Source organism: Subtercola boreus, from assembly GCF_003399635.1.
Lineage (GTDB): Bacteria > Actinomycetota > Actinomycetes > Actinomycetales > Microbacteriaceae > Subtercola > Subtercola boreus_B.
The window spans coordinates 1-57671 of record NZ_NBXB01000018.1; the positions used below are offsets into that span (position 1 = coordinate 1).

The 57671-nt window shown below is 67.4% G+C and carries 53 protein-coding genes and 1 pseudogene (1 of these 54 running past the window's edge); 42 read left to right on the forward strand and 12 right to left on the reverse strand.

What is annotated here, in order from left to right:
• Positions 1–127, forward strand: a pseudogene (locus tag B7R22_RS05910) (IS5/IS1182 family transposase); the annotation flags it as partial.
• 20 nt (positions 128–147) lie between these two features.
• Positions 148–552, forward strand: coding sequence for a polysaccharide deacetylase family protein (locus B7R22_RS19135; RefSeq protein ID WP_253258912.1), 405 nt, complete (start codon positions 148–150; stop codon positions 550–552).
• 38 nt (positions 553–590) lie between these two features.
• On the opposite strand, the gene B7R22_RS19455 is transcribed toward B7R22_RS19135, so the two are convergent.
• Together B7R22_RS19455 and B7R22_RS05920 are read right to left on the reverse strand one after the other, a co-directional pair.
• Complete coding sequence (locus tag B7R22_RS19455; protein WP_216363403.1) at positions 591–1766, reverse strand: hypothetical protein; 1176 nt, start codon at positions 1764–1766, stop codon at positions 591–593.
• Positions 1767–1817: 51 nt separating this feature from the next.
• Entirely contained in the window at positions 1818–2447 is a 630-nt protein-coding gene (locus B7R22_RS05920) for a mycothiol-dependent nitroreductase Rv2466c family protein (RefSeq protein ID WP_116410865.1), read from the reverse strand.
• A 134-nt stretch (positions 2448–2581) separates the two neighbouring features.
• On the opposite strand from B7R22_RS05920, the gene B7R22_RS05925 reads away from it, so the two are divergent.
• The gene (locus B7R22_RS05925) at positions 2582–3136 is read left to right on the forward strand and encodes a YceI family protein (protein WP_116410866.1); all 555 of its coding nucleotides are present in this window, start codon (positions 2582–2584) and stop codon (positions 3134–3136) included.
• 178 nt (positions 3137–3314) lie between these two features.
• Here B7R22_RS05925 and B7R22_RS05930 read toward each other — a convergent pair whose 3' ends face one another.
• A complete protein-coding gene (locus tag B7R22_RS05930) occupies positions 3315–4409 on the reverse strand; it encodes a winged helix DNA-binding domain-containing protein (RefSeq protein WP_216363404.1) in 1095 nt (364 codons plus the stop codon).
• Positions 4410–4435: 26 nt separating this feature from the next.
• A complete protein-coding gene (locus B7R22_RS05935) occupies positions 4436–5518 on the reverse strand; it encodes an App1 family protein (protein ID WP_437184136.1) in 1083 nt (360 codons plus the stop codon).
• Positions 5519–5693: 175 nt separating this feature from the next.
• On the opposite strand from B7R22_RS05935, the gene B7R22_RS05940 reads away from it, so the two are divergent.
• From B7R22_RS05940 to B7R22_RS05960, 5 genes are all read left to right on the forward strand, one after another.
• Entirely contained in the window at positions 5694–6350 is a 657-nt protein-coding gene (locus tag B7R22_RS05940) for a TetR family transcriptional regulator (RefSeq protein ID WP_116410867.1), read from the forward strand.
• 201 nt (positions 6351–6551) lie between these two features.
• The gene (locus tag B7R22_RS05945; RefSeq protein ID WP_116410868.1) at positions 6552–7364 is read left to right on the forward strand and encodes an ABC transporter ATP-binding protein; all 813 of its coding nucleotides are present in this window, start codon (positions 6552–6554) and stop codon (positions 7362–7364) included.
• A 96-nt stretch (positions 7365–7460) separates the two neighbouring features.
• Complete coding sequence (locus tag B7R22_RS05950; RefSeq protein ID WP_116410869.1) at positions 7461–8210, forward strand: ABC transporter permease; 750 nt, start codon at positions 7461–7463, stop codon at positions 8208–8210.
• A 4-nt stretch (positions 8211–8214) separates the two neighbouring features.
• Positions 8215–8952 (forward strand): ABC transporter permease, encoded by a 738-nt coding sequence (locus B7R22_RS05955; protein WP_116410870.1) that lies wholly within the window; start codon positions 8215–8217, stop codon positions 8950–8952.
• A 1-nt stretch (position 8953) separates the two neighbouring features.
• Positions 8954–9886 (forward strand): ABC transporter substrate-binding protein, encoded by a 933-nt coding sequence (locus B7R22_RS05960; protein WP_116410871.1) that lies wholly within the window; start codon positions 8954–8956, stop codon positions 9884–9886.
• 71 nt (positions 9887–9957) lie between these two features.
• On the opposite strand, the gene B7R22_RS05965 is transcribed toward B7R22_RS05960, so the two are convergent.
• The gene (locus B7R22_RS05965) at positions 9958–10977 is read right to left on the reverse strand and encodes a M56 family metallopeptidase (RefSeq protein WP_116410872.1); all 1020 of its coding nucleotides are present in this window, start codon (positions 10975–10977) and stop codon (positions 9958–9960) included.
• A gap of 25 nt (positions 10978–11002) precedes the next feature.
• Complete coding sequence (locus B7R22_RS05970; RefSeq protein ID WP_116410873.1) at positions 11003–11422, reverse strand: BlaI/MecI/CopY family transcriptional regulator; 420 nt, start codon at positions 11420–11422, stop codon at positions 11003–11005.
• Positions 11423–11534: 112 nt separating this feature from the next.
• On the opposite strand from B7R22_RS05970, the gene B7R22_RS05975 reads away from it, so the two are divergent.
• Genes B7R22_RS05975 through B7R22_RS05990 form a run of 4 tightly spaced genes read left to right on the forward strand, consistent with a single transcriptional unit; the run spans position 11535 to position 17597 of the window.
• The gene (locus tag B7R22_RS05975; RefSeq protein ID WP_116410874.1) at positions 11535–12947 is read left to right on the forward strand and encodes a cytochrome ubiquinol oxidase subunit I; all 1413 of its coding nucleotides are present in this window, start codon (positions 11535–11537) and stop codon (positions 12945–12947) included.
• Positions 12947–14005 (forward strand): cytochrome d ubiquinol oxidase subunit II, encoded by a 1059-nt coding sequence (gene cydB / locus B7R22_RS05980; protein ID WP_116410875.1) that lies wholly within the window; start codon positions 12947–12949, stop codon positions 14003–14005. Before B7R22_RS05975 ends, cydB begins: the two co-directional genes overlap by 1 nt.
• Entirely contained in the window at positions 14002–15771 is a 1770-nt protein-coding gene (cydD, locus tag B7R22_RS05985; RefSeq protein ID WP_116410876.1) for a thiol reductant ABC exporter subunit CydD, read from the forward strand. Before cydB ends, cydD begins: the two co-directional genes overlap by 4 nt.
• The gene (locus tag B7R22_RS05990) at positions 15771–17597 is read left to right on the forward strand and encodes an amino acid ABC transporter ATP-binding/permease protein (RefSeq protein ID WP_116410877.1); all 1827 of its coding nucleotides are present in this window, start codon (positions 15771–15773) and stop codon (positions 17595–17597) included. Before cydD ends, B7R22_RS05990 begins: the two co-directional genes overlap by 1 nt.
• A 177-nt stretch (positions 17598–17774) precedes the next feature.
• Here B7R22_RS05990 and B7R22_RS19140 read toward each other — a convergent pair whose 3' ends face one another.
• Positions 17775–18782 (reverse strand): aminotransferase class IV, encoded by a 1008-nt coding sequence (locus tag B7R22_RS19140; RefSeq protein WP_172582240.1) that lies wholly within the window; start codon positions 18780–18782, stop codon positions 17775–17777.
• Between the two features lie 283 nt (positions 18783–19065).
• Between B7R22_RS19140 and leuS the strand changes: the two genes are divergently transcribed.
• From leuS to holA, 4 genes are all read left to right on the forward strand, one after another.
• Positions 19066–21567, forward strand: a complete 2502-nt coding sequence (leuS, locus tag B7R22_RS06005) for a leucine--tRNA ligase (protein WP_437184137.1) — start codon at positions 19066–19068, stop codon at positions 21565–21567.
• Between the two features lie 63 nt (positions 21568–21630).
• A complete protein-coding gene (locus B7R22_RS06010) occupies positions 21631–22668 on the forward strand; it encodes a helix-hairpin-helix domain-containing protein (protein ID WP_253258908.1) in 1038 nt (345 codons plus the stop codon).
• Positions 22665–25400, forward strand: coding sequence for a ComEC/Rec2 family competence protein (locus B7R22_RS06015; protein ID WP_116410880.1), 2736 nt, complete (start codon positions 22665–22667; stop codon positions 25398–25400). The genes B7R22_RS06010 and B7R22_RS06015 overlap by 4 nt, the downstream gene beginning before the upstream one ends.
• A gap of 103 nt (positions 25401–25503) precedes the next feature.
• Positions 25504–26484, forward strand: coding sequence for a DNA polymerase III subunit delta (gene holA / locus B7R22_RS06020; protein WP_116410933.1), 981 nt, complete (start codon positions 25504–25506; stop codon positions 26482–26484).
• Between the two features lie 414 nt (positions 26485–26898).
• On the opposite strand, the gene rpsT is transcribed toward holA, so the two are convergent.
• Entirely contained in the window at positions 26899–27162 is a 264-nt protein-coding gene (gene rpsT / locus B7R22_RS06025; protein WP_116410881.1) for a 30S ribosomal protein S20, read from the reverse strand.
• Positions 27163–27349: 187 nt separating this feature from the next.
• On the opposite strand from rpsT, the gene B7R22_RS06030 reads away from it, so the two are divergent.
• Positions 27350–28498 (forward strand): pyridoxal phosphate-dependent aminotransferase, encoded by a 1149-nt coding sequence (locus tag B7R22_RS06030; RefSeq protein ID WP_116410882.1) that lies wholly within the window; start codon positions 27350–27352, stop codon positions 28496–28498.
• 107 nt (positions 28499–28605) lie between these two features.
• On the opposite strand, the gene B7R22_RS06035 is transcribed toward B7R22_RS06030, so the two are convergent.
• Complete coding sequence (locus tag B7R22_RS06035) at positions 28606–29517, reverse strand: NAD-dependent epimerase/dehydratase family protein (RefSeq protein WP_116410883.1); 912 nt, start codon at positions 29515–29517, stop codon at positions 28606–28608.
• Positions 29518–29669: 152 nt separating this feature from the next.
• Here B7R22_RS06035 and lepA point away from each other — a divergent pair, with 152 nt between their 5' ends.
• From lepA to B7R22_RS06050, 3 genes are read left to right on the forward strand one after another with little or no spacing between them, the layout of a single operon-like run.
• Positions 29670–31520 carry a translation elongation factor 4 gene (gene lepA, locus B7R22_RS06040; protein WP_116410884.1) on the forward strand — a complete coding sequence of 617 codons (1851 nt, stop codon included), beginning with the start codon at positions 29670–29672 and terminating at the stop codon, positions 31518–31520.
• Between the two features lie 8 nt (positions 31521–31528).
• Positions 31529–32197, forward strand: a complete 669-nt coding sequence (locus tag B7R22_RS06045) for a DUF1990 family protein (protein WP_116410885.1) — start codon at positions 31529–31531, stop codon at positions 32195–32197.
• A gap of 12 nt (positions 32198–32209) precedes the next feature.
• Positions 32210–33502 carry a coproporphyrinogen-III oxidase family protein gene (locus B7R22_RS06050; RefSeq protein ID WP_116410886.1) on the forward strand — a complete coding sequence of 431 codons (1293 nt, stop codon included), beginning with the start codon at positions 32210–32212 and terminating at the stop codon, positions 33500–33502.
• 9 nt (positions 33503–33511) lie between these two features.
• Here the strand turns inward: B7R22_RS06050 and B7R22_RS06055 are convergent, their stop codons facing one another.
• Both B7R22_RS06055 and B7R22_RS06060 read right to left on the reverse strand, forming a co-directional pair.
• Complete coding sequence (locus tag B7R22_RS06055; protein ID WP_367379179.1) at positions 33512–33916, reverse strand: DUF4870 domain-containing protein; 405 nt, start codon at positions 33914–33916, stop codon at positions 33512–33514.
• 59 nt (positions 33917–33975) lie between these two features.
• A complete protein-coding gene (locus B7R22_RS06060) occupies positions 33976–34380 on the reverse strand; it encodes a DUF4870 domain-containing protein (RefSeq protein ID WP_253258909.1) in 405 nt (134 codons plus the stop codon).
• A gap of 169 nt (positions 34381–34549) precedes the next feature.
• On the opposite strand from B7R22_RS06060, the gene hrcA reads away from it, so the two are divergent.
• From hrcA to dapF, 21 genes are all read left to right on the forward strand, one after another.
• Positions 34550–35572 (forward strand): heat-inducible transcriptional repressor HrcA, encoded by a 1023-nt coding sequence (hrcA, locus tag B7R22_RS06065; RefSeq protein ID WP_116410887.1) that lies wholly within the window; start codon positions 34550–34552, stop codon positions 35570–35572.
• A gap of 55 nt (positions 35573–35627) precedes the next feature.
• A complete protein-coding gene (gene dnaJ / locus B7R22_RS06070; protein ID WP_116410888.1) occupies positions 35628–36752 on the forward strand; it encodes a molecular chaperone DnaJ in 1125 nt (374 codons plus the stop codon).
• A gap of 37 nt (positions 36753–36789) precedes the next feature.
• Positions 36790–37566: a 16S rRNA (uracil(1498)-N(3))-methyltransferase gene (locus B7R22_RS06075; protein WP_116410889.1), complete on the forward strand. Its 777-nt coding sequence runs from the start codon at positions 36790–36792 to the stop codon at positions 37564–37566.
• Between the two features lie 80 nt (positions 37567–37646).
• A complete protein-coding gene (locus B7R22_RS06080; RefSeq protein ID WP_116410890.1) occupies positions 37647–38006 on the forward strand; it encodes an HIT domain-containing protein in 360 nt (119 codons plus the stop codon).
• Between the two features lie 49 nt (positions 38007–38055).
• The gene (locus tag B7R22_RS06085) at positions 38056–39018 is read left to right on the forward strand and encodes a PhoH family protein (RefSeq protein ID WP_116282583.1); all 963 of its coding nucleotides are present in this window, start codon (positions 38056–38058) and stop codon (positions 39016–39018) included.
• Positions 39015–39482, forward strand: coding sequence for an rRNA maturation RNase YbeY (gene ybeY / locus B7R22_RS06090; protein WP_116410892.1), 468 nt, complete (start codon positions 39015–39017; stop codon positions 39480–39482). Before B7R22_RS06085 ends, ybeY begins: the two co-directional genes overlap by 4 nt.
• Positions 39479–40801, forward strand: coding sequence for a hemolysin family protein (locus B7R22_RS06095; RefSeq protein ID WP_116410893.1), 1323 nt, complete (start codon positions 39479–39481; stop codon positions 40799–40801). Before ybeY ends, B7R22_RS06095 begins: the two co-directional genes overlap by 4 nt.
• Complete coding sequence (gene era, locus B7R22_RS06100) at positions 40798–41712, forward strand: GTPase Era (protein ID WP_116410894.1); 915 nt, start codon at positions 40798–40800, stop codon at positions 41710–41712. Before B7R22_RS06095 ends, era begins: the two co-directional genes overlap by 4 nt.
• A 60-nt stretch (positions 41713–41772) precedes the next feature.
• Entirely contained in the window at positions 41773–42747 is a 975-nt protein-coding gene (gene dapA / locus B7R22_RS06105) for a 4-hydroxy-tetrahydrodipicolinate synthase (RefSeq protein ID WP_116410895.1), read from the forward strand.
• A gap of 44 nt (positions 42748–42791) precedes the next feature.
• Entirely contained in the window at positions 42792–44468 is a 1677-nt protein-coding gene (locus B7R22_RS06110) for a ribonuclease J (protein WP_116282527.1), read from the forward strand.
• A 280-nt stretch (positions 44469–44748) separates the two neighbouring features.
• The gene (locus B7R22_RS06115) at positions 44749–45261 is read left to right on the forward strand and encodes a hypothetical protein (protein WP_116410896.1); all 513 of its coding nucleotides are present in this window, start codon (positions 44749–44751) and stop codon (positions 45259–45261) included.
• A gap of 79 nt (positions 45262–45340) precedes the next feature.
• Positions 45341–48367, forward strand: coding sequence for an FtsK/SpoIIIE family DNA translocase (locus B7R22_RS06120; RefSeq protein ID WP_116410897.1), 3027 nt, complete (start codon positions 45341–45343; stop codon positions 48365–48367).
• A gap of 4 nt (positions 48368–48371) precedes the next feature.
• Complete coding sequence (gene pgsA / locus B7R22_RS06125) at positions 48372–48992, forward strand: CDP-diacylglycerol--glycerol-3-phosphate 3-phosphatidyltransferase (RefSeq protein WP_116410898.1); 621 nt, start codon at positions 48372–48374, stop codon at positions 48990–48992.
• The gene (locus B7R22_RS06130) at positions 48989–49519 is read left to right on the forward strand and encodes a CinA family protein (protein WP_367379180.1); all 531 of its coding nucleotides are present in this window, start codon (positions 48989–48991) and stop codon (positions 49517–49519) included. Before pgsA ends, B7R22_RS06130 begins: the two co-directional genes overlap by 4 nt.
• 132 nt (positions 49520–49651) lie before the next feature.
• Positions 49652–49960, forward strand: a complete 309-nt coding sequence (locus B7R22_RS06135) for a helix-turn-helix domain-containing protein (RefSeq protein WP_116282533.1) — start codon at positions 49652–49654, stop codon at positions 49958–49960.
• Positions 49961–49963: 3 nt separating this feature from the next.
• Entirely contained in the window at positions 49964–50188 is a 225-nt protein-coding gene (locus B7R22_RS06140; protein ID WP_116410899.1) for a DUF3046 domain-containing protein, read from the forward strand.
• A gap of 328 nt (positions 50189–50516) precedes the next feature.
• The gene (gene recA, locus B7R22_RS06145) at positions 50517–51629 is read left to right on the forward strand and encodes a recombinase RecA (protein WP_116410900.1); all 1113 of its coding nucleotides are present in this window, start codon (positions 50517–50519) and stop codon (positions 51627–51629) included.
• A gap of 2 nt (positions 51630–51631) precedes the next feature.
• Positions 51632–52396 (forward strand): regulatory protein RecX, encoded by a 765-nt coding sequence (locus tag B7R22_RS06150; RefSeq protein ID WP_116410901.1) that lies wholly within the window; start codon positions 51632–51634, stop codon positions 52394–52396.
• Between the two features lie 41 nt (positions 52397–52437).
• The gene (gene miaB, locus B7R22_RS06155; protein ID WP_116410902.1) at positions 52438–54048 is read left to right on the forward strand and encodes a tRNA (N6-isopentenyl adenosine(37)-C2)-methylthiotransferase MiaB; all 1611 of its coding nucleotides are present in this window, start codon (positions 52438–52440) and stop codon (positions 54046–54048) included.
• A 16-nt stretch (positions 54049–54064) separates the two neighbouring features.
• Positions 54065–54991, forward strand: a complete 927-nt coding sequence (gene miaA, locus B7R22_RS06160) for a tRNA (adenosine(37)-N6)-dimethylallyltransferase MiaA (RefSeq protein WP_116410937.1) — start codon at positions 54065–54067, stop codon at positions 54989–54991.
• A 41-nt stretch (positions 54992–55032) separates the two neighbouring features.
• Positions 55033–55914, forward strand: a complete 882-nt coding sequence (gene dapF / locus B7R22_RS06165) for a diaminopimelate epimerase (RefSeq protein WP_116410903.1) — start codon at positions 55033–55035, stop codon at positions 55912–55914.
• A gap of 54 nt (positions 55915–55968) precedes the next feature.
• On the opposite strand, the gene B7R22_RS06170 is transcribed toward dapF, so the two are convergent.
• On the reverse strand, positions 55969–56580 hold the full coding sequence (locus B7R22_RS06170) for a class I SAM-dependent methyltransferase (RefSeq protein WP_116410904.1): 612 nt from the start codon (positions 56578–56580) through the stop codon (positions 55969–55971).
• Positions 56581–56626: 46 nt separating this feature from the next.
• Between B7R22_RS06170 and hflX the strand changes: the two genes are divergently transcribed.
• Positions 56627–57671: the 5' portion of a GTPase HflX gene (hflX, locus tag B7R22_RS06175; RefSeq protein ID WP_116410905.1), read on the forward strand. It continues 533 nt past the right edge of the window; the window shows 1045 of its 1578 coding nt (coding positions 1–1045); it begins with the start codon at positions 56627–56629; its stop codon lies beyond the right edge, outside the window.

Sequence of the window (57671 nt, forward strand, 5' to 3'; positions counted from 1 at the left end):
CTTCAACACCTTCAAACAATGGCGTGGCCTCGCCACCCGCTACGACAAACTCGCCCTCACCTACCGCGGAGGCGCCGTGCTCAGAGCAATCACGATCTGGGTCAAGGAATTAGGAGACACGCCCTAGTCGACTCCGGCCAGATCCAGCTGGGCAACCACACCTTCGATCACGTCGACCTCACGAAGGTGTCAGACGACAAGGTCATCCAACAGCTCCAGAAGAACCACGACTTCCTGTTCGACACGTTCGGCGTCGATTCCCGGCCGTACTACCGCCCGCCGTACGGGCATCGCGACGAACGGACCGATGGGCTCGCCGCGAGTATCGGCTACACCGCGCCCGTGCTCTGGACCAACTCGATTTACGATTCGAAGCTGCTCGACCCCGCAAAGATCGTGGCGCTTGCCAAGAAGTGCTTCCTGCCGGGGCAGATCGTCATCGGGCACCTGAACCACGACCCGGTGACCGAGGCCTTCCCCGAACTGCTGGAGATCATCCAGAGCCGCGCTCTTCAGACGGTCACGCTCGACGATGTCTTCCTGGCGTCGTAGCACGCGAGAGCCGGATGCCCGCCCCGCCGGGCGCGCGCTCAGTACCAGTGCGGGTTGGTGTTCTGCGAGTGCGCCCACGCGCCGCACGGGTTGCCGTAGCGGCCAGAGATGTAGGCGAGGCCCCAGTTGACCTGCGTGGAAGCGTTCGTCCGCCAGTCGGCGCCGGCCGAGGCCATCTTGTTGCCGGGGAGCGACTGCGGGATGCCGTAGGCACCGCTCGACTCGTTGTAGGCGTTCAGGCGCCAGCCCGACTCGCGGTTCCAGAGGTTCACGAGGCACTGGAACTGGTCGGAACCCCAGCCGCGCGCACTGACCTGGCCCTCGGCATAGTTCTTCGCACCCTGAGGGTCGCTGACCAGCCCGCTCGGCGGGGCGCTGCTGTCGTTGCCGTTGCCGTCACCCTGGTTGGCGGCCGCCTCTTTCGCAGCGGCGGCGTCGGCGGCATCCTTCGCTGCCTGGACGCCGAGCTGGTAGTTCTGCTCGACGGCAGCCGTCGTGTCCTTCAGGGTGGCGAGCTGGGCGAACAGGATGTCGCTCTGCGCCTGCTGGGCGGAGACCTCAGCGTCGGCGGCCTGCTCTGCGACCTGCGCGTCGGCCGCGGCCTGTTGGGCGGCGACTGCCAGCTGCGTGCGGGCGTCTTCGGCGACGGTGGCCTGGGCGTCGAGCGTGGTCGCGAGGTTCTGGGTCGAGGTGGCCAGGGAACTGAGGCGCGCGGACTGCTCGGTGATCTTGTTGAGTGTTCCGAGCTGGTCGAGCAGCGTGCCGGCCTGCGATCCGCTGAGAAACAGGTTCGCGGTCTGGTTGCCGCCGGAGCGGTAGAGCTCCACCGTCAACTGGGCGAACTGCGCCTTCGCAGTGGCGGCCTTGGCTGTCGCCTCGGCTGCGCGCTGTCTCGAGGAGTCGGCCGTCTGGGTGGCGGACTGCAGGGCGGCCTGCGCGTTGAGGTACTCATTGCCCTTCTGCACCGCGACGTCACCGAGCTGGGCCGCCTGCTGCTGCAGTTCGCCGATGAGCCCGGTGATGTTCTGCACCTCGGCGGCCTTCGTCGCCTCGTTCTGCTTGGCGGCGTTGACGTCGTCCCAGCTGGGGTAGTCAGCTCGCACGGCGAGGGAGAGGATGCCCGGGGCAGACGTCGCAGAGGCGGCGACGGGCATCGCAACGCCCGTCGAGACCGCCAGGGCGGCGGCGACGACAAGGCGCAGCGAACGATTCATGGCTCTACGCTATGCGACGACGAGCGAAAACGGGGATGCCCACGCTGCCGATCAGCTGAAGATCGGGTCCCGGGTGCGGCTCCGCTTGAGTTCGAAGAAGCCGTCGAAGCTCGCTGCCGCGACGATGCCGTCCCAGAGCGTCAGAGCAATCTCGCCGGTCGGGGCGGGGGAGATGACCGGGCCGAAGAAGGCGATCCCGTCGACCGACAGGATGGGCGTGCCCACATCCTGGCCGACCAGGTCGATACCGCTCGAGTGGGATGCCCGCAGTTCGCTCTCGAAACGGAACGGCTCACCGGTAGCAGCATCCGGAGCCTCGTTTGCGAGTTCGGCCGGCAGACCGGCCTCCGCGAGCGACTCGGCGATGATCGCGTCGACGTCGGTTCTCTGGCCGAGATGGATCCGCGTGCCGAGTGCGTCGTAGAGCGGCTTGACGAAATCCTGGCCCTTCAGCTCCGTGACGGCAGCGATGAGCTGGGCATATCGGAGCGTGCGGGGGAAGAATGCGCGGTGGGCGTCGTCGATGTCGTTGTTCTCGTTGAGGATCGCGAGGCTCATGATGTGCCAGGTGACATCGAGGTCACGGTGGGTGGAGACTTCGTCGACCCATCTCGACGTCATCCAGGCCCAGGGGCAGGAGGGATCGAACCAGAAATCGACACGTGTTGTTTGCTCAGCCATGACCCCACTCTGCCACTCTGGGAGGACACAGCGGCAATTCGATACATTTGCATTGAAAAAGGCTTGCGCTGGATGGAGTTATCGTTATTGTTGTACTTACAAGTTTTTGATGTTCGGCTCAGAAGGAAGAAACCATGACTGACACCTATACGATCCCCGGCCACAAAGCGGGCACCTGGACCATCGACCCGTCGCACAGCGAGGTCGCCTTCAGCGTCCGCCACCTGCTGATCAGCAAGGTCAAGGGCAAGTTCGAGAAGTTCGATGCCACGTTCGTGACCGGCGAGAGCCCCCTCGACACCAAGCTCACCGCATCGGCCGACATCGAGTCGATCAACACCGGTGACGCCAACCGCGACGGTCACCTCCGCACGAACGACTTCTTCAACGCTCCCGAGTTCCCGACCATCACGTTCGTCTCGAACAGCGTCGTCGCCGAGAAGGACGACCTCAAGGTCTCGGGTGACCTCACGATCAAGGGCGTCACCAAGACGGTGACGTTCGACGTCGAGTTCGGTGGCTTCGGCAACGACCTCTACGGCAACTACAAGCTCGGCCTGACCGCCAAGACCGTCATCAACCGCAACGACTTCGGTGTGAGCTGGAACGCTCCGCTCGAGGCCGGCGGAGTGCTCGTCGGCGACGACGTCACCATCACGATCGACCTGCAGGCGTCGCTGCAGGCGTAACCCGTCCAGCGTCACGAAGGCCGTCGTCCCCTCTCGGGGTCGGCGGCCTTCGTCATGCCGCCTCCCGTGCCCCCTCCGGCTCCTGACGCGTATCGACTGGGGAGTTTCGGTCGGTATCGGGCCGGCGAAGCGACCGAAACTCCCCAGTCGTTCGGTGGGCGGGGCGGGCCGGGTCGGGTCAGAGGGCGAGAGGGAGGCCGAGGTAGGCGGCGTAGCGGGCGGCGGCGCGCGCCACGCCCGCGGACTGGACGGCGCCCAGCGGCTCGAACGGGGACGGCGTCACCCCGACCCGCGCCGCCCCGGCCTTCCGCGACCAGGTGCCGACGACGCGCCCGCCGGCGACGATCGTGGGCAGGAACATCCCGTTGCCGCCCGGCACGATGCGCTCGGAGTACTCCGCCGCCAGTACGGCACTCCGATCCGCGTAGCCGAGCAGGTACTCGTCGAAGCCCGGCAGCAGGTGCACCGCCGCGCGAACGGGAGGCTCTGCGAGCGCGCCGGCGGGCATCCAGTACTCGACGCCGTCGACCGCGAACGATTCGAGACGGTCTCGCGCCGCATCCAGTCCCGCTTTCGCATCACGCACGAGCAGGTTCGACCACCACAGGAAGTCGCGGAGCGAGGCAGGCCCGTGGCCGGTGAAGTAGCGGAGGGCCAGCTCCCGCACGCCCTCCTCGTGACTCAGGCGTCGTGGATGCCCGATCCATTCGCCCTGCAGAACGAGTGCCTGCGCGGTGCCGAGCATGGGCCCGAAGCAGAGCGTCTTGGTGTGGCTGAGGTACCAGAGCAGGTGCGATCCCCGGTTGGATGCGGTGTCGATGCCGTGCGAGCGGAACTCGGCGAACAGCGCGTCGCGGGTGAGCGAGCGCCCGCCCTCGAGTGCTTCCACCGCGACAGCGCTCGCCCGCTCGAAGGTCTCGGAGTCGAGCCCGAGCTGGCGGTGACGGGTGGCCGCGCCGGTGATGGTGCGCGTGGCGGTGAGGTCGAGCATCCACTCGAGGTCCTCGGCGACGACGAGGTGCAGCGTGCCGCGGAACGGCCACGACCGCACGACCTCGCCGGTGTTCAGGGCGTCGTCGACGGTGCGGAGCGTGGCGCCGGGGGAGCGGAGCGCGACGGACCACTTGGCACCCGGCAGGTCCTGCGCCTGCATCGCCGCGAGGCGCCGCACCACGTCGACGACACCGGTACGTTCACCGGAGCCGCTGCGGCGCTGGATGCCCTGGCCCACCAGTCGCAGCCGGGCGAGGGTGCTCGCTTCCCGCGCCTTCACGGCAGCTCGTCAGGCACGGTGCAGCCTCAGAGCAGCTCGGCGGCCCGCAGTTGCTTCGCGAGACCGGAGCCGTCGGGAGCGTACATCCAGAGCGCATCGGACTTCGCGCTCATCGACTCGGCCTTGGACCGGCCACCGGCCAGCACGGCCTCGCTCGGGGAGAGCTGGCGGATCGCGATGGCGGCGACATTGCCGGGGTGCTGCTGCTCGAACTCGCCGTAGATCTCCTCGTCGTGCTGCCCGTCGTCGCCGACCAGGAGCCAGCGCATCGCCGGGAACTCTTCGGCGAGCCGGTGCAGGTTGTCGCGTTTGTGCTCCCGGCCGCTCCGGAAGAGGCGATCGTGCGTCGGCCCCCAGTCGGTGAGGAGGAGAGGGCCGGTGGGGTAGAGGTTCCGGGAGAGGAACCGGCCGAGGGTGGGGGCCACGTTCCAGGCTCCCGTCGAGAGGTAGATGGTGGGGGATCCCGGATGCTCGGAGGCCAGCCGATCGAGCAGCACAGCCATGCCGGGCGTGGGCATGCGGGCGTGTTCGTCGAGCACGAAGGTGTTCCAGGCGGCCAGCAACGGCCGGGGGAGGGCGGTCACCATGACGGTGTCGTCGATGTCGCTCACCACGCCGAAGGTGGCGTCTGGCGAAATGATGAAGACCGACGACTCGACGGGCTCGGAGTCCTCGGCCCTCAGGGTGATGGTGTGCCAGCCGGGTTCGAGGGTGGCGGGGACGACGGCGTCGACGACACCTCCGCGGTCGGCCTTGACCTGGTGCTCCACGCCGCCGACCGTCACCGTGACATCCACCTCGTTGATGGGCACAGCCGTGAAACTCCGCCAGCCACGGACGAGTTCTTCGCGGCGGCCGATGAGGGGGAGGCGCCGGCGCGGCTTCCTGTCGTGCGTCAGGAGCACGCGGCAGAGGATCCGCACCCACTCGGTCGAGCCGTAGCCCTTGTAGGGCACGACCGTGGTCTCGTAGCCGCGCTTGCGCGCCCGGTTCTCCCGGAACTCGTGCAGGGCGTCTTCGACTCGCGCGGCGCGGTGCAGGATGCGCTCGGGCGTGACCCTGGCGCCCGCGAGGCCTGTAGGGAAGGGTCGTACCGGTTCGTCTGCCACCGTCCCAGTCTGTCAGACGACTCAGCGAGACGCCTGATCGTCGGATCCGGGAGCTGATTCCTGTCAGATGATGGAGAAGTTCTCAAGAACCTGCACGGATTGTCACTCGGCCCGCAGGGACGGCGGGTAACATGAGACTTACTTGAACACGTAATGAAGGGGCCGGCGAAGAAAAGTGTCACTCAGTAAGCTGATCGATGAGACTCTGCTCGAGATGGTCAACGTGCGGAACGAGCCCGTACAGGTGCGGAGTTCCACGCGCATCTCCGCCCTGGTCGACGCGGCCGCCGAGGTGGTCGAAGAGGTCGGTGTCGAGCGCATGACGACGGCCATGGTCGCCGAACGGGCCGGCGCATCCATCGGAACCGTGTACCGCTACTTCCCCGATCGCATCGCGGTGCTCTCGGCCCTCAGCCTCCGCAGCATGGACAGGTTCCTCCGCCAGACGCGGGAGAACATCCTGCGCGACAAGCCGGAGTCGTGGATCGACATGATGCTGATCTCCTTCGAGACCGCGGTCGAGATGCACCGCACAGAGGTCGGTTTCACGTCGATCCGCCTGGGGGATCTCGTGTCGTACCCTGAGGTCGAACCCACCTCCATCCGGTCGGCGCGCATCGCCAGTGCCTTCGCTGCGATCATCGACCAGGACTTCGGTGTCGAGTCGACGCCCGATCTGACCCTCCACCTCGAGATGTCGGTCAACATGACCGATGCCCTCCTGGTGCGCGCGTTCGTGAGCGACAAGGCGGGAGACACCCGCATCATCGACGAGGCGCGCTCGATCATCTCGTCGTACCTCGCCTCGTTCGACCAGGGCGCGAAGAAGTAGTCCACTGGGGGGCTGCATCCCACGCTCCTGATCCGGATGCCCAATAGGGTGCGCCACGGGCGCGTTTTCGGATGTCGGAGGCTCACGCAACACTGTGTCAAGCACGGTGCCCGGCTTTGCCAATTCTTCAGAATGGTGTTTGGCTTGGCGCACTGGTCCGAGCCGCACGTGCTGTGACCTTTCCGACGACTGGAGATCTGCGTGATCGAATTCCGCACGGTTACCAAGAAATTCCCTGACGGCACTGTCGCGGTCGACGAGCTGAGCCTGGTGATCCCTGCCCGGCAGACGACGGTCCTGGTCGGCTCGTCGGGCTCAGGCAAGACGACCATCCTCCGCATGATCAACCGGATGGTCGAGAAGACCTCGGGCGACATCGAGATCGACGGCGAGGACATCTACGCCCTGAACCCGGTGAAGCTCCGCCGAAGCATCGGCTACGTCATGCAGAACTCGGGACTGCTCCCGCACCGCAAGGTGATCGACAACGTCACCACCGTTCCTGTGTTGAACGGTGTCAAGAAGGCCCAGGCGCGGGAGGCGGCCCTGACGCTGCTCGACACCGTCGGGCTCGACCGGTCGCTGGCCGAGCGCTACCCCAGCCAGCTCTCGGGGGGGCAGCAGCAGCGCGTCGGGGTGGCCCGGGGACTTGCGGCCGACCCGAACATCCTCCTGATGGACGAACCGTTCGGCGCCGTCGACCCGATCGTGCGCTCGGAACTGCAGCAGGAGCTCATCCGCATCCAGCGCGACCTCGGCAAGACGATCGTCTTCGTGACCCACGACATCGATGAGGCCTTCCTGCTGGGCGATCAGGTGGTGTTGCTCGAGAAGGGCGGCCGCATCGCGCAGCAGGGCACTCCCGCCGAGATCCTGTCCCGCCCGACCAGTGACTTCGTGGCCACCTTCATCGGCGCCGACCGCGGCCGCCGGGCGCTCCGGGTCGAGGTGGTCAACGGGCGGAACGTCGTCGTCGACGAAGACGGTCGACCGACCGGGGTGTTGCAGTCATGAGCGCGAGAGCCTCGAACGGCCTCGTCGAGAACTGGGCTGCGCTGAAGAGGGCGTTGGCCCGATGAGCGCCGCTGCCTCCGCGGATCGAGTTCTCGCATGAACTGGGTCGTCAACAACCTCGGGCTCATCTGGAGTCTCACGCTCGACCACGTCGCTCTGGCCGTTCCCCCGATCATCCTGGGATTCCTCATCTCGATCCCGATCGGCTGGGTCGCCAACCGCTTCCACGCCTCGAGGGGTGTTCTGCTCACCATCAGTGGGCTGCTCTACACAGTGCCGTCGCTTCCGTTGTTCATCGCCCTCCCCGCAATCCTCGGTACCGGCATCCTCGACCCCATCAATGTCGTCGTCGGGCTCACGATCTACGCCGTCGCCCTCATGGTGCGTTCGGTGGCGGATGCCCTGGCCGCCGTCGACGCGGGAGTCCGGCAGGCGGCCACAGCCATGGGCTACTCGGCCTGGCAGCGTTTCTGGCGGGTCGAGTTCCCGCTGGCCGGGCCGGTTCTGCTCGCAGGTCTTCGAGTCGTGTCGGTCAGCACGGTCAGCCTGGTCAGCATCGGTTCGGTCGTCGGTGTGTCGAGCCTCGGCTACCTCTTTCTGAACGGGCTGCAGCGGAACATCATCGAGGAGGTCGCCAGCGGAATCGTCGCGACCCTGGTGATCGCGGTGGTCTTCGACCTCCTGCTCGTGCTGGCCGGCCGGGTGCTGCTGCCGTGGGCGAAAGCGGATCCGACGGCGAGGCGTGCGCGGCGGAAGACGGTCGAGACGGCCATAGCCGGTCCATCTGCGGGCGGTTCAGCTGTCGACGACCCGGCCGTCAGCGATCCCTCGATGGCGGGGCGGTAGTCTCATGGATCTTTTTCTCGACGGTTTCGCGTGGATCTTCGATCCGGCGCACCTCTCCGGCCCCGGCGGCATCTGGGCGCGCATCGCGGAGCAGCTCTCCTACACGTTCGGCGCCGTCGCCATCGCGGCGGTCATCGCCATTCCGCTCGGTCTCTGGATCGGGCACACCGGCCGCGGCCGCGACATCGCCGTGCTCAGCTCGGGCGGGCTCCGGGCCCTTCCGAGCCTCGGGCTGCTGATCATCTTCGCGCTCGGCATCGGGATCGGCTTCAAGGCGCCGCTCCTGACGTTCGTGATCCTCGCCATCCCGTCGCTGCTCTCCGGTGCCTACGCCGGTGTCGAGGCGGTCGATAAACGCACCGTGGACGCTGCCCGGGCCCAGGGCATGACCGAGTGGCAGGTGCTGACGAAGGTCGAGCTGCCTCTCGGTCTGCCCCTGCTCATCGGCGGCATCCGGTCGGGCGTGCTGCAGGTCGTCGCCACGGCGACCCTCGCCTATTTCGCCAGCGGCGGGGCGCTCGGCGTGTTCATCAACGACGGCCTCAAGACCCGCGACTACGCGGAGCTCATCGGCGCGTCGATCGTGGTCACCGCGCTGGCTCTCGTGCTCGAGGGCATATTCGCGCTGCTGCAGAGGTTGTTCGTGCCACGCGGTGTCACCGCGGGCCAGATCACAGAAGTCCGCTCACGGCCAGTCAGGCCGCGAGCGGTGGTGGGATCCCCCATCCAAGAAGGGAAATAGCATGTTCACAGCATTGAAGAAAGGCCGTGTCGCCGCCCTCGGCGTCATCGCGGTCAGTGCGGCAGTCGCACTGGCAGGGTGTTCATCAGGCAGTAGCAGCCCGTTGGGCTCCAGTTCTTCGGGTTCGGCCGCGGCGGGCACCATCGTCATTGGTTCGCAGTCGTACTACTCGAATGAGATCATTGCGGAGATCTACGCTCAGGCACTTGAGGCCAATGGCCAGACCGTGACCCGCAAGTTCAACATCGGCCAGCGCGACGCCTACTTGCCGGCTCTCGCCAGCGGCGAGGTCACCCTCTTCCCCGAGTACTCGGGGAACCTCCTGCAGTTCTACGACAAGGCCACCGCCGCGGTCTCGGCGAGCGATGTGTACGCGGCCCTGAAGACCGCCGTGCCCGCGAACCTCGAGGTGCTCGACCAGTCCGAGGCAGCCGACCAGGACTCGTACAACGTCACCAAGGCGTTCTCCGAAGCCAACGGCGTGACGAGCATCGCCGATCTCGCCAAGGTGTCGAACGTGACGCTCGGTGGCAACGCCGAACTCGCGACCCGACCCTACGGCCCTCCCGGACTGCTCAGCACCTACAACGTCACCGTCGGCTTCACGCCGATCGACGACTCGGCCGGCCCGCTGACGCTGAAGGCCCTGCTCGACAACACGATCCAGGTCGCCAACATCTACAGCGCAGACCCGAGCATCGGTGCGAACGACCTGGTCACGCTGACCGACCCGAAGAGCCTGCTCCTCGCGTCGAACGTCGTGCCGCTGATCAACAAGGATGCGGCCACCCCGGCCGTGACCGACGTGATCAATAAGGTCGACGCCTCGCTCACGACGGCGGATCTCGTTTCGATGAACGGTGAGAGCGTCAACGACAAGAAGTCGTCGGCCGACATCGCCAAAGAGTGGCTCGCCAGCAAGAAGCTGTTCTAGAGCTTCCCGCACGGCCGAATGTGGCCGAAGCCGGCCGGAAGGTCCCTCTGGGGGCCACCGGCCGGCTTTTTCTATACAGCGAAGAGCAGCACGACCGGGAAGGCGAGCAGAACGGCTGCGAGGCCCAGGATGCCCGTGCGGGCCGGTAGCATGAGCTGGCTCTCGGGGTGCAGCAGCCGCCGCACCCTGACCACCACCGGATCGACCGACGTGGCGAACCGATCGTCGTGCTGCACATCCTCGCCGAACTCGGTCGCCGAACCCACCTTCTCGGCCCGCACAGCGTAGGCCGGGGCATCCACCACCGACATCGACGCAGGGCCGCGGCGCACGATGTTCTGCGTCTCCGCCGATCCGACGAGCGCGATGGCTTCGGCGAGGGTGGTGTTGTCGGTCAGACGGCGGCTCTGGTCATCCGCCAGCATCTCGACCAGCAGCGAGACGGCGACCTGCGCCCGGGTGGCGATCGGGAACCAGGGCAGGGCGCTCCGCCACGATTCGAAGGCGACGAGCAGGATGTGGTGCTGCTGCCGGAGGTGTGCCCGCTCGTGGGCGATCACCGCTTCGAGCTGGTCGGAGTCGAGCAGTGACACGAGCCCCTCCGAGAGCACGGTGACGGTGCGTGCGCCGGGCAGGCAGTAGGCGACAGGCGCGGGGGAGTCGAGGATGAGCGTGCCGGGCTGGCCGAGCAGGGGGGTGCTGAGAAGGTCGACGAGGGAGCGGTGCCGTCTGCGCTGGCGTTCCGTGCGGGTGACGGTCACGGCTAGGTTCAGCAGCAGGTGCGCGAGCAGCAGCGCGGCGCTCGAAAGGGCGAAGAGATGGATCAGACCCGCCCCGGCCGGAAGCGCACCGGCGAAGACGAGCGGCGGGAGGTCGGCCAGCCCGCTGAGCAGTCCGCTGCTGAACGGGATCAGGCCGAAGGTCACGAGGGAGCCGATCATCGACAGCCCGCCTGCAAGGGCGATCGCCTGCCAGAGCAGCAGTGCCACACCCGGCGAGCGCGTTGGCCAGTGCGCCCGGGCGAGCAGCACCGGAACCGGCCACGCCAGAACGACCGCCAGCGCGGCAAGGGTCAGAGAGGCGAAAAGCACGCGCCCAGCGTAGCCTTCTGGGCTGTCAGTCGGCCTGTGCGGCGGGCAGCGTGCGTGGGGCGGCGGATGTCGCGACCGAGCCCGCGCGTTTCTCGAGCAACTGGCGGAGGGTGTCGGCCTCCTGGGGGCTCACCTGGCCGACGAACCGGGCGAGGGCCGCCTCGCGGTCGGGCTCGGCGCCCAGCACCTGCTGGAGGAGCTCGGCCGTGTGGTCGGCACGCGTGGTGACAGCGAAGTAGAGGTGCGGCCTGACCTTGCGGTCACGGGCGACGAAACCCTTCCGTTCGAGGCGCGAGAGCACGGTGAGCATTGTCGTCAGCGCGAGCTCCTTGCCGGCGCTCGTCTTGTGCTCGAGGTCTTCGCGGAGCTCAGCGGCCGACACCGGAGCGTCGCTCTGCCAGAGTCGCTCCATGATTGAACGCTCGAGGTCGCCAAGGGTTGCCATGGCACTAGATTAGCGCCTTTTTCCTGCGTGTTCTACGCAAGGTAGAAAAACAGTTCTACACTCGGTAGAAGAAGAACTTCTACACACCGTAGAAAATCACCGTGGAGGACTCGTGAACGACTGGCTCGACCCGCTGCTGCTCTCCCGCTGGCAGTTCGGGCTCACCACGATCTACCACTTCCTGTTCGTGCCGCTCACGATCGGCCTGGCCCTGACGGTCGCCCTCTTCCAGACCGCCTGGGTGCGCACCGGGCATGCCAAATACCTGCAGATCACCAAGTTCTTCGGCAAGATCTTCCTCATCAACTTCGCGATGGGCGTGGTGACCGGCATCGTGCAGGAGTTCCAGTTCGGCATGAACTGGTCGGACTACTCCCGCTTCGTCGGCGACGTCTTCGGCGCCCCGCTCGCCCTCGAGGGGCTGCTCGCGTTCTTTCTCGAGGCGACGTTCATCGGCCTGTGGATCTTCGGCTGGGACCGCCTGCCGAAGAAACTCCACCTCGCGACCATCTGGGTCACCGCGCTGGCGAGCATCCTGAGCGCCTATTTCATCATCGCGGCGAACTCGTTCATGCAGAACCCGGTCGGCTACCAGATCAACGAGGCGAAGGGGCGCGCCGAGCTCACCGACATCTGGGCGCTGCTGACGAACAAGGTGGCGCTGGCTGCGTTCCCGCACACGATCTTCGCGTGTTTCATGGTCTCGGCCGCCCTGATCGTCTGCGCAGCCGCCTGGCACCTCTCCCGCAACCAGCACTTCGACACGATGCGCCCCGCCCTGAAGTTCGGGCTCTGGATGATGGTGATTGCGGGCACGCTGACCTTCCTCTCGGGTGATCAGCTGGGACTCGCGATGGTCGAGACCCAGCCGATGAAGATGGCGGCGGCCGAGGCGCTCTACAACACCTCCACCGGCGCGAACGCCTCGTTCTCGATCTTCACCCTGGGTACGCCCGACGGCGTGAGCGAGCTGTTCTCGATCCGGATCCCGTATCTGCTGTCGTTCCTCTCGACGCACACGTTCGACGGCACCGTCGAGGGCATCAACGACCTGCAGGCGCAGTATACGCAGTTGTACGGCCCCGGCGACTACACGCCGACCATCTGGGTCACCTACTGGGCGTTCCGCTACATGATCGCCTTCGGCGTTCTCGCGGTCATGACCGCCGTCGGCGGCCTCTGGTTCACGCGCAAGGGCCGGATGCCGAGGAAGCGCTGGATCTGGAAGGTCGCCATCTGGTCGATGCCGCTGCCGCTGGCCGCAATGATCGTCGGCTGGGTCTTCACCGAGATGGGACGGCAGCCGTGGATCGTGTTCAGCCTGCTGAAGACCCGGGACGCGGTGTCGCCGAACACGACGGGCCTCGAGGTGCTGATCTCGCTGATCGCGTTCACGCTGGTCTACGGCACGCTCGCGGTGGTCGAATTCCGGCTGATCAAGAAGGCCATCCAGAAAGGCCCGGAAGAAGCGCCGACACCCGACGCCGAGTCGGGCGAGATCAAGCACGAAGCGACGGTGTACTGATGGACCTCCCCACCCTCTGGTTCGGCCTGCTGGCCTTCTTCTTCATCGGGTACTTCGTGCTCGACGGCTTCGACTTCGGCGTCGGCATGTCGATCCCGTTTCTCGGTCGCGACGCCCGCGGCCCGAACGACACCGATCGCCGCGTGCTGATCAACACGATCGGCCCGATCTGGGATCTCAACGAGACCTGGGTCATCGTGGCGGGCGCGGCCATGTTCGCGGCCTTCCCCGAGTGGTACGCCACGCTGTTCAGCGGTTTCTACCTGATCTTCCTGGTCATCCTGCTGGCGCTCATCCTCCGCGGGGTCTCGTTCGAGTACCGGCACCAGCGCCCCGAGATCGCCTGGAAGCGCCGCTTCGACCGGATGATCGTGGTCGGCTCCGCCGTGCCCGCCTTCCTCTGGGGGCTCGTCTTCGCGAACGTCGTGCGCGGGGTGTCGCTCGACGCGGGCTTCAACTACACCGGAACCGTCTTCGACCTCTTCTCGCCCTACGCCGTGCTCGGCGGGCTGACGACGCTGCTGCTGTTCTTCACGCACGGCGTCGTGTTCGTGTCGCTGAAGACGGAGGGGCCGATCCGGGAGCGGGCCCGGCAACTGGCCAGCCGTTCGGGCCTGCTCACGATCCTTGTCGCCGCCGTTTTCCTTGTCTGGACGACAGTGTCGTTCGGATCGGTCTGGTCGGGCATCCTGTCGGGCGTCGCCGCGGTCACGCTCATCGCCGGCTGGCTCGCGAACCAGCGGAAGGCCGAAGGCTGGTCGTTCACCTTCCTCGCGGCCACGATCGCCTTCGCCGTGCTGTCGCTGTTCGTCTCGCTCGTTCCTGACGTGATGCCCGCGACCAACGACCCCGCGAACAGCCTGACGATCGCGAACGCGTCGTCGTCGGGGTACACGCTCACGCTGATGAGCTGGGTGGCGCTCGTGTTCGTGCCGCTGATCCTCGCGTACCAGGCGTTCACGTACTGGGTGTTCCGCAAACGGGTCAGTCGCGCATCCATCACCGGGGCACCGGAGCCGTCAGCACCGGATGTCGCGGGGCCGAAGGTGTCAGCGTGAAACCCGTCGACCCTCGGCTGCTGCGGTACGCGGCATCCGCCCGCCGGTTCTTCGGGCTGGGGGCGCTGCTCGCGCTCCTCCAGACCGGCTGCATCGTGGCGTTCGCGTGGCTGGTGAGCTCGGTGGTGGTGTCCGCGATCGGCGGCGCCTCGCTGACGGCTCTCGCAGGCTCGCTGTCGGCGCTCGTCGGCGTGATCGCGCTCCGCTCTGTGCTCGTCTGGCTCATGGAACTGAACGCCGCCCGGGGAGCGGCAAAGGTCAAGAGCGAGCTGCGGCAGACGGTGCTGGCGTCGCTCGTGCGGCTCGGCCCGGGCTGGCTGTCGGGGCGCAACACCGTCGAGGTGACCACCGTGACGACGACGGGTCTGGATGCGCTCGACACGTACTTCTCGAAGTACCTGCCCCAGCTGATCCTGACGGCGCTCGCGACCCCTGTGCTCGTGCTGGTGCTGTTCGCGTCGGATGTCACCAGCGGGGTCATCGTCGTGCTGACGCTGCCCCTGGTGCCGGTGTTCATGATCCTGATCGGCTGGGCGACCGAGGCTCTGCAGAAGAAGCAGTGGCAGAGCCTCGGAGCGCTGTCGACGGGGTTCCTCGACGTGGTCGAGGGGCTGTCGACGCTGAAGGTGTTCGGGCGCGAGAAGCGGCAGGCGGCGCGCATCCGCGTCGTGACGGAGGAATACCGCTCGAGCACTCTGAAGGTGCTGAGGGTGTCGTTCCTCAGCGGATTCGCCCTCGAGATGGCGGCGAGCCTCTCGGTCGCGCTGGTCGCCGTGGCGGTGGGGCTGCGCCTCGTCGGCGGGGATCTCGGGCTCGGAGTGGGACTGTTCGTGCTGATGCTGGCGCCCGAGGCGTTCCTGCCGCTCAGGCAGGTCGGGGCGGCCTACCACGCGGCTGCCGACGGGGTGGCGGCGACGGATGCGGTGTTCGAGATGATCGCCGCCGGCCCCGGCCTCACCGCATCGGGCGTGAGACTGCTTCGGACACGTGAGACCGGCGCGTGCGTCTCATCTGTCCGCAAGGGTCTCACGAGCGGTGGCAGGCGCGGCGGGGCCTCGCTGACGGGGGTGTCGGTGCGGTACGGGGAGCCGGGGGCGGAGCGGTTTGCGGTGCGCGACTTCTCCGTCGAACTCCGGCCGGGCACGCTGACCGTGCTCACCGGTCCGAGCGGGGCCGGGAAGTCGAGCGTGCTTGCCGCGATGCTCGGCTTCGTGCCGCACACCGGCACCGTTCTGGCGGCCCCCATCGCGTGGGCGGGGCAGCGGCCCGGACTGCTGTCGGACACCGTCGCGTCGAACGTGGCGCTGGGCAGCGACCATCCATCGTCTGCACTTGTGTCGCGGGCCCTCGCGCTCGCGGCTGCCGACGACATCGACCCCGCGCTGGTGCTCGGAGTGAACGGATCGGGTCTCTCCGGGGGCCAGGCCCAGCGCGTCGCGGTCGCCCGTGCGGTCTACCGTCTCATCGAGCAGGACTGCGGAGTGCTCCTCCTCGACGAGCCCAGCTCGGCCCTCGACGCGGCGACCGAGCAGCGGATGATCGCGGGCATCCGCTCCCTCGCCGCTGGCACGGGTGCCGCGGTGCTCGTGGTGTCGCACCGCGCGGCATTCGCGCGGGCGGCCGACCGCGTGATCGAACTGTCGGCGCCCGTGCAGGGGCCCGACCGCACCGCCGACGATTCCCGCGCCGGCGCCGGCGCCGGCCCCGCGGCCGCCACCCCCACCTCGGCCGCCACCTCGTCACATCTCACCGGGGCGGTGCGCTGATGCGCACGGCCGACGTCCTGCGGCTCGCCCAGCCCGCCCCGCGCGCGCTCGCGCCGGCGCTCGCCTTCGGGCTGCTCAGCGCGCTCTCGACCGTTGCGCTCCTCGCCACCTCCGCATACCTCATTGCGCGCGCAGCCGAGCAGCCGCCGATCCTGTACCTCTCGATCGCGATCGTCGGTGTTCGCGGATTCGCCCTGGCCCGGGCATCCTTCCGCTACCTCGACCGGCTCGCGGGCCACGGTGCGGCGTTCCGCGCGCTGGCGACGCTGCGGGTTGCCATCTACGACCGCATCGTGCCGCTCGCCCCCGCCGGGCTCGCCGGCACACGCCGCGGTGACCTTCTCGCGCGCCTGGTCGGCGATGTGGACGAGCTGCAGAACCTGCTGCTCCGCGTCGTGCAGCCGCTGGTGACCTCCTTGCTCGTGTCTGCGCTCGCCGTGGTGGGGGTCGCGCTGCTGCTGCCTGCGGCCGGACTAGCGCTGGCCGTTGCCCTGCTCCTCGCGCTCCTCGCGGGCACACTCGTCAACTCACGCATCGCCGGAGCTGCCGAACGCGAGCTCGCGCCCCTCCGCGGCCGTTTTTCTGACGAGACACTGGACGTCATCGGCAACCTCGACGTTCTCGTCGCCTTCGGAGCGGTGGATGATCGGCTCGCCCACCTCGAAGCCACCGATCGGCGGCTCACGCGGTCGGCCACCAGCCGTGCCGCCGGTGCCGGAGCCACCGCCGCGATCGTCTCCCTCCTGGCGGGCCTTGCCACGGTCGCGGCGCTCGTCGTGGGCATCCCGGCGCTCGGCCCCGCCGTGATCACGGGCAGCGCCGCAGCGGATGCCTCGGGCCTCTTCAGCGGCACCTCCGGCTCGGGCCTGACCGGTCCGATCCTCGCCGTGCTCGCGCTGGTGCCGATCGCGGTGTTCGAGGTCTTCTCGGCCGTCCCCCTCGCGGCGGGAGCCTGGCGCCAGGTGCACGCCAGCGCGGCCCGCGTCGCGTCCGCGCTGCCCGACACCCTCCCGCCCGAGGTCCCGGCCTCCTGGCCCGCCGCGCTGTCGCCCGCCGCGCTGCCGGATGCCCTTCCGGGCGCCGACCACGCGGAGTCCGGCGAACGCGTCGCGCCGGTCATCCGTCTCGAGCGTATGTCCGCACGATGGCCGAACCGTGTCGCCCCGCTCGACCGGCCCGCCCCGCTTGACCGGCCCGTCCCGACCACCTCGACTGCCGTGGCCGCCCGTGGCGGAACGGCTGCGGCACTCCGCGATGTCAGCGTCACCATCCGGCCGGGGGAGCGGCTGCTCGTCACCGGGCCGAGTGGCAGCGGCAAGACGACGCTCGCCTTCGTGCTCGTGCGGTTCCTCGAGCACAGCGGCACATTCACGCTCGACGGCGTCGACGTGCGCACGCTCGCCCCCGAGGTCGTGCGTCAGACGATCGGACTCTGCGAGCAGACCCCGTACATCTTTGATGCGAACATCCGGCAGAACCTCCTGTTCGCCAGGGAGACCGCCTCAGACGACGACCTGCTCGCCGTGCTCGACCGGGTCGGACTCGCCACCTGGGCCGCCGACCGCGGCGGACTCGACGCGGCGCTCGGCCAGCACGGAGCGCTCGTTTCGGGCGGCGAAGCGCAGCGCATTGCGCTCGCGCGCGTGCTGCTCGCCGACTTCCCGGTCGTCGTGCTCGACGAGCCGACCGCGAACGTCGACCCGGCCCGCGCGGACGCCCTGCTGCGCGACCTGATCGCCGCCGCCGGCCCCGACCGCTCCGTCGTGCTGATCTCGCACACGGATGTCCCGCCCGACCTCATCACCGAGCGTCTCCGCCTCGGCTGACCATCCGTCACCATCGCTCGCCGTCACCACGGAATGCACTCAGCCCCACCGGTGCCGTATCCGCCACGGATCGGCCCAGCGCATTCCGCGCACGAGAACCGACACGGTTTCGAGCATCCTCTCCAGTATCTGCGGAGGATCTCTAGAACTGTGTCGATTCGACTGCTCCGCAGTGGGTCAGTCCGCGAGGGGGCGCGCCAGCGCCCCGAGCCGCCGCTGCCAGAGGGCCGCGCGCCCGGGCGAGGCCGCGACGGAAGGCCCGCCGTGCCACGCGGTCACCACGCGGATCCCATGCAGCGCGTTCACGGCCCACACCTCCGTGCCGGCCAGGTCGGCGGGTGTGGCACGCTCCTCCGAGACGGTCACGCCGAGAGCCGCGGCGAGCACGCGCACCGATTTCGCGGTGACACTGTCCACGCGCACGAGGTCGGCGGGCGGCGCGTAGAGAGTGTCGCCCCGCCACCACAGCAGCGCCGTCGTTGTTCCGTCGATGATCTCCCCGTCGGGGCCGAGCAGCACCAGGTCGTCGATGCCGTCGGCACGCGCCGCGTCGCGAAGGGCGGTGAGGGCGTCGAGGTCGGGGCCCTTCCGGCTCGGGATGCTCCGCGGCTCGGGCCCGTCGTGTGTCCGCAGCACGGCGGAGGCCGCGAGCGGCGGAGCGAGCCGCATCAACAGCGACAGCCGCCACCGTGCCGCGCCCGAACCCGATCCGGAGCCGGCGGCACCGCCTGCGCCAGCGGATGCCGCACCCTCGCCACCCGCCGCGCCGCCCCCGCCAGCGGATGCCGCACCGCCACCCGCCGCACCGCCACCCGCCGCACCGCCACCCGCCGCACCGCCACCCGCTAGACCGTCGCCCGCGCCACCCGCCGCACCGTCGCCGACCCGGCTCAGTTCCACCCGCGGGAACCACCGGTGCACCGGCGGAATCGCGCCGAGCGCCGCCTCCCAGAACGCCGCGAGCAGCGTCTCGTTCCCGAATCCGGCTACCGCCGCCGAGGCGAAGAACCGGGCCCGGTGCAGATCGATGGCCCGTGCCCGCCCGGAGTCGACCAGCCACGAGTCAGCGACCTCGAGGTGCCGTCGGGCATCCATCAGCCCAGCGGCAGCGACCAGCGATCCGTCACGGAACACGAAGCGACGAGAGCCGCCCGAACCGGCGGCAGCAGCAGCAGACGTAGTCATGATCAGTTCACCGTAGCAACAGCGAGCCGCAGACAGGTTCAGTACAATTGACTGTTGGAGACGCGGGCACCCGAACCGCCTCCGCAAGGCCGCACTGTGCGGTCGTTCCCCGACGATTGAGACTCACGTGACTATCGAACGCGATTCCGCTGCGCGCGGCGCCGAAGACGACGCAACAGGCACCACCAACACCGACGCAACTCCCGCCGCGAACACCGCAACGAACACCGACGCAGCACCCGATTCCGCCCGCTACGACTTCGAGGCCCTCCAGAACAAGTGGCTGCCGGTCTGGGACGAGTCGGAGCCGTTCCGCACCGATCTGACGAACGACAAGCGCCCGCGCAAATACATCCTCGACATGTTCCCGTACCCCTCTGGCGACCTGCACATGGGGCACGCTGAGGCCTACGCACTTGGCGACGTGATCTCGCGTTACTGGCGCCACCAGGGTTTCAACGTGTTGCACCCGATCGGCTGGGACTCATTCGGCCTGCCCGCCGAGAACGCCGCGATCAAGCGCCAGATCGACCCGCGCGAGTGGACGTACGCGAACATCGACCAGCAGAAGGCCAGCTTCCGCCGGTACGCCGGCTCGTTCGACTGGAGCCGGGAGCTGCACACCAGCGACCCCGAGTATTATAAGTGGAACCAGTGGCTGTTCCTGAAGCTCTATGAGAAGGGCCTGGCGTACCGCAAGTCGAGCTGGGTCAATTGGGACCCGGTAGACCAGACCGTGCTGGCGAACGAGCAGGTTCTGCCCGACGGAACATCCGAACGCTCGGGCGCCGTCGTTGTGAAGAAGAAGCTCACCCAGTGGTACTTCAAGATCACCGACTATGCGGACCGCCTGCTCGACGACCTGAAGCAGCTCGAGGGCACGTGGCCGGCGAAAGTCATCGCCATGCAGCGCAACTGGATCGGCCGCTCCATCGGCACCGATGTCGACTTCGCCATCGAGGGCCGCGACGCGCCGGTGACGGTCTTCACGACGCGCCCCGACACGCTCCACGGCGCGACCTTCATGGTCATCGCGCCCGAGTCCGAGCTCGCCGCCGAGCTGATCGCCGATCCGTCGGTGTCGGATGCCGCGCGCACACACTTCACGGAGTACCTGACCGAGGTGCAGAAGAGCACGGAGCTCGAACGCCAGGCCACCGACCGGCCGAAGACCGGCGTCTTCATGGAGCGGTACGCGGTCAACCCGGTCAGCGGTGAACGTCTTCCCGTCTGGGCGGCCGACTACGTGCTCGCCGACTACGGAACCGGCACAGTCATGGCGGTTCCGGCGCACGACCAGCGCGACCTCGACTTCGCCCGGGCGTTCTCCCTGCCCGTTCGCGTCGTGCTCGATACGAACCAGCCGGTCACGGGGGCCATCCCGATCCTCATCGACGGCGAGCTGCCGGATGACCTGCCGCCGCTCGACCCTGCATCCACCGGCAAGGCGCTGACCGGCGACGGGCGCCTGATCAACTCGGGCGCGCTCGACGGGCTGAGCAAGAACAAGGCGATCGCGCGGGTCATCGAGCAACTGGAGGCCGCCGGATCGGGTCGTGCCGCCAAGAACTACCGGCTCAGGGACTGGCTGATCTCACGCCAGCGCTACTGGGGAACGCCGATTCCGATCATCCACGGAGCCGACGGCGCAGAGATCCCCGTGCCCGAAGACCAGCTGCCCGTACTGCTGCCGCCGACAGAGGGCCTGAACCTGCAGCCGAAGGGCACCTCGCCCCTCGGTGCCGCAACGGACTGGGTGAACGTGCCCGACCCGCGTGACGGTTCGCCGGCTCTTCGCGACGCTGACACCATGGACACCTTCGTCGACAGTTCGTGGTACTTTCTGCGCTTCCTCTCCCCGAACGATGACACGAAGGCGTTCGACCCGCGCGAGGTCGACAAGTGGGCGCCCGTCGACCAGTACGTCGGCGGCGTGACGCACGCGATCCTGCACCTGCTCTATGCGCGCTTCATCACGAAGGTGCTGTTCGACCTCGGCTACGTCTCCTTCACCGAGCCGTTCAGCGCGCTGCTGAACCAGGGCATGGTGCTGATGGAGGGCTCGGCGATGTCGAAGTCGAAGGGCAACATCGTTCGCCTCAGCGACCAGCTCGACGAACACGGTGTCGACGCGGTGCGCCTCACGATGGCGTTCGCGGGCCCACCCGAAGACGACATCGACTGGGCGGATGTCTCGCCCGCGGGCTCGGCGAAGTTCCTGGCCCGCGCATGGCGGCTGTCGGGTGACGTCACGTCGCTGCCGTCGGTGAACTGGCGGGACGGCGATGTCTCGCTCCGCCGCATCACGCACCGGTTCCTGGCCGAGGCCCCCGGCCTGGTGGAGGCGTTCAAGTTCAACGTCGTCGTCGCGCGGATCATGGAGCTCACGAACGCGGCCCGCAAAGCGATCGACAGCGGACCCGGCGGCGGCGACCCCGCGGTTCGCGAGGCGGTCGAGACGATCGCGCTCGGCTTGTCGCTGTTCGCGCCGTACACCGCTGAGGACATGTGGGAACGCCTCGGCTACCCACCCTCGATCTCGGCGTACGGCTGGCGCGGCGCCGACCCGGCGCTCCTCACAGAGGAGTCGGTGACGGCCGTCGTGCAGGTCGACGGCAAGGTACGGGCGCGTCTCGAGGTCTCGCCGAAGATCTCGGGCGATGAACTCGAGAAGCTGGCGCGGTCGTCTGAGGCGGTCGTGCGCTTCCTCGGGGATCGCGAGATCGTGAACGTGATCGTGCGCGCACCGAAGATCGTCAACATTGCCACAAAGGCGCGTTCGTAGAAGTTCTCCACAGATTCGGGGCCGGGCGGATGCTTGGCCCTTTCTGTTTCGTACGGTCGGTGCATGCGCGATGTGCCTGGTGTCACCGAGGAGTTTGAGCGGCCCGTGGGGGCCGGGCGGACTCTGCCTCGCGAGCGCTCCGGGCGGGCTGCGGGGGAGAGGCGGTCTCTGTCGGGCGCGCGCTCCGGGGAGTCTGCTTCGGTTTGGTCGAGCCTTGCGGAGAGGTCTGGCCGTGAGGCACCTGCCGAGGCTGAGCCGCGGCTGCGGCCGCTGCCGTGGGAGATCGAGGAGCCGCCTCGCGAGGAGGAGCCTGCCGGGAAGTCCCGGTTGCGGATCGGTGTGGGCGCCGCCATCGTGCTGGTGATCGCGACTCTTGTGTGTGCGGTGGTCGTATCCATGATGGCGGGGCGCGGCCGGGTCGATGTTGTCGCGCTGCCGACGGGGGGTGTCTCCGCTGCGGCCGGTGCCAGCGGAGCCAGCGGTGCCGACGGTTCCGCCGGTGCGGGCAGTGCGGGCTCCGGAGCTCCGGGCACGGGTGCCTCGGGCTCGGGTGGGTCCGCTGACGGCTCGTCGAGCGCTGCCACCGGGTCGCCGGGTTCCGCTGCGAACCCGGCGTCAACGGGCCGCGCGGCCGCGCCGATCCTTGTACATGTGCTCGGTGCTGTCGCGCATCCGGGGCTCTTCGAACTCCATCCCGGCGACCGGGTGATCGACGCGGTCTCCGCCGCCGGCGGGTTCACGGCGACGGCCGACCAGGGCCAGCAGAACCTGGCCCGCGTCCTGGCCGACGGGGAGCAGCTGGTCGTGCCCGAGCAGGGGGCTTGTTCACCGCCTCGCCCGGCCGGGGGCGGTGGGGCGGTAACCGGACCGGGAACAGGGGCGGCCGCCGGTGCCGGGGGTGCTCCCGTCGCGCTCGTCAACGTGAACACCGCCGACCAGGCGACGCTCGAGACCCTTCCGCACGTCGGGCCGGCCATGGCCCAGCGCATCATCGCCTGGCGAACCGAGAACGGGCGGTTCACTCAGGTCGACGACCTGAAGAACGTGTCGGGCATCGGCGACAAGACGTTCGAGGTCCTGGCGCCCCTGGTGACGGTATGAAGCGGCCCGTGCATGGTGTCGCCGACCTCCGCCTCGTCATTCCTTCTGCGTGCTGCTGGCTGGTGGGAGGCCTGCTCATCGGGGTGCCGCGGCCTCTGCTTCCCGACCTCGCCGGGTGGTGCGCAGCCGGGCTCTTCGGGGCAGCCGCTCTGCTGGTCATCCTGGTGCTGCTGGTCTCGCGCGAACCGCCTCGTCGACGGTGCGCCGGACGTCGGAGAGGCCGCGCGCTTCGGGCCGGCCGCGCCCTTCGCGCCGGGCATGCGCTTCGCGCCGCCCGCGCCCTCCATGCCCGGCAGGCGTTCTACAGCGCGCTGCGCCGGGCGGCGGGAGCGATCACACTGATCGCCCTCTGTTGCGCGGCTGGCGGGCTCGTCGCGGCTTGCCTCGCCGCACAGCTTCCGGCACGGGAACCCGTCTCCCTCGCGCCGCTGTTCGCGCACACCGTCCGGGTGCGGTTGACAGTCACCTCAGCGCCGGTCGCCACCACGGTCACCCCATCCCCGTTCGGCCGGGCCTTGGTATCGAGCGCTGGCCGAGACCCCGCGACCGGGTCCTCGTTCCGGTTCAACGCGACAGCCTCGGCCGTTCGCTCCGGAACCACCGCGCTCCAGGCGCAGATGCCCGTTCTGGTCTTCGTGCAGAATGCATCCGACTCACCCGCACCCGAGATCGGCGAGCAACTCGAGACATCGGGAACCCTGAAGCCGACGGATCCCGGCGGGAGCGTCGTCGCCCTGTTCTATACCGACAGAGTACCGCTGCTCGCCGAGCCTGCGCCGTGGTACCTCGGCTGGGCGAACGGTCTCCGCGGCTCGTTCCGTCAGAGTGCCGCCGGGCTGCCCGGCGACGGCGGAGAACTCGTTCCGGGTCTCGCCATCGGCGACGTCAGCCTTGTCAGCGACGATCTCGACGCCCAGATGACCGCCAGCGGTCTCAGCCACCTCACCGCGGTCTCGGGAGCGAATTGCGCCATCGTCGTCGCGGCCATCATGCTCCTCGGAGGGGTGGCCGGGTTGTCGCGGCGTGGCCGGATCGTGCTCTCGCTCGCTGTCATGACGGCCTTCGTCGTGCTCGTCACGCCGTCGTCGAGTGTGCTCCGCGCCGCGGTGATGGCGACCATCGTGCTCATCACGCTTGCGTCGGGGCGGCCTCCGAAAGGTCTGCCGGCGCTAGGCCTGGCAACGATCATCCTGCTCGCCTGCGATCCCTGGCTCGCCCGCAACTACGGCCTTGCGCTGTCCGTGCTCGCCACCGCGGGTCTACTCGTACTGGCGAGGCCGCTCAGCGCCCGACTGTCGAAGTGGATGCCCGCCAGCCTGTCACTCGTCATCGCCGTCCCTCTGGCGGCGCAGCTGGCCTGTCAGCCTGTTCTCATCCTCCTCTCGCCGACGATCTCCACATACAGCGTCGCCGCCAACCTGCTCGCAGAACCCGCCGCGCCGGTCGCGACGGTTCTCGGGCTGATCTCGTGCATCGTGGCTGCGGTGGTCCCGTCCGTCGCCCCGGTCGGCGCTTGGCTCACGTGGGTTCCAGCATCGTGGATCGCGGGCGTCGCACGGTTCTTCGCCACGGCACCCGGCAGCAGCCTGCCCTGGCCGCCGGGTGCTGCCGGGATTCTGCTCGTGCTGGTGACCAGTGCTGCAGCACTCATCCTGCTGCTGGTACGGCCAGGGAGCGCGCGCTCCGCGCTCGGCAGGCCAGGCGACGCTGACCCCGGCCGTCGTGATCGACGTGACCGTCGTGATCGACGTGACCGTCATGATCAGCGTGGTCAGCGTGGTCAGCGTGGTCCGCGTGGCGGGCTCCGCGGGTATGCGACCCGAGACCGGCGTCACGCCGTGCGCTTCTTCGCGGGCGCTGTTCTTCTTCTCACCGTGGCCGGCTACCTCGGCTCGACGCTGTCCAGCACCCTCCTCCCGGCGAACAGCTGGCCACCGGACTGGCAGATCGCCGCCTGCGACATTGGGCAGGGTGACGCGGTCGTCATCCGGAGCGAGCAGCCGGGGCAGCCCGACCGGTTCGCCCTGGTGGACGTCGGCCCCGACCCTGCTCTCCTTACGGTCTGTCTCAACGAACTCGACATCACCGAGCTGGATCTGCTCGTTCTGACTCACTACGACCTCGACCATGTCGGCGGGCTCAGCGCGGTGATCGGGCGTGTGTCCACGGTGCTGATGGGGCCCGCCGCAGATGCCGGCGACGAAAGGATGGCAGCCACCCTCACGGCGGGCGGAGCCGATGTGCGCCAGGCGCGTCGCGGTGACTCCGGGATGCTCGGCGACATCGGCTGGAAGGTGTTGTGGCCGCAGGTGGACACGCTCCTCCGTGGCAACGACGCGAGCGTCACCGTGCAGTTCTCCGGGGAGATCGACTCGATTTTCCTGGGCGATCTCGGGGAGGATTCGCAGCGGCTGCTCGCGCATACCAGCGCCCTCACGGGGCTGCCGGGCGATGCGCTTCCCGACGAAGACGTCGTCAAGGTCGCACATCACGGCAGCGCCGACCAGAGCGAGTCGCTCTATCAGGCGCTCCGGGCGGAGGTCGGTCTGGTGTCCGTCGGAGCAGGCAACAGGTACGGGCATCCGACCGACCGCCTGCTCGGGATTCTCGCCCGTGCCGGCACGGCGGCGTATCGCACCGACCTTTTGGGGATGATCGTGCTGGCGCCGTGCCCGGAGGGGATCATCGTGTGGTCGGAGGGTCAGGCTAGGGTTGAAGCCAGAAAGAAGTGAGGGTGTTGTGGCTGCTGTGAGAGGGTCACGGTCGGGTTCGGCTCGTGGCGGTTCGGGTGGCGGAGGGGCCACCAAGGGGTCATCGAAGGCACCCGCCCCGGTCATCCCGCAACTCTCCTGGGAGCAGATCCGGCCGGCCTCGGTCGTGCTCGTCTCGGGCACAGAGACATTCCTCGCGGAGCGCGCGATCCGGCAGTTGCGCGATCTGCTGAAGGCCGAAGACCCGAGCCTCGAGATCGTCGACATCGACGCCTCCGGCTACGCGCCCGGCGAGCTCCTCACCATGGCGAGTCCGTCGCTGTTCGGGGAACCCCGGATGATCAGGGTGTCCGCCGTCGAGAAGTGCACCGACGCGTTCATCGCGGAGACGGTCGAGTACCTTGGGTATCCGGCCGACGACACGACCGTGGTGCTCCGGCACGGCGGCGGTGTGCGGGGCAAACGCCTGCTCGACGCCGTTCGCGCGAGTACGGGCGACGTCGTCGAGGTGGTCTGCGCAATACTGAAGAAGGACTCGGAGCGCTACGACTTCGCGGTGGCCGAGTTCAAGGCCGCTGGCCGACGGGTCACGCCGAGCGCCGTGCGCGCGTTGGTCTCCGCCTTCACCGACGACCTCGCCGAACTGTCGAGCGCCTGCGGCCAGCTCATCGCCGACACCAGCGACGAGATCACGGAGGTCACCGTCGACAAGTACTATTCCGGGCGGGTGGAGACGAACGCCTTCGCGGTGGCAGACAGCGCGATCGCTGGTCACTACGGCGAGGCGCTGACGCTCCTGAGGCACGCCCTCGCCACGGGTGCCGACCCGGTTCCGATGGTGGCCGCCTTCGCGATGAAGCTCCGCACGATGGCCAAGGTGCTCGGCTCCCGGGGCGGCGGTGGGCAGCTCGCGGGCCAGCTCGGCCTTGCCCCGTGGCAGATCGACCGGGCACGGCGCGACCTCCAGGGCTGGACGGGCGAGGGCCTCGGCCGCAGCATCCAGATCCTGGCCGAGACCGACGAGAACATCAAGGGCGGCAGCCGCGACCCCGTCTACTCCCTCGAGCGGATGATCGCCACCATCGCCTCCCGCGGCGAGCGCTGAACCCCCTCCACCCGCTGACCCCCTCCGTTCACCCGCCGCGCGCCGCCCGCCCCGCCCGCCGCGCGCCGGCCCTGCGCCACGCCACGCCCGCCGCGCGCCGGCCATGCGCCACGCCCCGCCCCGCCCGCCACGCTCCGCCCGCGCGCACCCACCTCCCGCGCGCCCCACTCGCCGGCCGTCAGCTCCGTGCACAATTCAGGCATATGGCGTCGCCGTGGATGGGTGGTCGACGGCGGCGCCCCATGCCTGAATTGCCGCGCACCGGGCCGATGACGAGCCTCCGCCGCGCGGCAGATCCGAACCCACACGCAAGCACCAGACAGCTACCCCTCCCCGAAGCGCAGAAAGGCCCCGCCGAGGCGGGGCCTTTCGAAGCTGGTACAGCGGCGCGCGAGAAGCGCGCGCGGAGCGAGACTAGCTCAGCGCAGCGACCGACTTGCTGATCGACGACTTGCGGTTCGCAGCCTGGTTCTTGTGGATGACACCCTTGCTGGCAGCCTTGTCGAGCTTCTTGCTCGCCAGGGTCAGCGCAGCGGCGGCCTTCTCCTTGTCGCCGGCGGCAACGCTCGACTTGACGGCGCGGATGGCCGTCTTCAGCTCGCTCTTCACGGCTTTGTTGCGCTCGTGGGCCTTGGCGTTGGTGCCGATGCGCTTGATCTGGGACTTGATGTTTGCCACTGAACTACCCTCTGTATCTGTTGGTCTGTAAATGTTCGACGTGATGAATCGCAGCCCGCGCAGACGAATAACCGAATCACAGCATTGGAACGGCGGTGAATTGGAGCGTCTCGGGCGCGGCTACGGAAGCCAAGGGTCAACGTTACCAGTAGCCAGCGTGAACGACAAACATACTAGCGTTGTGGGCATGCCCAGTCTTGCTGCCCACATGGACTCCGTCCCGCCTTCCGGCATCCGGCGCATCTTCGAGCTTGCGCAGTCGCTCGACGATGTCGTGTTCCTGGCGGTCGGCGAACCGGATGTGGCGGTCGCGCCGCACATCCTCGAAGCGGCGGAGCGTGCCTGGCAGGCCGATGACACCGACTACACCCCGAACGGCGGCATCCCCGAGCTCCGCGAGGCCATCGTCGCCAAACTCGGTGCGCAGAACGGCATCAGCGTCGACACCGAGCAGGTCTGGGTGACGAACGGCGGCATGCACGCCCTCTACCTCGCAATGACGCTGGCGCTCGGTCCGGGTGAGGAGGTGCTCATCCCCGATCCCGGCTACTCGACGTTCGCCATGAATGCACGGATGATCTCCGCCGTGCCGGTGCCCTACACCCTGAAGCGTTCCAACGACTTCCTCCCCGACCTCGACGAACTCGAACGCCTGGTCAGCGACCGCACGCGGATGATCATCATCAACTCCCCGTCGAACCCTCTCGGTGCGATCTTTCCGAAGCCGGTCATCCAGAGTCTGCTGGCATTTGCGAAGAAGCACGACCTCTGGATCCTCAGCGACGAGGTCTACGAGTGCTTCACATACGGAGCCCTGCACACGAGCGTCGCCTCGCTTGACACCGACGACCGGGTCTTCTCCGTCTTCTCGCTCTCGAAAACGTATGCCCTGACCGGAGCACGGATCGGGTACCTCGTGACCCCGCCCGGCATGGCCGCCCTGATGCGTTCGGCGCAGGAGGCCATGATCAGCTGCATCAACACCCCCACCCAGCGTGCGGCGGTCGCCGCCATCACCGGCCCGCAGGAGCACGTCGTCGCTGCGGCGGCCCACTACCGCGAGAACCTCGGAGTGGCGACGCGCCTGCTCGATGAACTCGGCATCCGCTATCTCGAGCCGTCCGGTGCCTTCTATCTGTGGGTGGATGTCTCGTACGCGACGAATGGCGACGTCGCCGAATGGGCGGAACGGTTCCTGCTCGAGCAGCGCGTGGCCGTCGCCCCGGGCAGTGCGTTCGGCCGCCACGGCGAGGGCTGGATCCGCCTGTGCGTGGCCGCCTCCCCGCACGACATCGAGACGGGCATCCGTCGCCTGCCGCTCCCACCTCGCGCCTGAAGCCGCTCCGCCCCCCCTCGCCCGCCACATCGACTCACCGAAAACTGTCGCTATCGAAGCTGTTTACCGACAGTTTTCGGTGGGTCGATTGGTCAGGCCGAGACGGGTCAGCCCGCGTAGGAGCCGGTGCGCAGTTCGTCGAGCAGCGATGGGCCCTTCGGCTCCCAACCGAGGTCGCGGCGTGCGGCCGATCCCGTGGCCTGCTGGTCGAGCAGCAGCGCCTCGGCAAAAGGCTTGCCGAGCATCTCGTACGTCTCCTCGTCGGTCGACGGCGAGACGCGGCCCTCGAGCCCGGCAGCGGTCGCGGCCGCCTCGCCGAGCTGGCGCACGGTGGGGTTCTCCCCGCCCACACCGAGGTAGACGCTCCCTGCCGCCGCGCGATCGAACGCAAGGATGTAGAGCGCGGCGAGATCGTCGACGAACACCGTGCTCCAGTGCTGGTCCCCGCTGCCGATCAGCTTGAGCGACGATTCGCCCGCCGCGCCGGTCTCACCGGAGACGACGGTCGTGCGTGGCGCCTGCGCGAGCATGTTCGGGATGCCCTGGCCGTAGCCGTAGACGATTCCGGGCATGATCAGGGTCGTCTTCACCCCTTCGGCGTCCAGTACCCGCTTTTCGATGGCTCCGCGCCAGGCAGTGATCGCCGGCGGATCCTGTGGCGAGGACTCGGTCAACTCGGCACCGTTGCCGAGAACCCAGATGCCGCCGGTGTGCATGTACGGCTTGTCGCTGCCCTCGAGACCGGCGAAGACGGCGGTGACGAGGGCGTCGTCGATGGCGGCGCTGGTCTCGTCGCCGGGGGAGGCGACATGGATCACCCCGTCGCTCTGGCGCGCCTGCTCCTCGAGCAACCGTGTGTCGGTGATGTCGCCGACCACAGCGTGCGCTCCGAGCTCGCTCACGGCGGCCGCTTTCTCGCCCGAGCGGACGAGCGCCGTCACGTCCCGCCCGTCGGCCAGGAGCTGGCGGAGGATTGCTGAACCTACAAAGCCGGTCGCGCCGGTCAGAAAGATCGTCATGCCGTGATTCAACTCGTCCACAGGCCAGAGATTCCCGCCCGCTCTCCACAGGATCGGAGGCCGGGAGCCGCCGGGCGCTTCTGTCTCGTAAACTTCTGTGAGCACATCGCCAGCATCACCCGCAGCAGAACCGTCACAACCATGAGGAACGCGTGAGCCCCAGAGCAGTACAGGAACTCCAGCCGGCGTCGACCGACCCCGCGTTCATCCGCAACTTCTGCATCATCGCGCACATCGACCACGGCAAGTCGACCCTGGCCGACCGTATGCTGCAGATCACCGGCGTGGTCAGCGATCGCGACATGCGCGCCCAGTACCTCGACCGCATGGACATCGAGCGCGAGCGCGGCATCACCATCAAGAGCCAGGCCGTGCGCATGCCCTGGGCCCAGAACGGCCAGACCTACGCGCTCAATATGATCGACACCCCCGGCCACGTCGACTTCACCTACGAGGTCAGCCGTTCGCTGGCGGCCTGCGAGGGCGCGATCCTGCTGGTGGATGCCGCACAGGGCATCGAGGCGCAGACCCTCGCCAATCTCTACCTCGCCCTCGACAACGACCTGAAGATCATTCCGGTGCTCAACAAGATCGACCTCCCGGCCGCCGACCCCGACAAGTACGCCGAAGAACTCGCCGGCCTCATCGGTGGCAGGGCTGAAGACGTGCTGCGGGTCAGCGGCAAGACCGGAATGGGCGTCGAGGAGCTGCTCGACCTCGTCGTGCAGAGCATCCCGGCACCGGTGGGCGACATCGACGCGCCGCCCCGCGCGATGATCTTCGACTCGGTCTACGACGCCTACCGCGGCGTGATCACGTACGTGCGCATGATCGACGGCAAGCTCACGCCACGCGAGAAGATCATGATGATGAGCACCAAGTCCACCCACGAGGTGCTCGAGATCGGTGTGAGCTCTCCCGAGCCCACGCCCAGCAAGGGCCTGGCCGTCGGCGAGGTCGGCTACCTGATCACCGGTGTGAAGGATGTCCGGCTGTCGAAGGTGGGCGACACAGTCACCACGCACCTCCGCCCGGCGACGGTCGCGCTGAAGGGGTACTCCGAGCCGAAGCCGATGGTGTTCTCGGGGCTCTACCCGATCGACGGCTCCGACTATCCGATCCTCCGCGAAGCGCTCGACAAGCTGAAGCTCAGCGATGCTGCCCTCGTGTACGAACCGGAGACCTCCGTGGCGCTCGGTTTCGGCTTCCGTTGCGGATTCCTCGGGCTGCTGCACCTCGAGATCATCACCGAACGCCTCGAACGCGAGTTCAACCTCGACCTCATCGCCACTGCCCCGAGCGTGATCTACGAGGTGACCACCGACGACAGGAAGACGGTGACCGTCACGAACCCGAGCGAGTTCCCCGGCGGCAAGATCAAGAGTGTCAGCGAGCCCATGGTGAAGGCGTCGATCCTGGCGCCCAAGGACTACGTCGGCACGATCATGGAGCTCTGCCAGGGTCGGCGCGGCAGCCTCGACGGCATGGAGTATGTCGGTACCGACCGGGTCGAGCTGCACTACCACATGCCCCTCGGCGAGATCGTGTTCGACTTCTTCGACCACCTCAAGAGCCGCACGCAGGGCTACGCGAGTCTCGACTACGAGCCCATCGGTGAGCAGGAGGCCGACCTCGTGAAGGTCGACATCCTGTTGCAGGGTGAGGCGGTCGACGCCTTCAGCGCGATCGTGCACAGGGACAAGGCGTACGCCTACGGCGTGCTGATGACGGAACGGCTGAAGAAGCTGATCCCGCGCCAGCAGTTCGACGTGCCCATCCAGGCAGCCATCGGCGCCCGCATCATCGCGCGCGAGTCGATCAGCGCGATCCGCAAAGACGTTCTCGCCAAGTGCTATGGCGGTGACATCACCCGGAAGCGAAAACTGCTGGAGAAGCAGAAAGAGGGCAAGAAGCGCATGAAGATGGTGGGCCGCGTGGAGGTTCCGCAGGAGGCGTTCATCGCTGCCCTCAGCGGTGACACCGAGACGAAAGACAAGAAGTAGAGCCGGCCATGCCGACTGAGGAACGCCGCACTAGAGCCACCCACAGTGGGCAGGCGCTGACCTATGCCGCCATCGGGGCGAGCCAGGCAGACGACCTGATGTACTACCCGCCGAAGGGGTTCAAGCCCTTCCAGGCGCGGGCGCGGCTCGGCTCGGGAGACGAACGGTTCCAGTCGGCGGCCGAGGCGATCCTCACGTGGGGCATCCAGCGCGGCAGCGGCATGACGGTCCAGAACATCGAACTGCCGGTCTCGAGCGACACCGACTACGTCGGGCTCGTCTACGACTCGAGCGGCCTGCCGATCTCCCCACGCCAGCCCGATGAGGGTCACGTCTACACCGAAGACGGCACTCCGCACGTGTCGCCGGGCGTCACCGCCGAACTCGTCGTGCACGTGTTCGGAGTCAGGTTCACCGCACCGGTGCGTGTGGTGTCGGTGACGACGGATGCCCACCGGGTCGGTTTCGCGTACGGCACGCTCCCCGGGCATCCGGAGATCGGCGAGGAGAGCTTCATGGTGGAGCAGCACGACGACGGCGCGGTCTGGCTGGTCATCCGCAGCTTCTCGCGCCCCAGCACGTGGTACTACTGGCTGGGCACCCCGTTCGTGCGGTGGCAGCAACGAAAGGCCACCCGGCAGTACCTCCGCGCCCTGCTCCCGGCCCGCACGGCATGACGGCCGGCATCCGTGGGTAGCGCGCTTCCGCTCGGCGATCCCGCGCCGCTCGACGGACTGCTGCCGCCGTCGGTCGTCGAACTCAGCCACGAGCATCCATTCGGGGTGTACCTGCACGTACCGTTCTGCCGCGTGCGATGCGGGTACTGCGACTTCAACACCTACACCTCGAGCGAGCTGCGCGGGGTGAAGCAGGTCGACTACGCCGGCCAGGCCGTTCTCGAGGTCGGTCTCGCCGCGACGGTGCTGAAGAACTCGGGTGTGACGGATCGGCCCGTCTCGACCGTCTTCTTCGGCGGTGGAACGCCGACCCTCCTGCCGAGCGCGCAGCTCATCCAGATGTTGCGCTCGGTCGACGACGCCTGGGGCCTGGCACCGGGCGCCGAGGTCACGACAGAGGCGAACCCCGACTCGGTGGACGCCCGCTACCTCACCGAACTCGCCGAAGCCGGGTTCACCCGCGTGAGCTTCGGCATGCAGTCCGCCGTGCCGCATGTGCTCAAGACCCTCGACCGCACCCACGACCCCGAGCGGGTGCCCGAAGTGGTGCGCTGGGCGCGCGACGCGGGTCTGCAGGTGAGCGTCGACCTCATCTACGGCACGCCCGGCGAGTCGCTCGGCGACTGGGAACGCTCGCTCGACTCGGCGCTGGCGATGGAGCCCGACCATCTCTCCGCCTATGCCCTGATCGTCGAGCAGGGCACGAAGCTCGCCCGCCAGATCAGGTCGGGCGTGTATCCCGTGCCCGACGACGACCTCGAGGCCGACATGTACGAGCTGGCGGATGCCCGGCTCGCCTCAGCCGGCTACGACTGGTACGAGGTGAGCAACTGGGCGCGCTCCGCCCCCGAAACGTCGGCGGCCGCAGCCACCGCACCGGGCGCAGCCGCGCTCACGGGCCCCGCCACTCCCACAAGCGAGTTCCGTTCCCGCCACAACCTCGCCTACTGGCAGGGCCACGACTGGTGGGGAATCGGCCCCGGCGCGCACAGCCACATCGGCGGCACCCGCTGGTGGAATGTGAAGCACCCCGCCGCCTACGCCGAACGCATCCTCGGCGGGCACTCGCCCGCCGCCGGGCGGGAGACGCCCGACGCCGAGTCGCGCGAGATCGAGCGCGTGCTGCTTCTGGCGCGCATCCGGTCCGGCCTGCCGATCGCGAGCCTCGCCCCGGATGCCCGCCAGCAGATCGCGAGCCTCATCGCCGACGGCTTCATCGACGGAAGAGCCGCCCTCCGCGGCTCTGTCGAACTGACGCTGCGGGGGCGGCTCCTGGCCGACGCTGTGGTGCGCCGGCTCACCTAGCTGCTGTGATTACTTGATGAACTGGATCGCGCACCACTTCGGGTAGGTGTAGCCCTCACCCTTGTTGGCGGCGATCGCGGCGATGATCGCAAACACGATGCTGATGATCCAGACCGCGAGCACGATGACGGCGCCGATCAGCACGATCGTCAGGATGTAACCCACGATGTATCCGATCAGGATGGTCAGCTGGAAGTTCAGAGCCGTCTTGGTGTGCTCACGGATGAATTCGCCGCGATCCTTCAGCACCAGGTAGCCGATCAGAGCTGGCAGGAAGCCGAAGATGATGCCGCCGACGTGGATGAGTGTCGACCAGAGGCGCTGGTCCTCCGGGCGCATCGGTGCCACAGCTGGGTAGCCGGGAGATGCGGGCGGGGGAGTGGGCGGGCCTTGGGGAGGGAAGTCGCTCGACATGGGTGAAGCCTTTCGTTGGGGAACGTTCGGGAACGTCCGGTCAGGGGGGGAGGGGGGTGTTACGTGATCCAGCGGTAGTTGATGGGGTAGCGGTAGCTGCCGCCGCCGTTCACCCGCATCCCGCCGATGATGGCGAAGACCAGGTTGACGATGACGACGGCCCAGATGACGAGGCCGACGAGGAGGCCGAGGATCCCGCCCACGAAGGGGATGAAGCCGAGGATGGTCGCCAGAACGTTCAGCACGATGATCGCTGCCGTGACATTGATCGTCCAGTTGAGCGCTTCTGTGCTCTCCTGCCGAACCTGGCGGCCCCTGTCCTTGAAGACGAGATGGATGACCAGCGCGGGCACGAGGGGGATGATGTTGCCGAAATGGGAGAGACTAGCCCAGAGCTTGTCGTCTTCAGCAGACAGCGGGGCTGCGGGCTGCGGGGCAGATGGGGATTCGATCGGATCGGACACCGGGATCTCCTAACTGGACACGGATAACCACAAGATAGCGTCAGCCGCCCACGTGGGGCAATGATTTTTGCTCAGCGTGTCGCGGTCAGGGATGCCTCACCCCTCCCGGCGATATATAATTGGCACTCTGATCACGGGAGTGCTAAGCCGGTCGAGGAAGGTGGGCGTCATGGTCTCCGAACGCAGCCTCGAGGTTCTGCGCGTCATCGTGCACGACTACGTCGAGTCGCGCGAACCGGTCGGATCGAAGTCGATCGTCGACCGCCACTCCTTCGGAGTCTCCGCAGCGACCATCCGCAACGACATGGCCCTCCTCGAGGAGGAGGAGCTGATCACCGCGCCCCACACCTCCTCGGGGCGCATCCCGACCGACAAGGGGTACCGGCTCTTCGTCGACCACCTGTCGGATCTGAAGCCCCTGACCACCGCCCAACGCCAGGCGATCGAGACGTTCCTCGGGTCGTCCGTCGACCTCGACGATGTGCTCGCCCGCACCGTGCGCCTGCTCTCGCAGCTCACCCAACAGGTCGCGATGGTGCAGTACCCGTCGCTGTCGACCGCGAAGGTGCGGCACATCGAAGTGGTCGCCCTCACGCCGTTCCGGCTGCTGACGGTGGTCATCACCGACACCGGGCACGTCGAGCAGCGCATCGTCGAGGTTCCGACAGAGGTCGACGACGACTTCCTCGCCGAACTCCGAACGAGAGCCAACGCATCGGCGTCCGGCCTCGGCCTCGACGCCGCCGCCGCGCGGCTCGCCGAGTTCAGCGACCAGTTCGTGCCCGAGCGACAGGCCGCCGTTGCCGCTGTGAGCAGGGCGCTCATCGAACAGGTCACCGCGAACCGGCAGGAGAAGCTCATCATCGCCGGGGCCGCGAATCTCGTGCGCACGGAGGGCGATTTCGCCGGCAGCATCCTCCCCGTGCTCGAGGCGGTCGAGGAGCAGGTGGTGCTCCTCCGCCTGTTCAGCGAGATGCAGGCCGACCAGCACGGCATGTCGGTGCGGATCGGCCGGGAGAACGCGTCGTTCGGCCTGTCCGAGACCTCGGTGCTCGCGAGCGGCTACAGCGGCGCCGGTTCGGCGGTTGCACGGCTGGGTGTGCTCGGCCCGACGCGCATGGACTACTCCACGAACATCCAGGCCGTGCGGGCAGTCGCCCGGTACCTCTCGAAGAGCCTGGGCGAGAACTGACGCCCGCCCCTCCCGACTTTTCACCTCCATTCACCAAACAAAGGAGAAGCCCTTCGTGGCTGACCACTACGACGTTCTCGGTGTCGAACGCACCGCTACCCCCGACGAGATCAAGAAGGCCTACCGCAGGCTCGCGCGCGAGCTGCACCCCGACGTGAACTCGGCTCCGGATGCCGAGGAGCGCTTCAAGGCGGTGACCCACGCCTATGACGTGCTGAGCGATCCCGGGCAGCGCCAGAGCTACGATCGCGGGCCGCAGGCCGGCTTCGGGGGCGGTGGCGGTGGTGGCGGGGCCCAGGGATTCGGCGGCTTCGGCGACATTTTCGAGACGTTTTTCGGCGGCCAGCAGGGCGGCCAGCGCGGCCCCCGCTCGCGCGCCGAACGCGGACAGGATGCGCTGCTCCGCGTGGAGGTCGACCTCAGCGAGGTCATCTTCGGCACGCACCGCGACCTGGAGGTCGACACCGCGATCCTCTGCGAGACGTGTGAGGGCTCCTGCGCCCAGCCGGGCACCCACGAGGTGACCTGCGACATCTGCCACGGCAGCGGCCAGATCTCCCGCACGGTGCGTTCGCTCCTCGGCAACGTGATGACGTCGTCGCCCTGCGGCACCTGCCGCGGCTACGGCACAATCATCCCCGCCCCCTGCGTCACCTGCCAGGGTCAGGGCCGCATCCGCGCCCGTCGCACCATCCCGGTCGACATTCCCGCTGGCGTCGACACCGGTCTTCGCCTGCAGATGCCGTCCCAGGGTGAGGTGGGCCCGGCCGGCGGGCCGCAGGGAGACCTCTACCTCGAGGTGAAGGTACGCCACCACGACATCTTCAGCCGGAACGGCGACGACCTGCTCTGCACTCTCGAAGTGCAGATGTGGGATGCCGTTCTCGGCACGATGACCACCTTGAAGGCGCTCGACGGCGACGTCGAGGTCGAGGTGAAGCCGGGTATCCAGAGCTCAGAGGTATTGACGATCAAGTCCCGCGGCGTGACGAAGCTCCGAGGCGGTGGTCGGGGGGATCTCAAGATCGGCATCCAGGTGGTCACGCCGACCAAGCTCGACCACAAGCAGAAGGAGCTCATGAAGCAGCTCGCCTCTGCGCACAAGTACCCGGCGCCGTCGCTCGGGCAGTTCCAGCAGGGCCTGTTCTCGAAGCTCCGCGACCGTTTCATGAACGCCTGAGCGAGCGGATGACTGCACAGCACAGGAGCGCGCGAGCATGAGTTCGCTCTTCATCCGCAAAGACCTCGCATCGATCCCGCACGAGGTGCGCGACGTCGTCTCGCTGCACGGCGAGGAGCAGAAGCATGCCGTCACGGTGAACCGCATCCGGGTCGGCGAGGCGACGTCGATCGGCGACGGCCGTGGCCTCGTTGTGAGCGGGCCGGTCATCGCCGTGTCGGGTTCGGTGCTGAGCATCGCCGTCACCGATGTCGAGCAGGTCGCCCCGACGCCGCATCGCATCCATCTCGTGCAGGCGCTCGCAAAGGGCGACAGGGACGAATTGGCCGTGCAGGCGGCGACCGAGCTCGGTGTCGCGCGGGTCTCGCCGTGGGCGGCGGAGCGCTCGGTATCGCGCTGGGTCGGGCCGAAGATCGCCAAGGGACTGGATCGCTGGCGCACCATCGTGCGGGAGGCCACGAAGCAGTCGATCCAGGCCTGGGTGCCGGAGGTCGGTCACCTGATGTCGACGAAAGACCTGGTGGCGCTGGCCGCAGGTTCGCGGATGCTCGTGCTCGACCCGACCGCGGAGCTCTCGCTGACCGCGGTCGACCTCGGCGACACCGGCGATCCCGAAGGCGGTGCCGGCACGGATCCCGGCATCGACCTCGTTCTCGTCGTCGGGCCGGAGGGCGGGATCGCGCCCGGCGAACTCGACGCGCTGGAGGCGGCCGATGCGACCCGCGTGAAGCTCGGGACGGGCATCCTCCGCACCTCCACCGCAGGTCCCGTGGCGATCGCCGTGCTGAACGTGCGGCTCGGCACCTGGAGCTGATGACCTGCCCCTGCCGGATCGCGCTACGCCCACAGCAGAAGGCCCGGTGCGCTGTCAGGGGCTCCGCTTAAGATGAGGGCATGCCAGATCTCGTAGAACCGTCGATCTTCACCCGCATCGCGCGGAGGGAAATCCCGGCGACCATCCTCGCCGAGACCGATCGTGTGATCGCCTTCGTCGACGTCGCGCCGAAGGCCCCCGTGCACATCCTCGTCGTGCCGAAGACCGAGCAGTACGCAAACGTCGTCGAGCTGGCCGCCGGCGACCCGGGGCTCCTCGCCGAGGTCGTCGAGCTGGCGAACCAGCTGGCCGCCGAGCACTCCGACGGTGACTTCCGCCTCGTCTTCAACACCGGTGCCGGCTCCGGCCAGACCGTTTTCCACGTACACGCCCATGTTCTGTCGGGCAACCTCCAGGAAGGTTCACTTGCCACGTTCTGAGAACAGCACCACGACGTCCGACGCCGTCATCCAGGTCGACGGGCTCGCCATGGTGCGCCTGCTCGGCCCCCAGGACAGGCTGGTCACGCTGGTCGAGAAGCAGTATCCGTCGGTGAGCATCCACGTGCGGGGCAACCAGATCACACTGCAGGGGCCCAACGGCGACGTCGAAGCCGCGCGCCGGCTGGTCGACGAGTTGGTCGAGATGGTGCGGAACGGCAACGAGGAACTCACCGAGATCGAGGTGACCGCTTCGGCGCGCATGCTCGACACGGGCAGTTCGGTGTCGCCGTCGGCTGCGCTCGGTGAGCCGATCGTCTCGAGCCGCGGCAAGACGGTGCGCGCGAAGACGCTCGGCCAGAAGAAGTACGTCGACGCCATCGATGAGAACACCATCGTCTTCGGCATCGGTCCGGCAGGAACGGGCAAGACCTACCTGGCGATGGCCAAGGCGGTGCAGGCCCTGCAGCGCAAAGAGGTCAACCGCATCATCCTCACCCGTCCGGCGGTCGAGGCCGGCGAACGGCTCGGCTACCTGCCCGGTTCCCTGACCGACAAGATCGATCCCTACCTCCGGCCACTCTTCGATGCGCTGAACGAGATGCTGGATCCCGAGATCGTGCCGAAGCTGCTCGCGACGGGCACGATCGAGGTCGCGCCGCTCGCCTACATGCGCGGGCGCACCCTCAACGACTCGTTCATCGTGCTCGACGAAGCGCAGAACACGACGCCCGAGCAGATGAAGATGTTCCTGACCCGCCTCGGCTTCGGCTCCCGGATGGTCGTCACCGGCGACATCACCCAGATCGACCTGCCGCTTGGAACGAGTGGACTGCAGGTCGTACGCGGCGTGCTCGACGGGATCGAGGACATCCACTTCGCTACGCTGACGAGTGAAGACGTCGTGCGGCACACGCTGGTGGGCCAGATCGTCGACGCCTACACGAAGTACGACCAGATCCAGTTGGCCAAACGAGACAGCGCCGCAGCCCGGCGAGGAGAACGCGCATGAGCATCGAAGTGAACAACGAGTCGTCGATCCCTGTCGACGAGAACGCGTTGTTGCGGTTGTCGACGTATGCGCTACAGCAGATGCACGTGCATCCCGATGCAGAGCTAGCGATCGTCCTGGTCGATGAGGCTGCGATGGAACAACTGCATGTGCAGTGGATGGACGAGCCCGGCCCCACCGACGTGCTGAGCTTCCCGATGGACGAACTGCGGCCCGGCACCGAAGACGCACCGACCCCCGCCGGACTCCTCGGCGACGTCGTGCTCTGCCCGCAGGTCGCAGAGGGTCAGGCCCAGACCGCCGGTCACTCGACTCTCGAAGAGCTGTTGCTCCTGACGACCCACGGCATCCTGCACCTGCTCGGCTTCGACCACGCAGAACCCGATGAAGAGAAAGAGATGTTCGGAATCCAGGGCGACATCCTCGTCGGATTCGCTCTCAAGGAGCGCCGCCGCCGCGCATGACCACTCTTCCCTTCGTCGGACCGTTCATCGCCATAGCGCTGGCGCTGGTGGCTCTCGGCGGCTTCTTCGCCTCGGCTGATTCAGCGATGGCGTCGCTCTCACGGGCCGACATCCTCGACCTCGCCGAGAGAGCCCGTGCCAAACGATCGATTCGGGCTATCGCCGAAGACACCGGCGCGCACATCAACGTCGTCAACTTCGTGCGGGTCGTGGCCGAGACCTCCGCAGCGGTGCTCGTGACCATCGCCCTGTCGGCGACCTTCGAACAGATCTGGGTCGTGCTGCTGCTCGCCATCCTGATCATGACCGGGGTGTCGTTCGTGCTCGTCGGGTCGAGCCCGCGGAGCGTCGGCCGGGTGCACGCCCGGGGTGTGCTGATCGCGAGCGCCCTGCCCGTTCATCTGCTGCGGGTGCTGCTCGGGCCGATCGCGAACGCGCTTGTGCTGATCGGCAACCGCGTCACGCCGGGTCGGGTGCGCTCCGCATCGTTCTCGTCGGAGGAGCAGCTGCTCAGCATGGTCGACGAGGCCACCGAGCTCGATGTGCTCGAAGAAGACGATCGCGAGCTCATCCACTCGATCATCGAATTCAACGACACGGTCGTTCGCGAGGTGATGCTGCCCCGCACCGACATGGTCACGGTCGAGCACGATGCCTCCGTCGGCCAGAGCATGGGCCTCTTCCTCAGCCGGGGGGTGAGCCGGATGCCCGTGGTGCAGGGCAGTGTCGACGAGATCATCGGCGTGCTCTACCTCCGCGACGCCGCGCGGCTCACCTACGAGAAGCCGAAGCAGGTCGACATCGTCACCGCCGACAGCCTGGCGAGGCCTGCCCTCTTCATCCCGGAGTCGAAGAAGGTCGACGACACGCTCAGGCAGATGCAGCTCGAGTCGAACCACCTCGCCATGGTCGTCGACGAGTACGGCGGAATCGCCGGCCTCGTCACCATGGAGGATCTCATCGAAGAGCTCGTCGGCGACATCTCCGACGAGTACGACCGCGAGAACGTCGAGGTCGAGGAGCTCGCCTTCGGCGAGTACCGTGTCAGTGCAAGGCTCGCCGTCGACGAACTCGGCGAACTCTTCGGCCTCGAACTCGACGACGACGACGTGGACTCCGTCGGAGGCCTCCTCGGCAAGGCCCTCGGGCGGCTGCCCGTACCAGGCTCCGTCGCACACGTCGCCGGGCTCACCCTCACCGCCGAACGCACCGATCGCCGCCGGCGCATCAGCACCGTGCTCGTCACCCGCGACGCCGACTCGCCGGCCGCCACCACCCTTCCTCTCTCATCCCTCACCACCGAAAAGGACCCCCGATGATCGGCTCCGACATCGTCACCGACCCCGACTTCCGCGCAGGGTTCGTCTCCTTCGTCGGGAGGCCGAACGTCGGCAAGTCGACCCTCACCAACGCGCTTGTCGGCGAGAAGATCGCCATCACCTCGTCGAAGCCACAGACGACCCGCCGCGCCATCCGGGGCGTCGTGCACCGGCCCGACGGCCAACTGATCCTCGTCGACACCCCTGGCATGCACCGCCCGCGCACGCTGCTCGGTGAGCGATTGAACGCGGTGGTGCAGTCGACTCTCGGAGACGTGGACGTGATCGGCTTCTGCGTCCCCGCCGATGAGAAGCTGGGCCCCGGCGACAGGTTCATCAACGAGCAGCTCGACGCGTTTCCCAAGGCGAAGAAGGTGGCGATCGTCACCAAGATCGATGCAGCCTCCCGCCCGGCCGTCGCCGAACAGCTGCTGGCCATCTCGGAGCTCCGCCCGTGGGAGGCGATCATCCCCATCTCCTCGACCAGCAACCTGCAGCTCGACATCCTCACCGCCGAACTGATCAAACTGCTGCCGCGCTCTGCCAAGCTGTACCCCGACGACCAGACCACCGACGAAGGTCTCGAGGCGCGCGTCTCCGAACTTATCCGCGAGGCGGCGCTCGAAGGGGTACAGGATGAACTCCCGCACTCGATCGCCGTCACGATCGACGACATGATCGAGCGCGATGACCGCGAACTGATCGAGATCTACGCGAACCTCTTCGTCGAGCGCGACAGCCAGAAGGGCATCATCATCGGCAAGTCGGGTTCGCGGCTCGGCGAGGTCGGGGCCCGGGCGCGGGCATCCATCGAACCGCTCCTCGGCAAGCAGGTCTTCCTGAGCATCCGCGTCAAGGTGGCCAAGGAGTGGCAACGAGACGCCAAACAGCTGGGCAGGCTCGGATTCTGACGTGGTGCGCTCCCGGCGCGGCAGGCGACCATTGACCGCTAACCTGTAATCGTGGCTGCAGTGAACCCCCAGAACCCGTTCGGCCAGGTGCTCGTCGCCCTGGTCACCCCCTTCACCGCCGACGGCGAAGTCGATTGGGCCAGCGTCGAGAAGCACATCGACACGGTGATCAACGACGGTGCCGACGGAATCGTGGTTTCGGGAACGACGGGTGAGACATCCACCCTGACCGACGCCGAGAAGGTCAGACTCGTCGAAGTGGGCAAGTCGGTGTCCGACGGCCGCGCCAAGATCATCACGGGCGGCGGTTCGAATGAGACCGCCCACGCCATGCAGCTCGCCAAACAGAGCGAGAAGGCCGGTGCCGACGGCAACCTCGTCGTCACGCCGTACTACAACAAGCCCACACCCGCGGGAGTGCTGACACACTTCCGGATGATCGCTGACGCGACCGATCTGCCGGTCATCCTGTACGACATTCCCGGTCGCACGGGCATTCCCATCACGTACGAGACCATCCTGCGTGCGGCGAAGCACCCCAACATCCTCGCCATCAAAGACGCCAAGGGCGACTTCAGCGAGGTCAGCCGGGTGCTGAACCAGACCGACCTGATGTACTTCTCAGGCGACGACTCGAACGTGCTCCCGGCGCTGTCGATCGGTGCGACGGGGCTCATCGGCGTCACCAACAACATCGCCGCACGGCCCTACCGCATCATGATCGACGCCGTGAACGCCGGAGATCTGGCCACGGCCACCACGATGCACCAGGCGCTCGAACCGCTCGTGCGGGCCACCATGACGCACGTGCCCGGCACTGTCGCAGCGAAGTACATCCTGCATGGCCTCGGCCGCATCGCGAGCCCCCGCGTCAGGCTTCCCCTTGTCGGCCCCGAAGAATGGGAGGCTGCGAAAATCGAAGACGAGATCGATCTCGTGCGGAGCATCCCCGGGGTCAGCTTCACCAATTTCCGACCCGACCGAAACGCAGCCGCCGGTGGCGCGCTGCCCAAGATTCCTGGCACAACCCGCTAGAACGCGGCACTTCTCACAACTCAACACACACTCAAGGAGGGCATATGCCCAATACTTCATACGAACCCCGTCCCCTCGAAAAAGACACCCTGCGGGTCATCCCGATCGGTGGTCTCGGCGAGATCGGTCGCAACATGACCGTCTTCGAGATCAACGGCAAGCTGCTGATCGTCGACTGCGGCGTGCTCTTCCCCGAGGAGACCCAGCCCGGCGTCGACCTGATCCTGCCCGACTTCTCGCTCGTCAAGAACCGCCTGCACGACGTTGTCGGCATCGTGCTCACCCACGGCCACGAAGACCACATCGGCGCGGTTCCCTATCTGCTGCGCCTCAAGAACGACATCCCTCTGATCGGATCGGGCCTCACGCTCGCCCTCGTCGAGGCGAAGCTTAAAGAGCACCGCATCAAGCCCTACACCTTCCAGGTCGAAGAGGGCCAGATCGAGAAGATGGGCCCGTTCGAACTCGAATTCGTGGCCGTGAACCACTCGATTCCGGATGCCCTGGCCGTCGCCATCAAGACGGTGGCCGGTGTCGTGCTCCACACTGGCGACTTCAAGATGGACCAGCTTCCGCTCGACAACCGCATCACCGACCTCCGCGCCTTCGCCCGGCTCGGTGAGGCCGGCGTCGACCTGTTCCTCTCCGACTCGACCAACGCCGACGTTCCCGGCTTCACGCCCTCTGAGCGCACCATCGGCCCCGTGCTCGAGAGCGTCATCGCGAAGGCCCCGCGCCGGGTCATCGTCGCGAGCTTCTCTTCTCACGTGCACCGTGTGCAGCAGGTTCTGGATGCGGCCCACGCCAACGGGCGCCGTGTGGCGTTGCTCGGCCGTTCCATGGTTCGCAACATGGGTATCGCCGAAGAGCTCGGCTATCTCAAAGTGCCTGAAGGCGTGCTCATCGACTTCAAGAAGGCCGGCGACATCCCCGACGACAAGATCGTCTACATGTCGACCGGTTCGCAGGGCGAGCCGATGGCCGTGCTCTCGCGGATGGCCAACCTCGAGCACCAGATCGAGGTCGGGCCGGGCGACACCGTCATCCTGGCGTCCTCGCTGATCCCCGGGAATGAGAACGCGGTCTACCGCGTCATCAACGGGCTGACGAAGCTCGGTGCGACGGTCGTCCACAAGGGCAACGCCAAGGTACACGTCTCCGGGCACGCCTCGGCGGGCGAACTTCTGTACTGCTACAACATCCTGAAGCCGAAGAACGTGATGCCGGTGCACGGCGAGTACCGTCACCTCGTGGCGAACGCGCAGCTCGCCATCGAGACCGGTGTGCCGGCGCGCAACACGATCCTCGCCGACGACGGAACCGTCGTCGACCTGCGCGATGGTGTCGCGACGGTCGTCGGCCAGTACGACCTCGGCTTCGTCTACGTCGACGGGCAGACCGTCGGCGAGGTCACCGACGACGACCTGAAGGACCGCCTCGTGCTGAGCGAAGAGGGCTTCATCTCGGTCATCGTCGTGATCGAGGCGGGCACCGGCCGCATCGTCGTGGGCCCCGAGATCCACGCAAAGGGCTTCGCCGAAGACGACTCGGTCTTCGACAAGGTCAAGCCGAAGATCGCCGCGGCCCTCGCCGAAGCGGTCGGCAACGGCACGCGCGACACTCACGCCCTGCAGCAGGTCGTTCGCCGCACGGCCGGCCGCTGGGTCAACACGGCCTACCGTCGCCGCCCGATGATCGTGCCGGTCGTCATCGAGGCGTAATCCAGCTTTCCGTTGGGGGCCCGTTCCGCTTCGTGCGGGGCGGGCCCTTTGCGGGTTCGGGGCAGCGTTTCTCAGCTTCGGCAAACAGTGGGAATCACTCTCGCGGGCGCCTCCGCTGCCACGGCCAGCTTCCGTCGACCTTTCGGTGACGATGAGCTCTGACCAGTCGTTCGCCGCACCCCTCCGGCAGCCCGGGTTGGATCTGATGCGTCTTCGGCCTGTTCGCGCAATGCGAGCGGGCCTTCGGCGTCTCTCTGGTATGACAACCGGAAGGACGCCCATGTTTCATCTATCCCAGTCCAGCGACCGCCGCATCGCGGGTGCGGTGCTGGCCTCCGTCACCGCCCTCACGCTCGCCTTCGGAGTCGGTGCGACAGCGGCCCACGCGGGCCCCGTGGCTCCGCCCGTCGTCGGGTACACCTACGCGAGCTTCGTCGTGCCGACGCGGGCGCAGAACGGCGGAGCGGAGTACCTGCCCGTTCAAGGGCTCGTCAGCGGCGCCGGATCCTCGTTCTCGCTCACGGCCTATTCGGCGAAGATGATCTGCAATGGCGTCAGTTTCTACCCACTCAATCTCACGACATTCGGCGGCGGATCGTTCTCGTTCTCGGGACTCGTTCCTCTCTCCGAGACCGGCCACGCCTGCATCGTGACCGCAAACTCGACCCTGCCGGGGCAGATGATCCAGTTCCAGCCCAGCCAGACGTGGACCGTAAGCGAGCTCCTACCGACGGCGGTGGTGAACATCTCTGCGCAGATCATCAATCACACGGGTAAGACGGGTGGGCTGTGAGGCGCCGCCTGTGAGTGAAGTTCAGCGGTGCGCGGTGCGCCGCCGGGGGAGCGACAGGGGTGCGCAGTAGCGTAAGCGCATGGCTACGAGTACCAGGGCGAACTCACGCGCGCGCGGCGCGGCGGGCGGACGGAGCGGCGCAAGCGGCGCCGGCGGCAACAGCGGCGGCGCGACCGGCGGGCGACGAGCGCCCGCCAAGGCGCCGGCCAAACAGCAGGCAACCGCCACCCAGAAGACGCTGAAGTTCCCCGTCGAGAACGAGGGCCCCGGCATCTTCACCACGATGTGGCTCGGCCTCGCGCACCTCGTCGGGGGAGCGGCTCGCGCCTTCGGGCACGAGAAGCTCGCGAAGGAGGAGCGCCGCGACGGGTTCCCGTTCCTTCTGTTCCTTCTCGCTGTCGCGGGAGCCGTGATCGAGTGGTTCCTCGTCGCCAGTCCCGTGGCGATCCTGCTCGATGCCTACACGTTCGGCGGTCTCTTCGGCCGGGTGGCCTATGCCCTGCCCGTGGTCATGCTGCTGCTTGCGATCTGGTTGTTCCGGCATCCGAACTCCGTCAACGACAATGGCCGGATCGGCATCGGTCTCGGCATCCTGGTCCTCACGGTCTCGGGCCTCTGCCACATCTTCGGCGGCGAGCCGTACCCCGCTGAGGGCATGGAATCGCTCGCCACAGCCGGTGGCGTGCTCGGTTGGGTGATCGCCGCCCCGCTCATTCTCATCATCACACCCGTCGGCGCGACGATCGTCGTCAGTGCCCTGCTCCTGCTCTCCCTCTTCATCATCACAAAGACCCCGCCGAACAAGCTGGCCTCGCGCTCCCGCGAGCTCTACGCCTACCTGTTCGGTGCCGCTTTCGGCGAGGCTCCGGAGTCGCGGGAGGACCGCGAACCGAAGGTGCCGCGGGCGGTTCGCGGCAGCAATGCCGAGCACACCGGCGATCTCGAGCTCGACTTCGACCACGTGAACGACGAGTCCCTGCCGTGGTGGCGGCGCAACAAGAGTGGGCGCGAGGAGGATCCGGCCTTCGATTCGCCGATCATCCCGACCACTGCGGTCAGCCCCGCGCCGATCCACGTCGAAGACCGCACACCGCCCACGGAGGTGATCGATCGCACGATCGACGAGAGCCGCGGTTTCGACGCCGCACTGCTCGGCGACATGGAGGCGGCCGAGCAGGCGGTCAGGCGGTTCACGGGCGAGGTTCTACCCGGCACGAAGTCGGCCACGGGCATCCGAGACGACGCAGCCAGCGGCGATGCCTCGTTCACCGGCGTGCTCTTCGGCGAGACTGCGGGCGCGGGCGGCGCAGCCGGCGCGGTCGCAGCCGGCACTGCCCCCGCCACGAAGCCGTTCCCCACGGCTGCGACCACGGTTCCGGATGCCCTTCCCGGCATGGCACCGGATGACACGTTCATCCCGCTCGCCGAAGTCAAAGAACTCGAGGCCCTCAACTACTCGCTCCCGCCCGTCGGCAGCCTCGCGCTGGGCGAGCCGTCGAAGGCCCGTTCCCAGGCCAACGACGACATCGTGCGTGCTCTGACCGACGTGCTCTCGCAGTTCCAGGTGGACGCGAAGGTCACTGGGTTCTCGCGCGGCCCGACCGTCACCCGATACGAGATCGAGCTCGGCCCTGGTGTGAAGGTCGAGCGCGTCACGGCGCTCAGCAAGAACCTCTCGTACGCGGTCGCCAGCAACGAAGTGCGCATACTGTCGCCCATCCCGGGCCGGAGCGCGATCGGCATCGAGATCCCGAACACCGACCGCGAGATCGTGGTGCTCGGTGATGTGCTGCGTTCGGCGAAGGCCACGAACGACACCCACCCGATGACGATCGGCGTCGGCAAAGACGTCGAGGGCAAGTTCATCATCGCCAACCTCGCGAAGATGCCCCACCTCCTGGTCGCCGGTTCGACCGGTTCGGGCAAGTCGAGCTTCGTGAACTCCATGGTCACGAGCATCCTGATGCGCGCCACGCCCGCCGAGGTGCGGATGGTGCTCATCGACCCGAAGCGTGTCGAGCTCACCGCCTACCAGGGTGTGCCCCATCTCATCACGCCCATCATCACGAATCCGAAGAAGGCCGCCGAAGCACTGGCCTGGGTCGTGAAGGAGATGGACATGCGCTACGACGACCTCGAGAGCTTCGGGTTCCGTCACATCGACGACTTCAACCGCGCCGTGGTGAACAAAGAGCTGGTTCTGCCCGTCGGCAGCAGCCGGGTGCTGAAGCCGTACCCCTACCTGCTGATCGTCGTCGACGAGCTGGCCGACCTGATGATGGTCGCCCCGCGCGACGTCGAAGACTCGATCGTGCGGATCACTCAGCTGGCCCGGGCCTCCGGAATCCACCTCGTGCTCGCGACCCAGCGTCCGAGCGTCGACGTCGTCACCGGCCTCATCAAGGCGAACGTGCCGTCGCGTCTGGCGTTCGCCGTCACGAGCGTCACCGATTCCCGGGTCATCCTCGACCAGCCCGGTGCCGACAAGCTCATCGGGCAGGGCGACGCGCTCTTCCTCCCGATGGGGGCGTCGAAGTCGATCCGCGTGCAGGGCGCGTGGGTGAGCGAGTCGGAGATCGCCAAGGTCGTCGAGCACGTCACCCGCCAGGCGAGGCCCGAGTACCGGGCGGATGTCACTGTCGCGGCGGCGTCGAAGCAGATCGATGCCGACATCGGAGACGACCTCGAGGTGCTGCTGCAGGCGGCCGAGCTCATCGTCAACACGCAGTTCGGGTCCACCTCGATGCTGCAGCGCAAGCTCAAGGTCGGGTTCGCGAAGGCGGGTCGCCTGATGGACCTGCTGGAGTCGCGAGAGATCGTCGGGCCGTCAGAGGGCTCGAAGGCCCGAGATGTGCTGGTGACCGCTGAGCAGCTTCCCGAGGTGCTGGCGATGCTGCGAGGTTCGGATGTCGCGGCCGCGCCCTCTGCGCCGAACGCCGGATCCCAGCCGCCGCAGGGCGCTCCGGCGACCGGAGAGTCCTTCGCCGAGGGTTTCGGCCCCGAGCAGATGGACTACAGCGATCCCCTCGCGGAGCCCGGCCCCGGGTATCCTGAGGTGGAGGGCGACACGGACGAGGACGCGTGGGGCCTCACCGGCAGAGAGTAGCACCATGACCAATTCGCCCGAAGCGCAGGCCGCGGCCGCGCCGAAGCCCAGCAACTGGAACCTGCCGAACGCCATCACGGTGGTGCGCATCCTGCTTGCGCCGGTGTTCTTCGTCATGCTGCTGGCCGACAACGGATCAGACGGAGTCGTGCGGTATCTCGCCGCGATCCTGTTCATTCTTGCGATCGCGACCGACGGCGTCGACGGTCACCTCGCCCGCAAGAACAACCAGGTCACCGACCTCGGCAAGATCCTCGACCCGATCGCCGACAAGGTGCTCACCGGGGCGGCCCTTGTCGGTCTGTCGATCCTCGCCGAACTCCCGTGGTGGGTGACCATCATCATCCTGATCCGCGAAGTCGGCATCACGGTATTCCGGTTCGCCGTCATCAAGCGTCGCGTTATTCCCGCGTCCCGCGGGGGCAAGCTGAAGACGCTCGCCCAGTCGATCGCGATCTCGCTTGCTCTCCTGCCGCTCTGGATCCCGCTCGGTGACTGGATGTACTGGGTCAACGCCATCTTCATGTCGATCGCCTTCGTGCTGACCGTCATCACCGGGCTCGACTACCTCTACCAGGACCGCAAGTTGAACCGTGCCGCCGCGGCGAGAAACACTTCAGCGTGACCGTGACCGGCCAGTCCTCCGGGGAGGTCGCCGACGACCACGGCGGTGGCGTCGACCTCACGGCGCGGTTGATCGCCGATCTGCACCAGCGCGGTGAGACCGTCGCCGTCGCCGAATCGCTCACAGGAGGGCTGCTCGTCGCGGAACTGATCCGCCCCGCCGGTGCGTCGAACGTCGTGTACGGGGGAATAGTCGCCTACAACACGGCTGTCAAGGCCTCCCTGCTCGGCGTCGACGGAGATCTGCTGAGACAGCAGGGCCCCGTTCATCCCGAGGTTGCCGAACAGATGGCAGAAGGGGTGCGCCACGCCCTGACCGTCGACGGGAGTCCGGCCTCGATCGGTCTCTCCACGACGGGCGTGGCCGGCCCCGGGCCAGGCGGCGGACACCCTGCTGGCACCGTCTTCATAGGGATCTCGGTCGATGGGCACACGCAGAGCGTCGCCCTGGAACTCGACGGAGACCGCGACGCCGTGCGCGCTGCGGCGGTCAGCGAGGCCGTGCGAATCCTGAGTGCCCAGTTCTGAGCACCTTGCGCGGGAATGACTCAGGTTTCGATCTCGTTACACCTGTTGTCATTAACGACGAAAGTCCAGTCTGGGTCGTTTAGAGTTTGTCGTACGAGATATCGACTGGACAGCAAAGCTAAGGAGGCTCCGATGATTTTAGTTCGTCAAGAAATCGGCGACGTGCTGCGGGACTTCCGTCTTCAGAAGGGTCGAACCCTTCGCCAGGTCGCAAGCAAGGCCAGCGTGGCACTCGGCTATCTCAGTGAGGTCGAGCGCGGGCAGAAGGAAGCATCGAGCGAGATCCTCGCATCGGTCGCCGATGCCCTCGACACTCCCATCTCCGTGATCATGCGTGAGGTCGGCGACAGGCTCGCCGTCATCGAGGGGATCGACACGATTCCCGACACCGTGCCCGACGAGTTCGTCGCAGGGTTCGATGCGTCTCTGGCGGCCCGCTAAACGGTGCGCGTCAGCGAATTCCGGCAGGCCGTGCTTGATGAGTTCGGTGCCGGGTACGGTCGTGTGGTGACCGGCGATCTCGTGTTGTCAGAATTCGGTGGCCGCACGGCCGAGCAGTCCGTCAACGCGGGTGAGGATGCCCGCGAGGTATGGCTGGCGCTCTGCCGCGCCGCCGATGTACCCGAGAGCCGTTGGTACGGCGTGGGGTTGCCGCAGCCCCGTTCCTAGAACTGTGTTCGAACGATGCGACACGCCGTTTCGTCCTGTCGAAGATGTGTTCGAATCGGCTAGTCTCCTTCACAACAGACGTTTCTCATCTCTTCTCCACAGATCGGATGCTCACCGACCCAGTGTCGGTGGGTCTCCGTAACGTGGTCGAGGTAAGCAGCAGACGCGAATATGCCTTGTCGTCAGCCCGGTGAGTCGTCCGTGAGGGACGTCGGATGCCGGGTGCGACAGCCTATAGGCGCACCGTACCGCGGCGCAGATCCGAAGCGAGAATCTCATCCCCGAGAGGCTCCGGGTCGGGCGAGCACCTGATTCAAGGAGACAGCACATGCCCTCAGACGCAACTCGTGAGAAAGCTCTCGAAACTGCCCTCGCCCAGATCGACCGCCAGTTCGGCAAGGGGTCCGTCATGCGCCTCGGCAGCGATGACCGTGCCCCTGTCGAGGTGATCCCCACCGGCTCCATCGCGCTCGACGTAGCCCTCGGCATCGGTGGTCTGCCCCGCGGGCGCATTGTGGAGATCTACGGTCCGGAGTCGTCGGGTAAGACGACGCTCACCCTCCACGCGATCGCCAATGCCCAGCGCGACGGCGGGATCGCGGCGTTCATCGACGCCGAGCACGCCCTCGACCCCGAATACGCAAAGAAGCTCGGTGTCGACATCGATGCCCTGCTCGTCTCCCAGCCCGACACGGGGGAGCAGGCGCTCGAGATCGCCGACATGCTGGTGCGCTCCGGTTCGATCGACCTGATCGTCATCGACTCCGTGGCGGCACTCGTGCCCCGCGCGGAGATCGAGGGCGAGATGGGCGACTCCCATGTGGGTCTCCAGGCCAGGCTCATGTCGCAGGCACTCCGCAAGCTGACGGGTGGTCTGAACCAGACGAACACCACCATGATCTTCATCAACCAGCTGCGCGAGAAGATCGGTGTGTTCTTCGGCAGCCCGGAGACCACGGCCGGCGGTAAGGCGCTCAAGTTCTACGCCTCGATCCGCCTCGACATCCGGCGCATCGAGACGCTGAAGGAGGGCACCGAGGCCGTCGGTAACCGCACCCGGGTCAAGGTCGTCAAGAACAAGATGGCGCCGCCCTTCAAGCAGGCCGAATTCGACATCATCTACGGCATCGGCATCTCGCGAGAGGGCAGCCTGATCGACTTCGGTGTCGAGCACGAGATCGTGCGGAAGTCCGGCGCCTGGTACACCTACGACGGTGACCAGCTCGGTCAGGGCAAGGAGAACTCCCGCCGCTTCCTCAAAGAGAACCCCGACGTGGCGCTCGAGATCGAGAACAAGATCAAGATCAAGCTCGGCCTGCTGGCCGACCCGAACGCACCGAAGGTTATGCCAGCCGCCGACGCCAAGGGCGTCGCGGATGCTGGTGCCGCCTCTGTCGAGGCTGCCCCGGTCAAGACGGCTGCTGCGCGCAAGAGCGCCTAGTCGTGGTCGCCAGGGTCACGTACCTTCCCGGTGTGGTGACGCCCGCTGAGGCGGCGGCACCGCCACGCGCGGATAAGCTCGCCGAAGCGGCGGGTGTCGCAGAGCTCGAGGGTGCGCCTGACACGCCGACCGTTCTGCCGAAGGCACTGCCGACTGTGTGGTGGACCGAAGAGGAGCCTGTGGAGGCTCCTGCTGAGGCTCCGGCCGTCGCAGGGCGTCGCTCCGGCCGTACACCCGCCTTCGTCGAGGAGCCGGAAGACGACGAAGAACCCATGGGCGAGGGCGAGCGTGCCGCGTTCCTCGAGAACATCGTGGTGCGTGCCCTGGCCCGCAAGGGTCTCTCCGAGTGGGAGGTGAGCCGGCTGCTGAGCACCAACGGTGTCGAGGAGCACGAGCTCGAGATGTTTTTGGAGCGGTACCGCAGCAATCGCTACATCGACGACTACGACCTCGCCGAGAACCTGGTGGAGTCTCTCCATAGACGAAAGGGCTTCGGCCGGTCGCAGATCAAGGCGGAGTTGTCGGCGAGACACATCCAACAGGAGATCGTCTCCGCTGCGCTCGACGCGCTCGACGACGACGACGAGTTGAAGCGGGCGACCGAGCTCGCTGAGAAGCGCGCCCCGTCCCTCGCACGGCTCGACGCGGCCACGGCCGAGAGACGCCTCACGTCGTTCCTGATGCGAAAGGGTTACCCGTCGGCGATCATCCGTACCGCTGTGAGTGCGGCGCTCAGTCCGCAGACGCGCGGGGTGCGGTTCCGCTGATCGTCCGGGCGACGGCAGCCCGAACGTAGACTGGGCTCACTATGAGCAGTGTGAGTGAAGCCCCGACGATCATCCTTCCGTCCGTTGCAGCGGCGGGGGAGTCTGGTCAGGCGCGCACCTACGAGGTCCGCACCTATGGCTGCCAGATGAACGTGCACGACTCCGAGCGGCTGAGCGGTTCGCTCGAGGCAGCAGGCTATGTGCGCGACCAGTCGGGTGAGCCCGACGTCGTCGTGATCAACACCTGTGCGGTGCGGGAGAACGCGGACAACAAGCTCTACGGCAACCTCGGATTCCTGGCATCGGTGAAGAAACGCCACGAAGGCATGCAGATCGCCGTGGGCGGTTGCCTCGCGCAGAAGGACAAATCGGTCATCCTGTCAAAGGCACCCTGGGTCGATGTGGTCTTCGGCACCCACAACATGGGTGCGCTGCCCAGCCTGCTTGAGCGAGCGAGGCACAATGACGAGGCGCAGATCGAGATTCTCGACTCGCTCGAGACGTTCCCGTCCACCCTGCCCACTAAACGCGATTCGAGCTACAGCGGGTGGGTCTCCATCTCGGTGGGATGCAACAACACCTGCACGTTCTGCATCGTGCCCTCGCTCCGGGGCAAGGAGAAGGATCGCCGCCCGGGCGAAGTGCTCCGCGAGATCCAGTCGCTCGTCGACGACGGAGCGATCGAGGTGACGCTGCTCGGCCAGAACGTGAACTCCTACGGTGTTGAGTTCGGGGATCGGCAGGCGTTCAGCAAGCTGTTGCGGGCGGCGGGTACCATTTCCGGGCTCGAGCGGATCCGGTTCACGAGTCCGCATCCGGCGGCGTTCACCGACGATGTGATCGACGCCATGGCCGAGACGCCGGCGGTGATGCCGCAGCTCCACATGCCGCTGCAGTCGGGATCCGATCGCATCCTCAAGGCGATGAAGCGCTCCTACCGTTCCGAGAAATTCCTCGGCATCCTCGACCGGGTGCGCGCGCGGATGCCGCACGCCGCGATCAGTACAGACATCATCGTCGGTTTCCCCGGCGAGACCGAGGAGGACTTCCAGGAGACGCTCCGTGTCGTGGAGCAGGCGCGCTTTGCAACGGCCTTCACCTTCCAGTACTCCATCCGGGCCGGAACCCCGGCGGCCACGATGCCGGACCAGGTTCCGAAGGAAATCGTCCAGGAACGGTACGAACGCTTGACTGCGTTGCAGGACGGGATCGCCTGGGAGGAGAACCAGAAGGTCGTCGGACGCCGGGTGGAGCTTCTGGTGGCGGCTGAGGGCCGCAAGGATTCCGACACGAAGCGCCTCAGCGGCCGGGCAGAAGACAGCCGTCTGGTGCATTTCGACGTACCTGAGGGGTCGGCTGTGCCGCGCCCCGGCGATGTCGTCACCGTCGAGATCACGGGTGCCAAGCCGTACTACCTGATCGCCGATTCCCGTGATGGTGCACCGCTCGAGGTACGCCGTACGCGTGCGGGCGACGCCTGGGAGCGTGACCAGTCCGACCCGTGCGCGGTGCCCGTGTCGGGTGGAGCTTCCGCCGTCAGCGGTGCGCAGAGCGCAACGGGCAGCACCGCCGCGGGGAGGGTGTCCCTCGGGCTTCCGGGACTCCGGGTTGCGACCAGCCCGATCTACGATCTCGCCGACGATCTCCGCTGAGCCCGAAGTGGAGCACCTGCCCGAACTCGTGGCGGTTGTCGGGGCGACGGGTACCGGCAAATCCGAGCTGTCGCTCGGCCTGGCCGAAAGACTGATCGCGAGCGGTCGACCTGCTGAGATCGTCAACGCCGACGCAATGCAGCTGTACCGCGGTATGGACATCGGAACGGCCAAACTCACCCTCGAACAGAGGCGGGGGATCCCGCACCACCTCCTGGATGTTCTCGAGGTGACGTCTGACGGTTCCGTCGCCGATTACCAGCGTGACGCGAGGGCTGTGATCGACGAGATCCGTGCGCGCGGGGCGGTGCCGATCCTGGTCGGTGGATCGGGACTCTACGTCTCCTCGGTGATCTACGACTTCCGATTCCCGGTGCGTGACGAAGCGGTGCGGGCCCGGCTGGAGGCCGAGCTGGAGGAGCGTGGGCTCGGTGTGCTGTGGCAGCGGCTGAAGAGCGCCGACGCGGAGGCCGCGACATCCATCGGCCAGCACAACGGGCGCCGGGTCATCCGTGCGCTCGAAGTCATCGAGCTCACCGGGAAGCCTGTAACCGGCCAGCTCCCCGAGGAGCCGGTCTGGTGGCGTGACACGGCGGTGATCGCGCTCCGGCACCCACGGGAACTGCTCGTAGAACGACTCGACCGGCGCGTAGAGGAGATGTGGCGGGCCGGTCTTGTCGCTGAGGTCGAGTCGTTGGTGCCCCTCGGTCTCGACCACGGAACCACGGCGCAGCGCGCCATCGGCTATGCGCAGGCGCTGGCGGAGCTGCGGGGGACCCTGTCGCGAGGCGATGCCATCGCCGAGGCGCAGGCACTCACCAGGCGTTACGCGCGGCGGCAGGTGAGCTGGTTCAAGCGCTACCGTGACGCGATCTGGTTCGAGGCCGACGACGAGGCGCTCGTCGACGGGGTGCTGGCAAGCATCCACACGCCGTCTTCGTAGCCCTCGCGCCGGCCATCAGCGGGAGCCTCTAGGCTGGTGCCATGGGCATCGATCTGCATTTCACCAAAGGCCAGGGCACCGGAAACGACTTCGTACTCTTCTCCGATCCCGACGGTGAGATCGACCTCACTCCTGCCCAGATCGCGACGCTCTGCGATCGTCACTTCGGGATCGGAGCCGACGGGCTGATCCGCGCCGTTCGGTCGTCGCGCATTGCCGACGGCGCGCGCTCGCTCGAACTGGATGACGGTGCGGAGTGGTTCATGGACTACCACAATGCCGACGGTTCTGTCGCGGAGATGTGCGGCAACGGCATCCGCGTCTTCTCGAAGTTCCTGCTCGACAATTCCCTGGCGACACTCGAGCCGGGCGACACCCTGGTCATCGGCACGCGATCCGGGGTGATCGATGTGCAGCGGAACCTCACCGGTTTCCAGGCAGACCTCGGCCGGTGGCGGCTCGAGGGCGGTGAGCCGCTCGTGCGTGCCAAGAACCTCCAGGTCGCCCGCCCCGGGCTCGGGATCAACGTCGGCAACCCGCATGTCGTCGTCGCCCTCGCCGACGAGGCGGAGCTCGAGTCGGCCGACCTCAGCTTCATCCCGCACGTCGAACCCGCTCCGGTCGACGGCGCGAACATCGAATTCGTCATCCCCCTCGAACCGCTGGTGCGGAACGGTGTGGGCCACATCCGGATGCGCGTGCATGAGCGGGGCAGTGGCGAGACACTCTCGTGCGGAACAGGGGCCGTCGCTGCGGCGCTGGCGATCCGGCACTGGGCCGGCGCCGGTGCGCCGAACCAGTGGCGCGTCGAGGTTCCGGGTGGTGCGGTCGGCGTGCGCATGTACGCGACCGAAGACGGCGAACACGTGTCGCTCTCCGGCCCCGCCGAGCTGGTCTACGAGGGTGACGTCACGCTGAACTGAGGCGCTCGCGTTGGCGCCGGAGCTGGCCCCAGGGCGCGGCCGCCAGCACCCGAATCACTCGTGCAGGCGTGCCCGAAGCACCCGGTAGCCCTTGTTCGTGGCCGCCCGGGTCACCTGGAAGCTCGGCGGAAGGGTGTCGTCGAGCCAGCGGTGCAGGGAGTCCGACCCGAGGTTCCGCTGAATGACCAGCCACGCATCCGATCCGGGATCCAGGCGCGGCAGCCAGCGGAGCAGCAGCGCGTGCAGTTCGTCTTTGCCGACCCGGATCGGCGGGTTCGACCAGATCGTCATGAACCGGATGTCATCGGGAACATCGTCGGGCAGTACAGCGTTGACATTGCTGAGGCCGAGCGTGGCGGCGTTGGCCCTCACGAGGTCGAGAGCTCGCTCGTTGACGTCAACAGCCCACACGGTGGCGTGGGGTGACAACAGAGCGAGAGCCAGAGAGATCGGGCCCCACCCGCAGCCGATGTCGAGAAGGTGGCCGCCGGGAGGTGGCGACGGAGTGTTCGCGAGCAGAACCTGCGTCCCGGCATCAACTTGGTTGGGGCTGAACACACCGCCGGCGGTCGTGGCGACGAAGTCATGACCGGCCAGGCTCACCGGAATCTCCTTCAATCGGAGTTCCGTGGATGGACGTGCAGAGAAGTAGTGCCCGTTGTCCATAGCCATACAGGGAATGTAGCAAACGAGAGGTCTATCCTTGAAGCCAATGACTGAACACGATTCATCTTTCACCGACGACGCTGGCATCGACGCCGATTCGACCGGTACCGCAGAGACCAGCACGACCCAGGCGCAGGATGCCGTGGGCCGCGTTCTGGCGCGGGCGGAGGCCCGGTCATCCGGGTACGCCCTGTTCTCACCCGGCAGCGCCCAGGCCCTGCAGCGCCCGCAGGAGCGTCTGGCCGGGCAGAACCACGACGGCGACCAGGCCGACCTCGCTGACCGACAGGCGCTCCGCCGCGTCGCCGGGCTCTCGACCGAACTCGAAGACGTCACCGAGGTCGAGTACCGACAGCTCCGACTGGAGAACGTGGTGCTCATCGGCGTCTACACGCAGGGCACACTGACCGACGCAGAGAATTCGCTGCACGAGCTCGCCGCCCTCGCCGAGACCGCGGGTGCTGCGGTACTCGACGGGCTCCTGCAGCGTCGGCCGAACCCCGATCCCAGCACGTATTTCGGCAAGGGCAAAGCCGAAGAGCTCGCCGGCGTAGTGAAGGCGCTCGGCGCCGACACGGTGATCGCCGACAGCGAGCTCGCGCCCAGCCAGCGCCGTGCGCTCGAAGACATCGTCAAAGTGAAGGTCATCGACCGCACCGCCGTGATCCTCGACATCTTCAGCCAGCACGCAAAGAGCCGGGAGGGCAAGGCGCAGGTCGAGCTCGCCCAGCTCGAATACCTGCTGCCCCGCCTTCGAGGCTGGGGTGACTCGATGTCCCGCCAGGCCGGTGGGCAGGTCGGTGGCGCCGGCGCAGGCATGGGGTCCCGTGGACCCGGTGAGACGAAGATCGAGCTCGATCGCCGCCGCATCCACACACGCATGGCACGGCTCCGCAAGCAGATCGCTGCGATGAAGCCCGCACGCGAGGCGAAGCGTGCCAACCGTAAGCGCAATACGGTGCCGTCCGTGGCGATCGCGGGCTACACGAACGCGGGCAAGTCTTCGCTGCTCAACCGCATCACGGGTGCGGGCCTGCTGGTCGAGAACGCGCTGTTCGCGACGCTCGATGCGACTGTGCGGCGCACCCAGA

Bases quoted from the DNA above. Each gene is read 5' to 3' on its own strand.
- B7R22_RS19455 (WP_216363403.1), bottom strand. From the start codon at position 1,766: ATGAATCGTTCGCTGCGCCTTGTCGTCGCCGCCGCCCTGGCGGTCTCG.
- B7R22_RS05920 (WP_116410865.1), bottom strand. From the start codon at position 2,447: ATGGCTGAGCAAACAACACGTGTCGATTTCTGGTTCGATCCCTCCTGC.
- B7R22_RS05925 (WP_116410866.1), top strand. From the start codon at position 2,582: ATGACTGACACCTATACGATCCCCGGCCACAAAGCGGGCACCTGGACC.
- B7R22_RS05950 (WP_116410869.1), top strand. From the start codon at position 7,461: ATGAACTGGGTCGTCAACAACCTCGGGCTCATCTGGAGTCTCACGCTC.
- B7R22_RS05955 (WP_116410870.1), top strand. From the start codon at position 8,215: ATGGATCTTTTTCTCGACGGTTTCGCGTGGATCTTCGATCCGGCGCAC.
- B7R22_RS05960 (WP_116410871.1), top strand. From the start codon at position 8,954: ATGTTCACAGCATTGAAGAAAGGCCGTGTCGCCGCCCTCGGCGTCATC.
- B7R22_RS05970 (WP_116410873.1), bottom strand. From the start codon at position 11,422: ATGGCAACCCTTGGCGACCTCGAGCGTTCAATCATGGAGCGACTCTGG.
- cydB (WP_116410875.1), top strand. From the start codon at position 12,947: ATGGACCTCCCCACCCTCTGGTTCGGCCTGCTGGCCTTCTTCTTCATC.
- B7R22_RS05990 (WP_116410877.1), top strand. From the start codon at position 15,771: ATGCGCACGGCCGACGTCCTGCGGCTCGCCCAGCCCGCCCCGCGCGCG.
- B7R22_RS19140 (WP_172582240.1), bottom strand. From the start codon at position 18,782: ATGACTACGTCTGCTGCTGCTGCCGCCGGTTCGGGCGGCTCTCGTCGC.
- B7R22_RS06010 (WP_253258908.1), top strand. From the start codon at position 21,631: ATGCGCGATGTGCCTGGTGTCACCGAGGAGTTTGAGCGGCCCGTGGGG.
- B7R22_RS06015 (WP_116410880.1), top strand. From the start codon at position 22,665: ATGAAGCGGCCCGTGCATGGTGTCGCCGACCTCCGCCTCGTCATTCCT.
- B7R22_RS06030 (WP_116410882.1), top strand. From the start codon at position 27,350: ATGCCCAGTCTTGCTGCCCACATGGACTCCGTCCCGCCTTCCGGCATC.
- B7R22_RS06035 (WP_116410883.1), bottom strand. From the start codon at position 29,517: ATGACGATCTTTCTGACCGGCGCGACCGGCTTTGTAGGTTCAGCAATC.
- B7R22_RS06045 (WP_116410885.1), top strand. From the start codon at position 31,529: ATGCCGACTGAGGAACGCCGCACTAGAGCCACCCACAGTGGGCAGGCG.
- B7R22_RS06055 (WP_367379179.1), bottom strand. From the start codon at position 33,916: ATGTCGAGCGACTTCCCTCCCCAAGGCCCGCCCACTCCCCCGCCCGCA.
- hrcA (WP_116410887.1), top strand. From the start codon at position 34,550: ATGGTCTCCGAACGCAGCCTCGAGGTTCTGCGCGTCATCGTGCACGAC.
- B7R22_RS06075 (WP_116410889.1), top strand. From the start codon at position 36,790: ATGAGTTCGCTCTTCATCCGCAAAGACCTCGCATCGATCCCGCACGAG.
- B7R22_RS06080 (WP_116410890.1), top strand. From the start codon at position 37,647: ATGCCAGATCTCGTAGAACCGTCGATCTTCACCCGCATCGCGCGGAGG.
- B7R22_RS06085 (WP_116282583.1), top strand. From the start codon at position 38,056: ATGGTGCGCCTGCTCGGCCCCCAGGACAGGCTGGTCACGCTGGTCGAG.
- ybeY (WP_116410892.1), top strand. From the start codon at position 39,015: ATGAGCATCGAAGTGAACAACGAGTCGTCGATCCCTGTCGACGAGAAC.
- B7R22_RS06095 (WP_116410893.1), top strand. From the start codon at position 39,479: ATGACCACTCTTCCCTTCGTCGGACCGTTCATCGCCATAGCGCTGGCG.
- era (WP_116410894.1), top strand. From the start codon at position 40,798: ATGATCGGCTCCGACATCGTCACCGACCCCGACTTCCGCGCAGGGTTC.
- B7R22_RS06110 (WP_116282527.1), top strand. From the start codon at position 42,792: ATGCCCAATACTTCATACGAACCCCGTCCCCTCGAAAAAGACACCCTG.
- B7R22_RS06115 (WP_116410896.1), top strand. From the start codon at position 44,749: ATGTTTCATCTATCCCAGTCCAGCGACCGCCGCATCGCGGGTGCGGTG.
- B7R22_RS06120 (WP_116410897.1), top strand. From the start codon at position 45,341: ATGGCTACGAGTACCAGGGCGAACTCACGCGCGCGCGGCGCGGCGGGC.
- pgsA (WP_116410898.1), top strand. From the start codon at position 48,372: ATGACCAATTCGCCCGAAGCGCAGGCCGCGGCCGCGCCGAAGCCCAGC.
- B7R22_RS06135 (WP_116282533.1), top strand. From the start codon at position 49,652: ATGATTTTAGTTCGTCAAGAAATCGGCGACGTGCTGCGGGACTTCCGT.
- recA (WP_116410900.1), top strand. From the start codon at position 50,517: ATGCCCTCAGACGCAACTCGTGAGAAAGCTCTCGAAACTGCCCTCGCC.
- miaB (WP_116410902.1), top strand. From the start codon at position 52,438: ATGAGCAGTGTGAGTGAAGCCCCGACGATCATCCTTCCGTCCGTTGCA.
- dapF (WP_116410903.1), top strand. From the start codon at position 55,033: ATGGGCATCGATCTGCATTTCACCAAAGGCCAGGGCACCGGAAACGAC.
- B7R22_RS06170 (WP_116410904.1), bottom strand. From the start codon at position 56,580: ATGGACAACGGGCACTACTTCTCTGCACGTCCATCCACGGAACTCCGA.